Source organism: Paractinoplanes aksuensis (assembly GCF_024137025.1).
GTDB lineage: Bacteria > Actinomycetota > Actinomycetes > Mycobacteriales > Micromonosporaceae > Actinoplanes > Actinoplanes aksuensis.
In genome coordinates this window covers 1-49966 of record NZ_JAMYJR010000063.1, presented here as the reverse complement: position 1 = coordinate 49966, position 49966 = coordinate 1, and the positions used below count along the sequence as shown (strand labels likewise).

At 71.1% G+C, this 49966-nt stretch carries 45 protein-coding genes; 16 read left to right on the top strand and 29 right to left on the bottom strand.

The window, feature by feature from the left end; translation table 11 throughout:
• Positions 1 to 131: 131 nt before the first annotated feature.
• The gene (locus M1L60_RS44905; RefSeq protein WP_308208639.1) at positions 132 to 1799 is read left to right on the top strand and encodes a glycoside hydrolase family 43 protein; all 1668 of its coding nucleotides are present in this window, start codon (positions 132 to 134) and stop codon (positions 1797 to 1799) included.
• A 1-nt stretch (position 1800) separates the two neighbouring features.
• Here the strand turns inward: M1L60_RS44905 and M1L60_RS44900 are convergent, their stop codons facing one another.
• On the bottom strand, positions 1801 to 3303 hold the full coding sequence (locus M1L60_RS44900; protein WP_253243741.1) for an alpha-N-arabinofuranosidase: 1503 nt from the start codon (positions 3301 to 3303) through the stop codon (positions 1801 to 1803).
• 214 nt (positions 3304 to 3517) lie between these two features.
• Between M1L60_RS44900 and M1L60_RS44895 the strand changes: the two genes are divergently transcribed.
• Genes M1L60_RS44895 through M1L60_RS44880 form a run of 4 tightly spaced genes read left to right on the top strand, consistent with a single transcriptional unit; the run spans position 3518 to position 7268 of the window.
• Positions 3518 to 4816 carry an ABC transporter substrate-binding protein gene (locus tag M1L60_RS44895; RefSeq protein WP_253243740.1) on the top strand — a complete coding sequence of 433 codons (1299 nt, stop codon included), beginning with the start codon at positions 3518 to 3520 and terminating at the stop codon, positions 4814 to 4816.
• A gap of 2 nt (positions 4817 to 4818) precedes the next feature.
• Complete coding sequence (locus tag M1L60_RS44890) at positions 4819 to 5790, top strand: carbohydrate ABC transporter permease (RefSeq protein ID WP_253243739.1); 972 nt, start codon at positions 4819 to 4821, stop codon at positions 5788 to 5790.
• Positions 5791 to 5792: 2 nt separating this feature from the next.
• Positions 5793 to 6608: a carbohydrate ABC transporter permease gene (locus M1L60_RS44885; protein WP_253243738.1), complete on the top strand. Its 816-nt coding sequence runs from the start codon at positions 5793 to 5795 to the stop codon at positions 6606 to 6608.
• Positions 6609 to 6668: 60 nt separating this feature from the next.
• Positions 6669 to 7268 (top strand): class I SAM-dependent methyltransferase, encoded by a 600-nt coding sequence (locus M1L60_RS44880; RefSeq protein ID WP_253243737.1) that lies wholly within the window; start codon positions 6669 to 6671, stop codon positions 7266 to 7268.
• On the opposite strand, the gene M1L60_RS44875 is transcribed toward M1L60_RS44880, so the two are convergent.
• A complete protein-coding gene (locus tag M1L60_RS44875; RefSeq protein ID WP_274622935.1) occupies positions 7255 to 8070 on the bottom strand; it encodes an alpha/beta fold hydrolase in 816 nt (271 codons plus the stop codon). The two genes, M1L60_RS44880 and M1L60_RS44875, sit on opposite strands and share 14 nt — an antisense overlap.
• 123 nt (positions 8071 to 8193) lie before the next feature.
• Here M1L60_RS44875 and M1L60_RS44870 point away from each other — a divergent pair, with 123 nt between their 5' ends.
• From M1L60_RS44870 to M1L60_RS44855, 4 genes are all read left to right on the top strand, one after another.
• On the top strand, positions 8194 to 8637 hold the full coding sequence (locus tag M1L60_RS44870; protein ID WP_253243736.1) for an ATP-binding protein: 444 nt from the start codon (positions 8194 to 8196) through the stop codon (positions 8635 to 8637).
• A 64-nt stretch (positions 8638 to 8701) separates the two neighbouring features.
• Entirely contained in the window at positions 8702 to 10135 is a 1434-nt protein-coding gene (locus tag M1L60_RS44865) for a GGDEF domain-containing protein (RefSeq protein WP_253243735.1), read from the top strand.
• A 69-nt stretch (positions 10136 to 10204) separates the two neighbouring features.
• Complete coding sequence (locus tag M1L60_RS44860; RefSeq protein WP_253243734.1) at positions 10205 to 10651, top strand: ATP-binding protein; 447 nt, start codon at positions 10205 to 10207, stop codon at positions 10649 to 10651.
• 37 nt (positions 10652 to 10688) lie between these two features.
• Positions 10689 to 11021 carry an STAS domain-containing protein gene (locus tag M1L60_RS44855; protein WP_253243733.1) on the top strand — a complete coding sequence of 111 codons (333 nt, stop codon included), beginning with the start codon at positions 10689 to 10691 and terminating at the stop codon, positions 11019 to 11021.
• Here M1L60_RS44855 and M1L60_RS44850 read toward each other — a convergent pair.
• Positions 11008 to 11910, bottom strand: a complete 903-nt coding sequence (locus M1L60_RS44850) for a LysR family transcriptional regulator (protein ID WP_253243732.1) — start codon at positions 11908 to 11910, stop codon at positions 11008 to 11010. The two genes, M1L60_RS44855 and M1L60_RS44850, sit on opposite strands and share 14 nt — an antisense overlap.
• A gap of 657 nt (positions 11911 to 12567) precedes the next feature.
• Positions 12568 to 13659, bottom strand: a complete 1092-nt coding sequence (locus M1L60_RS44845; protein ID WP_253243731.1) for a DMT family transporter — start codon at positions 13657 to 13659, stop codon at positions 12568 to 12570.
• Between the two features lie 72 nt (positions 13660 to 13731).
• On the opposite strand from M1L60_RS44845, the gene M1L60_RS44840 reads away from it, so the two are divergent.
• Positions 13732 to 14619 carry a LysR family transcriptional regulator gene (locus M1L60_RS44840; protein ID WP_253243730.1) on the top strand — a complete coding sequence of 296 codons (888 nt, stop codon included), beginning with the start codon at positions 13732 to 13734 and terminating at the stop codon, positions 14617 to 14619.
• Between the two features lie 109 nt (positions 14620 to 14728).
• Here the strand turns inward: M1L60_RS44840 and M1L60_RS47480 are convergent, their stop codons facing one another.
• A complete protein-coding gene (locus tag M1L60_RS47480; RefSeq protein WP_256518687.1) occupies positions 14729 to 15133 on the bottom strand; it encodes an NUDIX hydrolase in 405 nt (134 codons plus the stop codon).
• A 17-nt stretch (positions 15134 to 15150) separates the two neighbouring features.
• Here M1L60_RS47480 and M1L60_RS48180 point away from each other — a divergent pair, with 17 nt between their 5' ends.
• Positions 15151 to 15807, top strand: coding sequence for a GNAT family N-acetyltransferase (locus M1L60_RS48180; protein ID WP_253243729.1), 657 nt, complete (start codon positions 15151 to 15153; stop codon positions 15805 to 15807).
• A 135-nt stretch (positions 15808 to 15942) separates the two neighbouring features.
• On the opposite strand, the gene M1L60_RS44825 is transcribed toward M1L60_RS48180, so the two are convergent.
• From M1L60_RS44825 to M1L60_RS44815, 3 genes are read right to left on the bottom strand one after another with little or no spacing between them, the layout of a single operon-like run.
• Positions 15943 to 20796 carry a DNA repair ATPase gene (locus tag M1L60_RS44825; protein ID WP_253243728.1) on the bottom strand — a complete coding sequence of 1618 codons (4854 nt, stop codon included), beginning with the start codon at positions 20794 to 20796 and terminating at the stop codon, positions 15943 to 15945.
• A complete protein-coding gene (locus M1L60_RS44820) occupies positions 20793 to 22790 on the bottom strand; it encodes a flotillin family protein (RefSeq protein WP_253243727.1) in 1998 nt (665 codons plus the stop codon). The genes M1L60_RS44825 and M1L60_RS44820 overlap by 4 nt, the downstream gene beginning before the upstream one ends.
• The gene (locus M1L60_RS44815) at positions 22790 to 23398 is read right to left on the bottom strand and encodes a hypothetical protein (protein ID WP_253243726.1); all 609 of its coding nucleotides are present in this window, start codon (positions 23396 to 23398) and stop codon (positions 22790 to 22792) included. The genes M1L60_RS44820 and M1L60_RS44815 overlap by 1 nt, the downstream gene beginning before the upstream one ends.
• Before the next feature lie 195 nt (positions 23399 to 23593).
• Between M1L60_RS44815 and M1L60_RS44810 the strand changes: the two genes are divergently transcribed.
• A complete protein-coding gene (locus M1L60_RS44810) occupies positions 23594 to 24127 on the top strand; it encodes a DM13 domain-containing protein (RefSeq protein WP_253243725.1) in 534 nt (177 codons plus the stop codon).
• Positions 24128 to 24141: 14 nt separating this feature from the next.
• On the opposite strand, the gene M1L60_RS44805 is transcribed toward M1L60_RS44810, so the two are convergent.
• A complete protein-coding gene (locus tag M1L60_RS44805) occupies positions 24142 to 24720 on the bottom strand; it encodes a TetR family C-terminal domain-containing protein (protein ID WP_253243724.1) in 579 nt (192 codons plus the stop codon).
• Between the two features lie 70 nt (positions 24721 to 24790).
• Here M1L60_RS44805 and M1L60_RS44800 point away from each other — a divergent pair, with 70 nt between their 5' ends.
• Positions 24791 to 25210, top strand: coding sequence for a VOC family protein (locus M1L60_RS44800; RefSeq protein WP_253243723.1), 420 nt, complete (start codon positions 24791 to 24793; stop codon positions 25208 to 25210).
• An 85-nt stretch (positions 25211 to 25295) separates the two neighbouring features.
• On the opposite strand, the gene M1L60_RS44795 is transcribed toward M1L60_RS44800, so the two are convergent.
• Genes M1L60_RS44795 through M1L60_RS44785 form a run of 3 tightly spaced genes read right to left on the bottom strand, consistent with a single transcriptional unit; the run spans position 25296 to position 27319 of the window.
• Positions 25296 to 26675 carry a DUF2252 domain-containing protein gene (locus M1L60_RS44795; protein WP_253243722.1) on the bottom strand — a complete coding sequence of 460 codons (1380 nt, stop codon included), beginning with the start codon at positions 26673 to 26675 and terminating at the stop codon, positions 25296 to 25298.
• Positions 26672 to 26899: a hypothetical protein gene (locus M1L60_RS44790; protein WP_253243721.1), complete on the bottom strand. Its 228-nt coding sequence runs from the start codon at positions 26897 to 26899 to the stop codon at positions 26672 to 26674. The genes M1L60_RS44795 and M1L60_RS44790 overlap by 4 nt, the downstream gene beginning before the upstream one ends.
• Before the next feature lie 39 nt (positions 26900 to 26938).
• Positions 26939 to 27319, bottom strand: a complete 381-nt coding sequence (locus tag M1L60_RS44785) for a nuclear transport factor 2 family protein (RefSeq protein ID WP_253243720.1) — start codon at positions 27317 to 27319, stop codon at positions 26939 to 26941.
• A gap of 234 nt (positions 27320 to 27553) precedes the next feature.
• Here M1L60_RS44785 and M1L60_RS44780 point away from each other — a divergent pair, with 234 nt between their 5' ends.
• Genes M1L60_RS44780 through M1L60_RS44770 form a run of 3 tightly spaced genes read left to right on the top strand, consistent with a single transcriptional unit; the run spans position 27554 to position 33328 of the window.
• Positions 27554 to 30328: an AfsR/SARP family transcriptional regulator gene (locus tag M1L60_RS44780; protein WP_253243719.1), complete on the top strand. Its 2775-nt coding sequence runs from the start codon at positions 27554 to 27556 to the stop codon at positions 30326 to 30328.
• A 52-nt stretch (positions 30329 to 30380) separates the two neighbouring features.
• Positions 30381 to 30572, top strand: coding sequence for a hypothetical protein (locus M1L60_RS44775; protein WP_253243718.1), 192 nt, complete (start codon positions 30381 to 30383; stop codon positions 30570 to 30572).
• Positions 30569 to 33328, top strand: a complete 2760-nt coding sequence (locus M1L60_RS44770; RefSeq protein WP_253243717.1) for an ATP-binding protein — start codon at positions 30569 to 30571, stop codon at positions 33326 to 33328. Before M1L60_RS44775 ends, M1L60_RS44770 begins: the two co-directional genes overlap by 4 nt.
• Here the strand turns inward: M1L60_RS44770 and M1L60_RS44765 are convergent.
• The 17 genes from M1L60_RS44765 to M1L60_RS44685 form a co-directional block, all read right to left on the bottom strand.
• Positions 33282 to 33542 (bottom strand): hypothetical protein, encoded by a 261-nt coding sequence (locus M1L60_RS44765; protein ID WP_253243716.1) that lies wholly within the window; start codon positions 33540 to 33542, stop codon positions 33282 to 33284. The two genes, M1L60_RS44770 and M1L60_RS44765, sit on opposite strands and share 47 nt — an antisense overlap.
• A complete protein-coding gene (locus M1L60_RS44760; protein ID WP_253243715.1) occupies positions 33524 to 34531 on the bottom strand; it encodes an NAD(P)H-quinone oxidoreductase in 1008 nt (335 codons plus the stop codon). The genes M1L60_RS44765 and M1L60_RS44760 overlap by 19 nt, the downstream gene beginning before the upstream one ends.
• A 71-nt stretch (positions 34532 to 34602) precedes the next feature.
• Positions 34603 to 34761 carry a hypothetical protein gene (locus tag M1L60_RS44755; protein ID WP_253243714.1) on the bottom strand — a complete coding sequence of 53 codons (159 nt, stop codon included), beginning with the start codon at positions 34759 to 34761 and terminating at the stop codon, positions 34603 to 34605.
• Positions 34758 to 35309 (bottom strand): hypothetical protein, encoded by a 552-nt coding sequence (locus tag M1L60_RS44750; protein WP_253243713.1) that lies wholly within the window; start codon positions 35307 to 35309, stop codon positions 34758 to 34760. Before M1L60_RS44750 ends, M1L60_RS44755 begins: the two co-directional genes overlap by 4 nt.
• A 342-nt stretch (positions 35310 to 35651) precedes the next feature.
• Positions 35652 to 36719, bottom strand: coding sequence for an LCP family protein (locus M1L60_RS44745; RefSeq protein WP_253243712.1), 1068 nt, complete (start codon positions 36717 to 36719; stop codon positions 35652 to 35654).
• Positions 36720 to 36724: 5 nt separating this feature from the next.
• Positions 36725 to 37507 carry a polysaccharide deacetylase family protein gene (locus M1L60_RS44740; RefSeq protein ID WP_253243711.1) on the bottom strand — a complete coding sequence of 261 codons (783 nt, stop codon included), beginning with the start codon at positions 37505 to 37507 and terminating at the stop codon, positions 36725 to 36727.
• 156 nt (positions 37508 to 37663) lie between these two features.
• Positions 37664 to 38713 carry a sensor histidine kinase gene (locus M1L60_RS44735; protein WP_253243710.1) on the bottom strand — a complete coding sequence of 350 codons (1050 nt, stop codon included), beginning with the start codon at positions 38711 to 38713 and terminating at the stop codon, positions 37664 to 37666.
• Positions 38713 to 39375: a response regulator transcription factor gene (locus tag M1L60_RS44730; RefSeq protein ID WP_253243742.1), complete on the bottom strand. Its 663-nt coding sequence runs from the start codon at positions 39373 to 39375 to the stop codon at positions 38713 to 38715. The genes M1L60_RS44735 and M1L60_RS44730 overlap by 1 nt, the downstream gene beginning before the upstream one ends.
• Before the next feature lie 42 nt (positions 39376 to 39417).
• Positions 39418 to 40602 (bottom strand): mannosyltransferase family protein, encoded by a 1185-nt coding sequence (locus M1L60_RS44725; protein WP_253243709.1) that lies wholly within the window; start codon positions 40600 to 40602, stop codon positions 39418 to 39420.
• On the bottom strand, positions 40599 to 41570 hold the full coding sequence (locus M1L60_RS44720; RefSeq protein ID WP_253243708.1) for a glycosyltransferase family 2 protein: 972 nt from the start codon (positions 41568 to 41570) through the stop codon (positions 40599 to 40601). Before M1L60_RS44720 ends, M1L60_RS44725 begins: the two co-directional genes overlap by 4 nt.
• Positions 41571 to 41683: 113 nt before the next feature.
• Complete coding sequence (locus tag M1L60_RS44715; RefSeq protein WP_253243707.1) at positions 41684 to 44293, bottom strand: WD40 repeat domain-containing protein; 2610 nt, start codon at positions 44291 to 44293, stop codon at positions 41684 to 41686.
• Positions 44281 to 46920 carry a TIR domain-containing protein gene (locus M1L60_RS44710; RefSeq protein ID WP_253243706.1) on the bottom strand — a complete coding sequence of 880 codons (2640 nt, stop codon included), beginning with the start codon at positions 46918 to 46920 and terminating at the stop codon, positions 44281 to 44283. Before M1L60_RS44710 ends, M1L60_RS44715 begins: the two co-directional genes overlap by 13 nt.
• A 150-nt stretch (positions 46921 to 47070) precedes the next feature.
• Positions 47071 to 47334: a DUF1048 domain-containing protein gene (locus M1L60_RS44705; RefSeq protein WP_253243705.1), complete on the bottom strand. Its 264-nt coding sequence runs from the start codon at positions 47332 to 47334 to the stop codon at positions 47071 to 47073.
• Positions 47331 to 47693, bottom strand: a complete 363-nt coding sequence (locus tag M1L60_RS44700) for a DUF1048 domain-containing protein (protein WP_253243704.1) — start codon at positions 47691 to 47693, stop codon at positions 47331 to 47333. The genes M1L60_RS44705 and M1L60_RS44700 overlap by 4 nt, the downstream gene beginning before the upstream one ends.
• The gene (locus M1L60_RS44695) at positions 47690 to 48016 is read right to left on the bottom strand and encodes a PadR family transcriptional regulator (RefSeq protein ID WP_253243703.1); all 327 of its coding nucleotides are present in this window, start codon (positions 48014 to 48016) and stop codon (positions 47690 to 47692) included. Before M1L60_RS44695 ends, M1L60_RS44700 begins: the two co-directional genes overlap by 4 nt.
• A gap of 90 nt (positions 48017 to 48106) precedes the next feature.
• Entirely contained in the window at positions 48107 to 49252 is a 1146-nt protein-coding gene (locus tag M1L60_RS44690; protein WP_253243702.1) for an alpha/beta fold hydrolase, read from the bottom strand.
• A 12-nt stretch (positions 49253 to 49264) separates the two neighbouring features.
• The coding region (locus M1L60_RS44685; RefSeq protein WP_253243701.1) for a hypothetical protein at positions 49265 to 49966 on the bottom strand (702 nt) is incomplete at its 5' end.

Below are 49966 nucleotides of genomic sequence, written 5' to 3'. Positions count from 1 at the left end.
CCCCCCCCCCCCCCCCCCCCCCCCCCCCCCCCCCCCCCCCCCCCCCGCCCCCCCCGCCCCCCCCCCCGGGCCCGGGCGCGGGGCCCCCCCCCCCCCCCCCCCCCCCGCCGCCATGCCGTGGGAGGTAACACGTGACGATCGCCAAGCCCGCCGTCGCCCCGCCCGGGGGCGACGGGACCGAACACCGGATGATCCGGAACCCGGTGCTGCCCGGGTTCCACCCCGACCCGTCGATCGTGCGGGCCGGATCCGACTACTACATCGCCACCTCGACGTTCGAGTGGTTCCCGGGCGTCCGGTTGCACCACTCGACCGATCTGGTGCACTGGCAGCCGCTCGGCGGCGCGCTGACCGAGCGGCGGCTGCTCGACCTCACCGGCGCCGCGGACTCCTGCGGCATCTGGGCCCCCAATTTGACGTACGCCGATGGGCTGTTTCATCTTCTCTACACCGATGTGGCGACGTTCGCGGGCGGGTACTGGGACCCGCAGAACTATCTGATCACCGCGCCCGAGGTGACGGGCCCGTGGTCGGATCCGGTGGTGCTGCACGGCCGGGGCTTCGACGCGTCGCTGTTCCACGACGAGGACGGCACGACGTGGATGCTGTCGATGCGCGCCGACTGGCGGCCCGGCCGCAACCGCTTCGGCGGCATCGAGATCCAGCAGTACGACCCGGTCGCTCGCCGGCTGACCGGCCCGGCCCGCCTGATCTTCGAGGGCACCGGCGCCGGTCTCACCGAGGCGCCCAACATCTATCGCAAGGACAGCTGGTACTACCTGGTCACCGCCGAGGGCGGCACGAGCTGGGAACATCAGGTCAGCGTGGCCCGGTCCCGGCAGCTGTTCGGCGAGTACGAGGTGGACCCGGGCGGGCCGCTGCTGACCTCGGCCGGACGCCCGGAACTGCCGCTGCAGAAGGCCGGCCACGGCAGCCTCGTGCAGACCGCGGGCGGCGAGTGGTACCTGGCCCACCTGGTGGCCCGGCCGTACACGCCGACCGGCCGCTGCGTGCTGGGCCGCGAGGCCGCGCTGCAGAAGGTGGAGTGGGCCACCGACGCCTGGCCCCGCATCCACGACGGCGTACCGGCCGAACAGGTCCCGGCCCCGGCCGGCGTGACCGTCACGCCCCGGCCGCCGTCCTCCGAACTGCTCGAGGACGACGACTTCGACGCGCCGGCGCTCGGCCCCAACTGGTCGACCCTGCGCCGCCCGGCCACGCCGGACTGGGCCGACCTGGCGGCCCGCCCCTCGCATCTGCGGATCCACGGTGGACAATCACCGATGGCCCGGCACCGCCCGAGCCTGGTCGCCCGCCGGGTGACGTCGCCCCGGTGCACCTTCGACGTGACCTGCGAGTTCGAGCCGCGCACGACCCGCCAGCTGGCCGGGATCACGGCGTACTACAACTCGCGCAACTGGTACTACCTGCATCTGACGGCCGACGACGACGGCACTCCGGTGCTCGACCTGCTGGTCTGCGACAGCGGCCAGGTCACCACCGCGCCCGGCCTGCGGACCGTGGTCGACGGCGTGCCCCGGGTCGGTCTGCGCATCGCCCTGGACGGTCCGGCCCTGACGTTCGCGTACACGACCAACCCCGGCCCGGTCGCGGTCTGGCACACCCTGGGGCGCACGTTCGACGCCACCACCCTGTCCGACGAGTACGCCGCCGTCATCGTCCCCGGCGAACCCGAGGCGTGGGGCTTCACCGGCGCCTTCGTCGGCCTCTGGGTGCAGGACCTGGGGGCCGAGGGCGGCTACGCCGACTTCGACCGGGCCGTCTACCGGGCCGGTTGAGTCACAGGATGCCGCTCACGGTGACGAACGAATGAGCCGGCAGACGCACCCGCAGCGCGCCGCCGGCCACCGAGACGCCGTCGTGCGCGTGCGGGGCCACCGCCGACGGCGTCTGCGGCGTGTTGTGGTCCTGCACCGCGCCCGAGGTCAGGATCTGCGCCTCGACCGTTTCCAGGGTGCCCCCGCGGATCTCGATCCGGACGTCGGCCGGCGCGCCGGCGTCGAGGTTGGACAGCGACACGAGCAACCGGCCGTCCTTGCGGCTGGCCGACATCGACACGGTCGTCAGGTTCGCGTCGCCGACCGGCCGGGACGGCGGCGCGGTGCGGACGTCGACACGCAGCGAGGTCGCGTCCTGGTGGCCCTGGTTCATCCGGAAGACGTGGTAGGTCGGGGTGAGGACCAGAGCGCCGGAGTCCGGGTCGGTGAGAATCATGGCCTGCAGTACGTTCACCGTCTGCGCGATGTTGGCCATCACCAGCCGGTCGGCGAAGCGGTGGAAGACGTCGAAGTGCACGCCGGCCACCAGCGCGTCGCGCAGGGTGTTCTGCTGGTACAGGAATCCGGGGTTCGTGCCCGGCTCCACGTCGAACCAGGTGCCCCACTCGTCGAGCACCAGCCCGACGGTCTGGCCCGGGTCGTACGCGTCCATGACGGCGGCGTGCCCGGCCAGGATCTCCTCGATGCGGGCCGCCGCGACCATGGTCGTGTAGTACTCGTCGGTGTCGAACGCCGTGGCCGATCCCTTCTGCTCCCAGGTCGGGCCGGTCAGCGTGTAGTGGTGCACGGACAGGGCGTGGTAACCCGTGCTGCGGATGCGCCGGCAGCCGAGGTGCCCGATCTGCTTCATCAGCGTCTCGGTCCAGGCGTAGTCGGCGCCGTTGGCCCCGGCCGCGATCTTGTAGAGCTGGTTGTCGCCGTAGTCGCGGCAGTACGTGCCGAACCGCCGGGCCTCCTGGGCGTAGTGCTCGGCGGTCATGTTGCCGCCGCAGCCCCAGGCCTCGTTGCCCAGCCCCCAGAAACGCACCCGCCACGGCTCGTCGCGCCCGTTGGCCTTACGCAGCCGGGCCATCGGCGAGTCGCCCTCGCGGGTCAGGTACTCGACCCATTCGCTCATTTCCCGTACGGTCCCGGAGCCGACGTTGCCGCTGATGTACGGCTCGGCCCCGAGCAGCTCGCACAGCTCCATGAACTCGTGCGTGCCGAAGTGGTTGTTCTCCTCGACCCCACCCCAGTGCGTGTTGACCATGGTGGGTCGCTGCGCCCGAGGTCCGATCCCGTCGCGCCAGTGGTATTCGTCGGCGAAGCACCCGCCGGGCCACCGCAGGTTCGGGATGTTCAGGGCCCGCAGAGCCTCGACGACATCGAGCCGGATGGCCCCGTCGACGTAGAAGCCGCCGTAGATGCAGCGGCCCAGGTGCTCGGCGAAGTGCCCGTAGAGGTGCCGGCTGATGCGGGGGCCGTCGAGGTCCACGTTGAGCACCGCTTCGAACCGAGTTGCCATCGCTGGGCCTCCTGCTGTGAGCTGGGCATCCGCAACTTCCGCTCGTCGGCGAAACGTTTCAGTTCAATGTCTCGACCGAGCCGCCGTGGATGCACGTTAACAACGACTTCCACCTCATGGTGACGAATATCTTGACATGCACGTAGGTCACTTCATAGCTTGGCTTCACATTCCGGAAACACTCCGAAACTTTCGGTTCCGAGAGGTGACTTTCATGGCGCCCAGGAAATTTTTGGCGGTAACCGCCGCGGCGGTCCTGAGCACGGTAGGCCTGGCCGCTTGCAGTGGCGGCGACGATGACAGCGGCGGGGGCTCGGACTCGGGCGGCGCCGTCACGATGACGCTCTGGCACAACTCCACGACCGGGCCCGGCAAGGCGTTCTGGGACAAGGCGGTGGCCGACTTCCACACGGCCAACCCGGCCGTCACGATCAAGATCCAATCGATCCAGAACGAGGATCTGGACGGCAAGCTGCAGACGTCGCTGAACTCCGGTTCGGCGCCCGACATCTTCCTGCAGCGCGGCGGCGGCAAGATGGCGGCCATGGTCGAGGCGGGCCAACTGAAGGACATCACCGACCTCGTCACCCCGGAGACCAAAGCCGCGGTCGGCGACGCCGCGCTCGGCACCGGGCAGGTCGACGGCAAGACGTACGCCGTGCCGGTATCGATCCTTCCCGGTGGTTTCTGGTACAGCAAGAACATCTTCCAGAAGGCCGGCATCACGGCCACACCGACCACTGTGGAGGAATTGGTCGCGGCCGCGGCCAAGCTCAAGGCCAACGGGACGCCGATCGCCCTCGGCGCCAAGGACGCCTGGCCGGCCGCCCACTGGTACTACTTCTTCGCCCTGCGCGCCTGCAGCAAGGACTCGCTCGACGCGGCGGCCAAGGACAAGAACTTCACCGATCCCTGCTGGACCAAGGCCGGCGACGATCTCAAGTCCTTCGCCGACACCGAGCCCTACAACAACGGCTTCCTGACCACCTCGGCCCAGCAGGGCGCGGGCAGCTCGGCCGGCCTGGTCGCCAACGGCAAGGCGGGCATGGAGCTGATGGGCTCGTGGGACCCGGGCGTGATCGCCGGTCTCACCAAGGACAAGAAGCCGCTGCCCGACCTCGGCTTCTTCCCGTTCCCGGCGGTGGCCGGCGGCCAGGGTGACCCCGCGGCCATCATGGGCGGCGCCGACGGCTTCTCGTGCTCCGAGAAGGCGCCCAAGGAGTGCGCCGACTTCCTCAACTACATCCTCACCAAGCCGCTGCAAGAGGCGTACTACAAGGCTTTCAACTCGCTGCCGGTCAGCAAGGAGGCCCAGGGCGCGGTGACCGAGGAGTACCTCAAGGCCGTCCTCGACGCGTACAACAAGGCGCCGTACGTCTCGCAGTGGCTCGACACCCTGTACGGCCAGAACGTCGGCAACGCCCTGAACGTCGGGGTCGTCAACCTGCTCGCCGGCAAGGGTGACGTCGCCGGGATCATCAAGGCCACCAACGACGCGGCCAAGAAGGGCTGAGCGTGACGCTCACCCGCCTACGGGACGGAGGCGGCGTCCAGGCGCCGCCTCCGGTGCGCCCCCGCCGGCGCGGCATCGGCTGGGCCCAGCGGCTCGAGATCGTCGCGCTGTCCGGCCCGGCGATCCTGGTCTTCGTCAGCTTCGTCATCTTCCCGGTGCTGATGGCCGCCTACTACGGCTTCTACAAGTGGAAGGGCTACGGCGTCCCGACCAACTTCGTCGGGCTCGACAACTACAAGACCATCCTGCAGGACACCGCGTTCCACGAGGCGCTGTGGCACAACGCCGAGATCCTCGTGCTCTCGCTCGTGCTCCAGGGGCCGGTCGCGATCGGTCTCGCCCTGCTGCTCAACCGCCGGATGCGGGGTCAGTCGGCCATCCGCGTGCTCATCTTCGTCCCGTACGTAATCTCGGAAGTGATCACCGGCACCGCGTGGGCCCTCATCCTGCAGACCAACGGCGCCGGCAACGACATCCTGGAGTCGATCGGCCTGGGCGGGCTGACCCAGGACTGGCTGGCCGACCCGAAACTGGCCATCTGGTCGCTGATGTTCATCCTGACCTGGAAGTACGTCGGGTTCGCGGTGATCCTGTTCCTGGCCGGCATGCAGAACATCCCGGACGAGCTGTCCGAGGCGGCCGCGGTCGACGGCGCCTCGTTCTGGCAGATCCAGCGGCACATCACGCTGCCGCTGCTCGGCCCGACCATCCGCATCTGGGCGTTCCTCTCGATCATCGGATCGCTCCAGCTGTTCGACCTCGTCTACATCATCTGGGGTCAGTACGTCGCCTCGACCGCGGGCACCTCGACCATGGCGACCTACATGGTCGTCGAGGGCCGGAACGCGGCCAACTACGGCTACGGCAACGCGGTGGCGGTCGTGCTCTTCGTCATCTCCATGATCATCGCGCTGATCTACCAGCGTTTCGTGCTGCGCCGCGACACCGAGGGCGCCCTCACCGGAGGAAGCTAGGAATGGCCCGGCGCACCTCGATCGTCTACCTCGTCGCGCTGCTGCTGATCGGCCTCATGCTGGGGCCGGTCCTCTACATCATCGTCGGCGGGTTCCGCACCAACTCGCAGATCACCGTCTCGCCGGCCGGGCTGCCCGACCCGTGGGTGATCGGCAACTACACCGAGATCCTGGCCAGCGAGAACTTCTGGCGCCAGGTCGGCAACTCGACGATCGCGGCCGTGGTCACGACCGTCGCCGTCGTCGCGCTGGGCGTCATGGCCAGCTATGTGCTCGCCCGCTACAAGTTCCGGGGGCGCGGGGCGATGTACGCGTTGTTCGCGGCCGGGCTGATGTTCCCGGCCACCGTGGCCATCACGCCGCTCTACATCCTGGTCAAGAATCTGGGTCTGGTGAACACGCTGCCCGGCGTCATCCTGCCCCAGATCGCGTTCGGGCTGCCGACCACGATCATCATCCTGGTCCCGTTCCTGCGGGCCATTCCGAAAGAGATCGAGGAGGCCGCGATGATCGACCGTTGCAGCCGGCTCGGCTTCTTCTGGCGGATGGTGCTGCCGCTGTCGGTGCCCGGCCTGATCACCACCGGGATCCTGGCCTTCATCGGCAGCTGGAACAGCTACCTGCTGCCGCTGTTCATCCTCAACGACCAGGACACCTTCACGTTGCCGCTGGGCGTGCAGGCCTTCGCCTCGCAGTACTCGGTCGACACGGCGAAAGTCCTCGCCTTCACGTCGTTGTCGATGATCCCGGCCCTCGTGTTCTTCAGCCTGTTCGAACGCCGCATCGTCGGCGGCCTCACCGGCGCGGTCAAAGGCTGAGCGCAGGGTAGGACTGACAGTCCCACGCTGGGCGGCGCCGATTGCGCGATCATGGTGGGCATGTCGTCGTCTGAGCTCTCCTTCACCTGCGAGTTCCTGCGGGCGCCCCGGTCGGTGGCGTCCGTGACGCCCAGCAGCCGGGCCCTGTCGCGGCAGGTGTCGCTGCCCATCCCGGCCTCGGGTCAGCCCACGGTCATCGAGCTCGGGCCGGGCACGGGCGCGTTCACCCGCCAGATCCAGGCCACGCTGGGCGGGCGCGGGCACCACCTCGCGGTCGACGTCAATGCCCGCTTCACCGCGCTGCTCGGCGAGCGCTTCCCCGGCCTCGACGCGGTGACGGCCGACGCGCGCGAGCTGCCCGCGCTGCTGCGCGACCGGGGCCTCCCGCACGCCGAGGTCATCGTCAGCGGCCTGCCCTGGGCCGCGTTCGACGCCGGGACCCAGCGCGAGATCCTCGACTCCATCACCACCGTCCTGCACCCCGACGGCGGCTTCACGACCTTTGCGTACGTGCATGCGCGCTGGTCGGCCCCGGCCCGCCGCTTCCGAGCGGCGCTGCACGAGCGCTTCGAAGAGGTCGTGCTCGGCCGCACGGTGTGGGCCAACGTGCCACCGGCGCTGGTCTACCACTGCCGCCGGCCGCGAGTCACCGGCCGCTGAGGTATGCCTTGATCACCTCGATGGTCTCCTCGGGCGCGCTGAGATTGGGACAGTGCCCGGTGGCGTTCAGGTACACCAGGGTGCTGTCCTTCAGGTGAGCATCGACGTACTCCCCCACCGCGCGCGGCGCGATGATGTCGTCGGCGCACTGCATGATCAACGACGGCGTACGGACGTACTCGAGATCTTTCCGGTTGTCCGACAGGAAGGTCACGTGCGCGAACTTCTTGGCGATGGCCGGATCGGTGGCACAGAAGCTGTTCACCAGCTCCTGGCTGAGTTCGGGCCGCTGCGGGTTCGCCATGATCATCGGGGCGATGACGCTCGACCAGCCGAGATAGTTGCTGTCGAGCGCGCGCATCATGTCGTCGATGTCGGCCCGGCTGAAGCCCCCCACGTAGTCGCCCTCGTCGATGTACGACGGCGACGGGCCGACCAGCACGAGCTCGGCGAAGCGGGCGGGCTCCCGGATCGCGGCCAGGACACCGATCATGGCGCTGACCGAGTGGCCGACGAACACGACGTCGTGCAGGTCGAGGTCGTGGACGATGTCCAGCACGTCATCGGCGTACCCGTCGAGGCTCGAATATTTGGCCTCGTCATAGGCCCGCAGGTCGGAGCGGCCGACCCCGACGTGATCGAACAGCACGACCCGGTAGTGGCCGGTGAACGCGGGCGACACCAGCCGCCACATGTTCTGGTCGCAGCCGTAGCCGTGCGCGAAGATCATCGGCCGGCCGTCGGCGACGCCGCTGCATTCGATGGCGTGCCGCCGTATCGTTCGTGCCGCCTGCTCTGTCATCGGCCCAGCCTCCGCCCATCAGGGCGCTCCGGGGACCGCCGTCACCCGTTCGAGCAGGCCCGCGCCGGATCTCGTCACCGCTCCGAGGTGTCGAGGGCGCGGCGGCGGGGCACCTTGGCCCGCATGGAACAGCAGCTCGTCACCTCCCCGCCGCCGCCCGAAGCCACCGAGCTGCACGTCTGGGTGCTCAACACCAGCACCGAACTGGTGCACCTGCGCGCCGCCATGCGGAAAGAGCTGGCCGGTCAGGGGCTGACACCGGACGAGGACGAGTTGCAGATCGTGGACAGCATGGTGCTGGTCGCCACCGAACTGGCCACCAACGCGATCAAGCACGGCATCCCGCCGACCGAGGTCCGGCTGCTGCGCACCGAGGAGCACTTCGTGCTCGACGTGGCCGACCGCGACCTGTCGACCGTGCCCGAGCTGGCCCACACCCGCCCGCTGAACGCCGGCGGCCGCGGCCTGCTGCTGGCCATGAACATGTCGCTCAAGGTCGGCTGGTACGCCGCCCACGACACCAAACACATCTGGGCCGTCTTCCCGGCGGCCATCCGGCCGTACTGAACCCGGCGCTGTTCGACCGGACACATCTGCTCGTCCCGGGCCCCCGGCCGCCGACTGCATGGCCATGAGCACCCGCAGCATTCGCTTGTTCCTCGCCTCGGCTGTGGTGGTCGTCGCGGCCTCCATGGCCACGTACGGATCCGACGGTGGCAACATTCTCTACGTCGGGGCGTACGTGATCCTGTGCGGGCTGGGCTGGCGAGCCGCCGCGCGCGCCGATGCCGGATCACGCCTGCCCTGGGTGCTGATCGCCACGGCCGTCACCCTGTGGCTCACGGGCGACCTGGTCGAGCTCGTGCACTTCTACCGGGGCTCGATGTCCGCGGTCGGGCTCGGGGACGTGTTCTGGCTGGGCGGATACCCCCTCGTCGCGGTGGCCCTGGTCCTGATGGCCCGCCGGCGCGCACCGGGACGCATGCGGGCCGCCGTCCTCGACACCCTGACCCTGACGCTGGCCGCCGCGGCCGCGAGCTGGCAGTTCCTGATCGAGCCGCTGCTGCAGTCGGCCGAGAGCCTGGCCACCGCGGTGGTGCCCGCGCTCTATCCGGTGGGCGACGTCGTGCTGCTGGCCGGCACCCTGTTCATCGCGCTGTCCCCGGGGGCGCGCACCGCTCCGACCCGCCTGCTGCTCGCCGCCACCGGCGTCTACCTGGGCATGGATCTGGGTTACAACCTGCTGCCGTACGTCCTCGACTGGTCCTGGGTCGACCGCCTCGGCCCGCTGGTCATGCTGGGCAACGCCCTGATCATCGCGGCCGGTCTGCACCCGGACCGGGCCGAGCTGACCCGGGTCGGCGACCGCTCGCACGTGCTGCATCCGGCCCGGGTCGTGTTCCTGGGCCTCGCGCTGATGACCGCGCCCCTGCTGGCCATGCTGCAGTCGGGTTTCAACGGCCGCGGGATCGTGCTGATCACGGCGACGCTCGGGTGCGCCGCCTTCGTGCTGGCCCGCTTCACCACGGCCGTGCGGGAGCAGGAACGCTTCCAGGCTCAGCTGGCCTTCCAGGCCCGGCACGACGCGCTGACCGGGCTGGCCAACCGGATCGAGCTCGGCGACCGCCTGAGCCGCCTGCGTCCCGGCCCGGACGCCCCGGTCAGCGTGCTCTACCTCGACCTGGACGGCTTCAAGCAGGTCAACGACGAGCACGGCCACGAGGCCGGTGACGCCGTGCTGCAGGTGGTGTCCCGGCGCCTTTCGGCCGCTGTGCGCGAGACCGACCTGGTCACCCGGCTCGGCGGCGACGAATTCGTGCTGCTCTGCCCGGTCGCGTCGCCGGCCGAGGCGGCCGAGCTGGCCGACCGGGTCGTCCACGACCTCACCCGTCCCATCGTCTGGCAGGGCCTGACCCTGCACGTCGGGGTCAGCATCGGCGTGGCCACCGATGCCGGTGACGCCTCGTCGAACCTGATCCGCCGGGCCGACCACGCCATGTACGAGGCGAAACGGGAGGGCCGGGGCCGCTGGGTCCCCGCCGGCGCCGCGGCCGCGCGGGGGTGAATCCGAAAATAGATCACGTTCTGGGATTCGTGCGTTTCCGAATCCGGTCACGGGGCATCATGCTCGCCCATGGAGCCCCTGCGGATGGTCAGACCGCCCGCGCTGATCTCGTTGGAGCTCACCCGGCGCATCGACGAGGCCACCGACCTGCGGCTGATCCGCGCCGACATCCTGCGGTTCCTCGCCGGTCAGGCGGCCGGTCCGGACCTCGCGCGAACCGGTTCGCTGATGGAGATCGTGGCGACCGAACTGGCCGGCAACGCCCTGCGCCACGGCACCCCGCCGGCGGTCGTCCGGCTGCTGAGCGACGACGACTGCTTCGTCATCGACATCAGTGACGGCGCCGTCCACGACGGGCCGACCCTGCCCCCGAACCCTCCCGGCCTGCACGCCGGGGGCCGGGGACTGGCGATCTGCCTGGCCACGGCGGACCGGGTCGGCTGGTACACCACCGGGACGACCAAGCACGTCTGGGCCTCCTTCAACCGGCCCGGGGGCGGCCGACCGCCGTCCTGAGCCGCCGATGTCATACCCGCGTGGTAGACACTTCGCCGTGACCACCCCACACTTCACCATCTCGACCCGCGCGGCGCCCACCGGCGTGCAGCGGGTGAGCCTGTCCGGCGATCTCGACATGAGCATCGGTGACGCCCTCCACCACGCGCTGGCCGAGGCGGCCCGGCAACCGGGCGTCACCGACGTCGTGGTCGACCTCGAACACACCCGCTTCATCGACTCCCACGCCGTGGCCGGGCTGGTCAGCGGGTATCAAGCCGCCACCGAGGCCGGTCGCGGGTTCACCGTCGTCAACGGCCACGGCACGGTGCAGGAGGTCCTCGACGTCACCGGGTTGTCCGAGGTGCTCTGCCGCCTTACGGCGCCGTAGCGGACTGCTCGTACGGTATCTGGCGGGCGATCAGATACTGCGCCAGCCGGCGGGCGGCCGGCGACTGCGCGTCCGGGGCGGGCAGCACGAGGCTCCACTGCTGGCGGACGGCAGTCCCGGTCAGGGCCAGCAGTCGCACGCCGTCGCCGGCCGCGATGCCCTCGGGGACGAAGCCGATGCCGAGCCCGGCCGCGATCAGATCGAGCAGCACCGACCACTCGTTGGCGGTGCCGACGACCCGGCGCTCGAGGTGGTGCTCGGCGAAGATCCGGTCGGTCTGCGCCCGCGGTCCCGATCCGGGCCGCATCTCGACGAAGCGTTCGCCGGCCAGCTCGGGCAGCCGCGCCCCGGCCGCCCCGGCCAGGTGGTGACCGGGCGGGACGGCGAGCACCAGCGACGTCTCGGCCAGCGGGTAGGCGTCGAACTGCTCGGGCCGCACCGGCGCCGACGTCAGCGCGCAGTCGAGGGTCGAGGCCGCGAGCCGGTCCAGCATCGGCCCGTCGGGCAGCTGTTCGACGGTGATGTCGAGACCGGGATGCTCCTGACCGAACGCGCCGAGCCAGTCCAGGAACGGGCACCCCGTCCCGGAGGTCTGGGCCATGCCGACCGCCAGCGTGCCCGAGACGACCAGCGACACGTTGTGCACCGCCTGCAGCGCGTCCTCGGCCGCCCGTACGACCCGGCGGGCCGCGGGCAACAGCGCGCTCCCCTCGGCCGTCAGCACCAGCGGCCGGGTCCCCCGGCGCACCAGCGGCGCACCGACCTCGCGTTCCAGCCCGCGGATGGACGACGACAGCCCCGACTGCACGATCAGCTCGCGCGAGGCGGCCCGGGTGAAACTACGCTCCTCGGCGAGGGCGATGAAGTGCCGCAGCTGGCGGAGTTCCATGCCGAGATCATCTCTCCGGGAGATGGAAGTCAGCAATTACCGCTGTCCCACAGCAGCCAACGCCCGCGCAGAGTGGTGACCATGACCGATCCCGAAACGCTGTTCCGGCAATTCTTCGCCGCCAAGAGCGACCACGACGTCGACGCCTCGACCGCCTTCTTCCACCCGGAGCGCACCTTCTATGCCGACGCCACGCTCGGCTGGACCTGGCCGACGCCCGAGGCGCTGCGCGCGGTCTGGCAGGAGTACATGCCGGCCTGGCCGCCGGAGGCCCTCTCGTACCCGACCCGGATCCTCGGCGACACCGCCGGCGGCGCCGTCGTCTTCATGACCGACACCCCGGAACTGTTCGGCGGCGAGATCCGCGCACTGGCCCCGATCAGCTTCGCCGACGGCCGCATCATCCGCTGGATCGACTACTGGGACGGCCGCAACTTCGGCGCGGACAAGGTCGCCGCCATGCGAACCCCGGCCGACAGCTTTCCCGACCTTTTCTCAGAGCTTCCCGTACGAACCCCCGGCCGCATCGACGAGGCCGCGAACACGCTGGCGAAGTCCCTCACCGCCGACCTCTTCGCACCCGACGCCACCGTCGAGGACCTGACCTCGCGGACGACCATCCGGGGTCGCGCCGCGATCGCCCGCTGGTTCGACCGGTCAGCCTCGTCGCTCCCCTGGGGTGACGGCGTCACCGTCCGCCATGTCGTCGGCGGGGAGCTCGGCGGTGGCTACGAGTGGACCTCGTCCGGCGAGGTGCCGCGCGGCTTCGTCGCGCTGGAACTGAACACCGAGGGCACGATCGACCACCTGACCGCCGTGTGGGACGGCTCCCTGCTGCCCGGCCCGGCGCTGACCGCCCTCGCCGCCCGGGCCGTCGACGTCTAGCAAGCGGTGAGCGGCCTCGACGCGCTGGCCGTACCAGGTGCCGCCGAGGACCAGCACGATCCCGGCCACGGCGGCCCCGGTCAGGTGCTCGCCGGCGAGGCCGACGCCGATCAGCACGGCCCACACCGGTTCGGTGCCCAGCAGCAGGCTGGCGCGGGCCGCCGACGTCCGGCGGATCGCCCACAGCTGCACCACGAACGCGAACACGCTGCAGCCGACCGCCAGATACAGCACGCCGAGCCAGTGCCCCGGCCCGAAGGCACGCACCGCGGCGGGCAGGACGGGCGCTGCCACCACCGTGAACAGGACCGCGCCGACCACCGTCTGCAGCCAGGCCAGCGTCACCGTGTCGTAGCGCCGGCCATCGGTCAGCCGCCCCGACAGCGTGACGTGGGCGGCCCGCACGACGGCCGCGGCCAGCATCAGCGCGTCGCCCGCGGTCGGCGCCCGCAGGCCCGGACCGGCGACGAGCAGCACCACGCCGGCCACCGCCACCGCCGCGGCCACGAAGAAGCGCGGCGGCAGCCACCGCCGCCGCACCGCGCCCTCGAGCACCGGCGTCAGCAGAATCGTCAGGCTGATCAGCACCCCGGCGTTGGTCGCGCTGGTCAACGACACCCCGTACGTCTCGAGGGCCAGCACCGCGGCCTGGGTCAGGCCCAGCAGCACCCCGACCCGCACCTCGGCCCGGCCCGGCCGCCGGCCGGCCAGGGCCGGGGCCAGCACGACGGCCGAGACGGCGAAGCGCAGGGCCAGCACGGCCAGCACCCCGCCGACCAGCACGAGGGTCTGGGCGGCCAGATAGCTGCTGCCCCACACCACCGCGACGGCCAGCAACAACAGATCGCTGCGGCGAATCGACATGAGGGCAGCCTGGGGCCCGCCGATCGTGAAGACAAGATGCGCTCTGCTCAAGGCATGGTGTAGTCATGCCTAATGGATTTGCATCACCTGCGCCTGCTCAGGGAACTCGGTGATCGGGGCAGCGTCGCCGCCGTGGCCCGCGCGATGCACATCACACCGTCGGCCGTCTCCCAGCAGCTGCGGTCGCTGCAACGCTCGGCGCGGGTTCCGCTGACCGAGCGCCAGGGCCGCCGGCTCGTGCTGACCGAGGCGGGCCGGGCCCTGGCCGCCGCGGCCATCGAGGTCTCGACCGCGCTCGACCGGGCCGGCCGGGCCGTGGACGACTACCTCGACGACCCGGCCCGGCCGGTCACGGTGGCCGCGTTCCACAGCGCCGCGCTCACCTGGTTCGGCCCGCTGCTGGGCCGGGCCGGGCTGCCGCCGGTGCGCTGCTCGGACCAGGACGTGGCCCAGGCCGGCTTTCCCGCCCTGGTCGCCGACTACGACCTGGTGCTGGCCCACCGGCTGGCCCACAGCCCGCCCTGGCCGGCCGACCGGCTCACGGTCGTGCCGCTGCGGCACGAGCCGCTGTACGTGGCCCTGCCCGCGAGCCACCGGCTGGCCTCGCACACCACGCTCACCGCGGCCGACGTCGCGGCCGAGCCGTGGATCAGCGTCCGCCCCGGTTTTCCGCTCGAGGGTGTGCTGACCGCGATCGCGGCGGCGGCCGGCCGGCCCCTCGACATCACCCACCGGGTCAACGAGTTCAGCGTCGTGGCCGCGATCGTGGCCGCCGGCGGCGGACTCGCGCTGCTGCCCGGCCACACCAGCCGACCGGGTCCGGACGTGGTGCTGCGCCCGCTGGCCGACCTGCCGGCCGGGCGGCACATCGACGTCCTGGCCCGCCCGGAGAACCTCCACCGGGCGGCTGTACGCACTGTCCTCAATGCCCTCCGCGAGCTAGCAGGCGGTCCGCATTAGCCGCGTACACCTGGGTCAGCAGCTCGGGCGGCAGACCGATCGCCGTCGGTCAGCGGCCGCCGAATCGCCGGTACAGGCGTGTAGTCCCGCAACCGCAGGTCATCGAGGTTCATCGGCCGCACTGCAGGAACCCGCGCAGGATCTCGGCCGTGCCCGGCGTGTACGGCCGCCCGTCGAACAGATCGGCCGGGTCGACGAACAGGATGTCGGCCCCCTCCCCGACCACGACGTCCTCGGGCCGGGCGCTGGTCGTACCGGAGAAGTAGTGCTTGGTCCGGCCGTGCTCGGGAACTTCCTGCACGGCGTACGGGATCAGGGGCCCATCGGGGCGCAGGCCGGTCTCCTCCAGAAGCTCGCGCACGGCGGCCTCCTCGACGCTCTCCCCCGGCTCGACATGCCCGCCGGGCAGCCCCCAGACGTTCGGCCAGTTCGGCGCGTGCTCGTCCCGCAACTGCAACAGCAGCCACCCCCGCGAATCAACCAGCAGCACACAGGAAAGAACGACGTGATCCATGCGCGTACGGTAACGCCGTGTCTTTCCCCTTGTACGAGCAGTCGCTGCTCGAATCGTGGCGGCTGCTCGCCTCGGCGGATCCGGGCGCACGGGTGGTCGAGGATCAGGACGCGGTCACCATGTCGCACTCCCATCCGTTGCTGCGCAATGCGATCCTGCGCTCCCCCGCCGGCCTGGCCCGCATCCGCGAGGTCTTCGGCGATCGGCACCACGCGTTGTGGGTGCGTCAGCCGGGCGCCGGGCTGGAGGCGGCCGGCTACGAGCGCGACGAGCACACCGTACCCATGGTGCTTGATCTGGACGGCTGGGCCGGGACACCGACAGTGCCGGTGCGGTCGGTCGCGCCGATCGAGGTGGCCCGGCACAGCGGGGTCGAGATCGCCATGCCGCCCGCCTACGGTTTCGCGACCGGGCAGTGGGAGTCGTGGGCCCTCACGATGATGACCGGCGCGGTCGCGAACATCTCGTTCGTCACCACCCGCGACGAGTTCCAGCGACGGGGTCTCGGCCGCGCGGTCATGACACACCTGCTGCTCGACGCCCAGCAGCGCGGCGCCCGCCACGCGGCCCTCCAGTCATCCCCGGCCGGAGTCCGGCTCTATCACGGTCTCGGCTTCCGAGACGTCGGACTGTGGCAGGAGTGGGTCCCAGCCGGCGGTGTTCCGGCCGGATGAGGCTGCGGCCGTCGAGTGTTAGGAGCCGTCGGCGCTCGACGGCACAGCCGCTAACCATCCTAGGAACCTAGTTCAAAGCCTGTGCCGCCGGCGCCGCGGCCGGTGTTGCTTCGGCACCGGCCGCGGTGGGAGCCGCTACCGGGGACCGGTGGCTTCGCGGATGGCGGACTCGATCTCGCGTACGCGGTCGGCCAGCAGGCCGACCGCGCCGACCGCGCGGACCATCGGGTCGTCGTCGGCGCCGCCCAGGGCCTGTTCGCGGCGGTACGCGGCCTTGACGTCCTCCCAGCGTGCGGCCTGCTCGGCCGACAGGCGGTCGCGCAGGGCGGCCAGCTTGAGCAGGTTGGCCTCGGCGCCGGCGGCCAGGGTCTGGGCCTCGCCCAGGTAGTGGTCGTCGATCACCGTTTCGAGCTCGTCCTCGTTCATGGCGGGGACGATTCGTTCGGCCAGCTTGTTCATGTTGCGGTACGAGCCCTGCAGGCGGAACGGGGGCTCGGTGCGGGCCGCGTCCGACTGGGCGGCCGAGGCGATGTACGCCTGGTTGTTGCGCAGCACCACCCGCTGGGCCCGCTTCATCTTGCTCAGCACCGACAGCACCTGCTCCAGTTCGGCCGCCGAGTACGGGTACGACAGCCGGTCGGCCCGCACCGAGTCGTCGCCGTCGGCCAGGCGCAGCAGCAGCGGCAGGTCGTCGCGGTCGCGGGCGGCCAGCGGGGCCAGGGTCGTGTTCGAGGTGAGCGCGTTCTCCAGATAGGACAGTTCGAACAGGTCCTCGCGCCCGTTCAGCACGTCGCCCAGGTTCCACACGTCGGCCCGGTTGGCCAGCATGTCCGGCACCCGGAAGCGGCGGCCCGTCTCGGTGTACGGGTTGCCGGCCATGCACACGGCGAAGCGCTTGCCCCGCAGGTCGTAGGTGCGGGTCCGCCCGTCCCAGACGCCTTCCATCCGGCGCTGGGCGTCGCACAGCGAGATGAACTTCTGCAGCAGCTCCGGGTTGGTGTGCTGGATGTCGTCCAGGTAGAGCAGCACGTTGTTGCCCATCTGGAGGGCGAACGAGATCTTCTCGACCTCCTGCCGGGCGGTGGCGTCGGGCGCGTCGGCCGGGTCGAGCGACGTCACCCCGTGCCCCAGCGCGGGCCCGTTGACCTTCACGAAGATCAGCCCGAGCCGGTCGGCCACGTACTCCATGAGCGTCGTCTTGCCGTAGCCGGGCGGCGAGATCAACAGCAGCAGGCCGGACTGGTCGGTGCGCTTGCCGTCGCCGGTCGCGCCGAGCTGCCGGGCCAGGTTGTCGCCGATCAGCGGCAGATACACCTCGTCGAGCAGGCGGTTGCGGACGAACGCGGTCATCACCCGCGGCTTGAACTCGTCCAGCCGCAGGCGGTCGCGCTCGGCCGCGGCCAGGGCGGCCCGCTGCTTCTGATAGGCGCGGTAGGCAGGCATCCTCTGTTCGCGGAGCTGCCGGGTCCGAGTCAAAAGATCGTCCAGCCGTACGGTCAACGACCCCTCGCTGATGCGCGGGTGCACACCGAGCAGCCCGGTCACCGTCTCGGTGAGCGAAGCCGACACGTCGTAGCGGGTCAGGTCGGCGGCGACCTCGATCGCCACCGCCTCGGTCACCTCGGACAGGTCCCCGGCATCCGGTTTGGCCGACTGGAACGCGGTCAGCCAGGCCTGAACCAGCTGCCGTCGAGCATCCAGATCGTCGTCCAGCGCGCGCACGTCGGCCGCGTACTGCCGACCGGCGGCTGATTGGGCACCGCCGAGCTCACGGTGGAAGCGGTCGAGCAGCGTCCGGGCGCCGGCACTGGTCGCGAACCCGTCGGGCGTCGCGGCCAGCTCCTCGATGAGGTATTCGCCGACGGTGCCGGTGGGCGCCGAGGCGGAGAAGTCGGCGGCGGCCCGCGCGATCTCGGCCCGTAACTCGTCGAGGGCCGAGCCGGCCGAGCCGAACATGTCCCGGACCCGTACGAGCGAAGCCGCCCGCAAAGCCCACTGCGTCCGTTGATCCGGCGAAGAACCGAAAGCCCAGAACAACTGCGCCGAAGCCCGTATGTCCGGCGGATACCGCAGCAGCCCGGCCCCGGCGTGCAGCCGTATCAGGGCGGCCAGGATCAGTGTGGCGTCGGCGTCGTGCACGCCCCGTTCGTAGCCCTCGTCGTAGCGAGCCTCGGCCCCACGCCGCACCAGGTCGCGCAGGGTGTCGTCGGCCAGCGCGGCCGGGTGGTCCGCGAAGATCGCCGCGGCCAGGTGCTCACCCCGGTAGACGAGCGCGTCCTCGGAGACCAGCGGCTGGTTCCAGAACGGCTTGGTGGCCCGGAAGGCCTCGTCGCGGACCGGCCCACGGTAGTCGGTGCCGGTGACCGCGAACGCCAGCTCGCCGTCGTGCGGCACCAGGGTCAGGTCGATCGCGGCGGTGTTGACGGCGAACGAGTGCCGGCCGAGCCGAATGGTGCGGCCGCCGTCGTCGTACAGGTCCTGCCGGTCGCGCAGCGAGCGCCCGGCGTCCTGCCGCGCGGCCTTGAGCTGCCCGTCGAGCTCCTCGGCGCGCACACTGTCGCCCAGCTCGCGCAGATCGTCGGTGAGCGAGCGCAGTTTGGCCACCATCGGGTCGGTGGCGAAGTACGTGTTGACCTGGTCGGCGTCGGTCAGCGTGCCGGTGCGGCGGCGCACGGTGTCGAGGATGCGGCGGGCCGAATCGGCCAGCCGGTCGGCCCGGCGGGCCTGCTCGTCCAGCAGCGCCTGACGGCGGCCCGAGATCGCCTCGTAGACCTCGGTCCGCTTGGCCGAGAGCTGCTCGGCGAAGTCGGCGAACTCCCCGAACCGCGTCTCCAGCGTCTCGATCTGGGCCATCAGCCGGGCCAGGTGCTCGTCGCACTTCTCCGGCGTGTCGGCGGCGGCCAGCGCACCGCTGACGGCCTGCCCGAACAGGGCGAACTCGGCAGCGAACTCGGCCCGGCCCTCGAGCGCGGCCAGCTCGCGGCGGCGGCCCTCGACAGTGGCCCGGGCCCGGTTCAGCCCGCCCATCACGGCGCCGAGGCGTTCCAGGATCCCGACCCGGGCCGTGGCGTCGGCGATGTCGAGCCCGCCGACGACCTCGGTGACCGCCTGCAGCCCGTCGAACTGCTCGGTGATGCGGGCCGTGACCGGCTCGGCCTCGGCCGTGGTGGCGATCGCGCCCGCCGCGGCGACGAGATCCTCCACCGTGGACTCGTAGTCGGCGAACGCGTCCGGCCGCTGCAGGTGCTCGACCGCGCGCCGGGCCGTCTCGTCGACGGCGGTGGCCAGACCCGCGTCCACGGTGTCGATCCGGGCCAGGTCGGCGTAGCGCAGCTCGCGCAGCCCGGCCAGGCGTCCCTGTTCCTGCCGCAGGCCGCCGAGCTGGGCCACCCAGCCGCCGGTGGTGGTCGGGTTCTCGGCCCGGGCCTTCCCGATCAGCGAGGCCGCGTTGCTCTCGGCCGCGGTCACCGCGTCGGCCGCCTGCGCGGTCAGCACCTGCACCGACTCGAACTCGTCGAGCACCTGCTCGGCCGTGGCCCGCACCTCGGCCAGCGGCTCGCCCAGGTTCTCGAGCTCGGGGTCGTTCAGCCAGTGGTAGCTGTCGGCGACCCGCGAGCAGGCCGCGATGATCGCCTCGAAGACCGGGCCCGACGGGCTCATCTCCTCGACCATGCGGTCCACGGCGAGGGCGTCGGCGATGCCGCGGACGAGGTCGGCGTTGCCGATCCGGTCGAGCGGGCCGTCACCGACCGGGCGGCCCGCGGCGTGCGTGTCGGACTCGTACGGGGTCTGCCAGACCTGCATCGGGTGCACGCGGGCCGGTTCGTCCGTCGTCGTGCGGAAGACGACCAGGATGCCGTCGTCGAACAGCGAGTAGCCGTGGCCGACGATCGGGGTCGCGACCTCTTTGCGGATCACGTTGTAGGGCAGCAGCAGATACCGGCCGGCAGCACGGGCGTGGAAGACGTACAGCACGTCCTCGCCGTTGACCGAGTGGATCGCGCGCTCGTACTCGAGGTCGGTGGTGTCGGCGTCGAACGTCTTGGCCACCCCGGTGGCCAGGTAGTAGCCGCCGGGGAAGATGATGCCCTGGTCGTCCGGCAGCCGGCGGCAGGCCTGGCCGATGCCGTCGAGCCGGCGTACGTCCTTGGTCCTGGTGTTGAAGACCAGATACCGGTAAACCGTTTCCTGGTACGGCAGCACGCGCAACAGAATCAGCGGACCGACCCGGGCGTACGAGATCTCGGCGTCGGCCAGGCTCTGCAGCGGCTCGTCGACCGGCTCGCTGAAGATGCCCTCGCCGTCCTCGGTGTTGTTCTCCACCTTGACGGTGAGGCTGCCGCCGACCGCCTCGACGAACACCTCGTCCCCGATCGACACGTGCGGGTGCCGGCCCAGCACGTGCTGCTCGCGCCCGGTGACGGTCCACTCGAAGTCGTGCTGGGGCGGGAACGTGTGGTCGCGCTCGCCCCGGTTGTCCTGATAGGACACCGTGCCGTCGGTGCCGACCTGCCAGCGCAGCACCTTGAGGTCGTCGCCCCGGGCGCCGGTCTGGAAGACGGCCAGCAGCAGGTTCTCGATGCGCCGCAGCTGCAGCAGCTTCGTCTGCTTGTAGTAGCGGTAGAGCTCGGCGAAGTCCCGCTCGAAGACCGGGTCGTCGAGCAGCCCGGGCAGCGTGGCCGGTTCGAACGACTGGCCGTTGAACCGGTGCACGGCGAAGACGTCGGAGACCGCGGTCTCGGTCTTGAGCCCGATGAACACGTTGTAGCCGAACAGCATGACGCCGCCGACCTGGGCGATGTCCCGCGGCACGCAGTTGTTCTCGGTGCGGATCCGGTCGGTGTGCAGCAACCGGGTCTGCTGCCCGCCGAAGGTCTCGATCCGGCGGGCGTTCAGGGTCTCCGCGCGGCCGGCCAGTTCGCGCGCACGCGCCCCGAGCCGGCCGCGCAGCACCTCGTAGGTGCCGGCGTCAATGGTTTCGGCAGTCACCGGGCGGCCGGGACCTTTCCGTCGGCGATACCCATCTTCTCGGCGGCGGCCAGCAGCTCACGGAGCTTGCCGGCATCCTGCCCGCCGTTCTTGATCTGCTGGGTCAGGAAGGCGGCCAGGCTGACGTTGGCCACGTCGCCCGTGGACACCGAACCGACCACGCGCCCGAGGTCGTCGGCGAAGTTCGCCGTCCCGTCCAGATAGCGCGAGCCGAGGCTCTGCGCCACCGACGAGTGCTCGACGAAGCCGTCGACGCTCTTGCCCAGCGTGATCGAGCCGATCAGCTTGTCGAAGAACACCGAGTCGCCGCCGACGATGTCGATGTCGGCCTTCTCGAGCCCGGCCGCCAGGACCATCGCCTGGGCCTCGGCGACCTCCTTGTGCACGTTGATGCCGGCCAGCCGGATCTCTTTCTCCATCTCGAGCCGCAGGCGGTACTCCTCGTGCTCGCGGGTGGCGTCGTCCAGCGCGGCCATCGCGCCCGCCTTCTCCTGCAGACCCTCGGCCTCGCCCTTCAGCTTCTCGCGGATGGCCTCGGCGACGACCAGCGCCTTCTCCCGCTCCACGGCGGCCTCGGCCCGCCCCGTCTTCTCGATCACCTCGGCGTTGCGCTCCCGCACCTGCACGTCGGCCAGACCGGCCGCGGCCGCCTCGGCCTGGGTGCCCTCGGCCAGCCGGATCTTGGACCGGGCGTCGAGCTCGGCCGCCTGCTGCCGGGCCTCGGCCAGCAGCACCTCCTCGCGTGCCTTGAACTTGGCCGCGGCCTCCGCCGCCTCCGCCGCCTTGATGTCCTTGACCAGGGACTCCTGGGCCTCGGCCTCGGCCTGGATGACGACGGCCTGGCGGGTGCGTTCGGCCTCCTCGACCGTACGCAAGCGCTTGATGTTCTCTTCCTGCTCGGCCACCGTCTTCTCGACCGCGATGCGCTCCCGGATCACCTCGGCCATCAACCGCTTCTCGGCCTCGACCTCTTTGTCCTTCGAGATCGTGGACAGCTCGGTCTCCCGGTCACGGCCGATCACCTCGAGCATCCGGTCCTTCTCGATGCGCTCGGTCTCGATGGCGATGACCCGCTCGCGGTTCTTCTCGGCCACCGCGATCTCGCGGCGCTTGTTCTCTTCCTGTACGCCGAGCTGCTGGTCGGTCTTGAGCCGGGCGCCCTCGGCCCGCAGCCGCTCCTCGGCGTGGGCCAGGGCGATCTCGGCCTCCTCGCGGGCCCGCATGGTCTCGATCTCGCGGCGCTGCTTGATCTCGGCGTCGGTCTGCCGGCGTTCCAGCTCGAGGATGGCCTCCCGCGCGTCCACGTTCTGGCGGGTGATCTCCTTCTCCTCGTTGCGCCGGAAGTCGTTCGTCTTCACGGCCTCGATCGCCGTCAGCTCGGTGATCTTCCGGATGCCCTGCGCGTCCAGGATGTTCTTGGGGTCGAGCGAGGCCATCGGCGTCTGCTCGAGGAAGTCGATCGCCGCGTCCTCCAGGCTGTAGCCGTTGAGGTCGGTGCCGATCACCTCGATGATCTGGTCGCGGAAGTCGTTGCGCCGGGTGTAGAGGTCGACGAAGTCGAGCTGCTTGCCGACCGTCTTGAGCGCCTCGGAGAACTTGGCGCTGAACAGTTCCTGCAGCGTCAGCTCGTTGCTGGCGCGGTCGGTGCCGATGGCCTGGGCCACCTTGATGACGTCCTCGGTGGTCTTGTTGACCCGCACGAAGAACGTGATCCGGATGTCGGCCCGGATGTTGTCCTTGCAGATCAGACCCTCGTGCCCGGTCCGGGTGATCTCGATGGTCTTGACCGAGATGTCCATCATCTCGGCCTTGTGCAGCACGGGCAGCACCACGGCGCCGGTGAACGTCACGTCGACGCGGCGCACCTTCGAGACGATGAGCGCCTTGCCCTGCTCGACCTTGCGGAACATACGGCTGATGAAGAACAGCACACCGATGGCCACGAGCAGCACCACGGCTGCGAGCACACCGAACCCGGTGGAGACAACGTCCATCAATGACCCCTCGTTGCGATATCGGTGGGAACGACCCAGAAGAACTCACCTTCGGGGTCGAAGTCGTAGAGAAGCGCCTCGGACCCGGCGCGCAGATCGTCGGAGCCGGCCTGGCGGACCTGGACGACCGCCGACGAGCCGTCCGCGGCGTGCACCTCGGCCTGACCGAAGGTGCTGGTCACCCGTCCGGTCCGGATGACGCAGGTGAGCCCCACGAAGTCGGCCCGCGACACGTCGGGCCCGTCGGGCAGCAGTTTGCGCAGGGGGATCACGAGAAGCCGGGCGAGCAGCCAGGCGACGGCGAGCGCGGCGATCAGCACGGCCCACAGCGGCACGGGCCCGTGGAACTCGCCGCCGGCCAGGCTGGCGAACCAGGCGAACACGATGACCAGCGACAGCGAGATCGGGGCAGGCACCCCACCGAGCCCGGCGAAGTGCAGCGGCCCGTGCTCACCGATCTCGGAGCCCGCGTCCGGGTCCGCGCCGCCGGCGATGACCACCAGCCAGTACAGGACGACCACGACGAGCAGCGGCGTGAACAGAACGGTCGGAAAACTCAACGCAGCGTCGACAAACCCGCCCATGCCCAGACGCCCCCGTCCTGTCACCGTGACCCCATGGTGACAGCCGGCGTCCACCCATGATCGCCGCACATTCTCACCGACGCGGGCCGGAGAAGGCGACCCTGCCTGCGCTTTCTTCGTCAAACCGTCATATCTCGGCCCGGCCGGCCCGCGCGGCGTAAGAAACCCGTAAGCGCCGGATGTCTGGCGGCCACGGCGATCGATCGGTTGACTCGAAATGTGATCCGCAGACTTCTCACCGGACCAGTGACCTGGGTTGCCGTCGCCGTGCTCGGCCTGGCCGGGGCCGGAGTCCTCTACTGGTTCGAGCCCTGGCGGTTGTTCACCAGCACCACCGTGACCGACTCCCTCGCCGTGCCGACCGCCGTGGCCGCGCAACCGTCAACGACGTCCGCCGCGCCGGCCGCGACCGTGCTCGCGCAGGGCTCCTTCGTCACGCACGAGCACGAAACCACCGGCACGGCCCGGCTGGTCCGCAACGCCGACGGCAGCCACCAGGTCGAACTGGTCGGGCTGGACACCAGTGACGGCCCCGACCTGCGCGTCTGGCTGACCGATCAGCCGGTGCTCCCGGGCCGGGACGGCTGGCGCGTGTTCGACGACGGCGAACACACCGAGCTCGGGCGGCTGAAAGGCAACCACGGCGACCAGGTCTATCGCCTCGGAGCCGGCCTCGACCCGGCCGACTACCGCAGTGTCAGCATCTGGTGCAAACGATTCTCCGTGTCGTTCGGCGCTGCGACTTTGACCTGAGGACACCGCCCACCTCAGGCCCGTAAGCCTTCGAGCAGGCCCGACAGGTCGGCCACCACGGCCTCCAGCGCTTCCGGCGCGTCCGCGATGTGTAACGCCGCCTCGTTCATCGCGCCCGACAGCAGGGCCGCGGTCGCCTCGACCGAGCGCACCCGCAGGACCCCCGCGGCTGTCAGCGCCGCGATGGCCTCGACCAGGTGGCGGCCCGACGCGTCGCCGTCCTGGGCCCGCCAGGTGCTCCAGTCCAGGACGGCCGGCGCGTCGATCAGCAGGATCCGCCGGTTCTCGGCGGCCACGGCGGCGACCAGGAACGCGCGGCAGCCCGCGAGCAGCCCCTGCCACTCGTCCGGCGCCGCCTCGGCCGCCTGCTCGACCCGATCGGCGACCCGCTGCTGCACGGCCGCGGTGACCGCCCGGAACAGCCCCTGTTTGCTGCCGTAGTGGTGATAAACCGCGCCCCGGGTCACCGCGGCCGTGGCCGCCACCTCCTCGAGACCGACCGCCGCGTACCCCCGATCGGCGAACAGCCCCGTCGCCACCTCGAGGATCCGCTGCCCGGTGATTTCGCTCTGTTCCCTGGTCGCCCGCGCCACGCTCTTCACTTTACATACGCGCTGTAGGTATAGTCGCTATACATACACGCTGTATCTAAGAGGAGGATCCGTGAAGCTGACCAGCAACTACCCCGTGCTCATGACCCGCGACGTGCCCGGCGTGGCCGCCTTCTATCAGCAGCACCTCGGCTTCGAGCCCACCTTCACGGCCGACTGGTACGTGAGCCTGCGCCGCGACCGCTGGGAACTGGCCGTGCTCGACTGCACCCACGAGACCATCCCCGCCGCCCACCGCGGCCGAGCGACCACCGCGGTGCTGCTCAACTTCGAGGTCGACGACGTCGACGCCGAATACCACCGCCTGGTCACCGAGGGCGGGCTGACGGTGGCGCTGGACATCCGCACCGAGGACTTCGGTCAGCGCCACTTCATCCTCGAAGCTCCCGACGGCGTCCTCCTCGACATCATCACCGACACCGAACCCACCGACGAGTACGCCGCCCAGTACGACGCCGGCCCGGTCGCCTGACCCGGGTCCGGAGTGCGGGTCAGGTGCGATCTGCGTGAGGCGACCTTCGAAGGCCACCGGCCCACTGCCGGCCCGGGAGGGGCTCCTACCAGGCGCGTTCGGCTGCTCGGACTTCGTTGCTGGTGATGGCTGTGCGTAGCTCGGTGTGGTCGGTCCGGGTCTGGGCGGCGTAGGCGCGGGCGTACTGGAGGATGCCGTGCCGGAAGGCGGGGCCCCGGCCGATGTAGCCGGTGATGGCGGCGGGGTCGCCGCTGCGGGCGTGGGACTTGGCCAGAGCGTGGCCGCACGCGGCGGCGAACTGAGGCAGGTAGCCCGCGATCTGCTGGCCGCTGGGGATAATTTTCATGTCGCGGAACTGGCGTACGTAGTAGTCGTGGCCGTGCACGCGCATGTGGCCCAGGAAGATGTCGCTGGCCGACTGCATCAGGCGTTGGCCGACGATGACGCGTTCGCCGTGGTTGGTGAACTCGCTGGGACCCAGGAACTCCTCGTAGACCGACGCGGTTGCCTGTTTCGCCTGCGAGAAAACGGGCTGGCGGCCGCTGTCGCCCTCCAGCAGGTGCAGCCAGACGCGCATGCCTACGCTGCCCACGCCGATGATCTGGCGGACCGAGTCGACCCGCCGGAAACGGTGGACCAGGCGGCGCAGGTGGGGCGAGATCGAGGTCAGATAAGTGTCGTAGAACTCCTCGTAGCCTTGTACCCGCTGGTCGAGGGTCATGCCCTCGTCGAGCCGCTTCATCGGGTCCAGCGAGATGTGGCGCCGGCCGCCCTCCTCGGAGACCAGTTGGCGGGCCGTTCCGTGGTGGGTCCGTTTCCTGGCCTGCTTCTCGACGGTGCGGGCGGCGGCCTCGGCGAATTCCGACGTCAAGCCCCGCAGCGGCACGTCGGAGGTGATCCGGTCGTACCAGATGTCCAGCTCACCCAAGCCGGCGTATTTCCGCATCGCCTGGCTGTAGGTTTCGACCGCTGCGGTGGCCGCGTCCTCGGCGCATCGGTTGCCCAGATGTTCCGCGGCTGCGAGCACATAGATGCTGGTCGTCAGGCGTTTCAGGTCCCACTCGAAGGGGCCGGGCAGGGTTTCGTCGAAGTCGCGGGCGTCGAAGAGCAACTGCCGTTCGGGTGACGCCCACAACCCGAAGTTGAGGATGTGGGCGTCACCGCACATCTGCACCGTCAGACCCGAATGGGGCGCCGTCGCCAGATCGGCGGCCATCACTGCGGCTGCACCGCGCAGGTAGGTCCACGGTGAGGCCGCCATCCGGGCATACCGCAACGGCAGAAGCTCCGGATCGCGTACGGCTTCCTGGGCCCGCAGCCGGTCGAGCGCCCGCATCTGACGGCGGCTGGGGTCCCAGATCCCCGCCGCCCGGCGCGGGGCCTGCCGGCGCGCACGGCGGCCGTCGCTCGCATCGGCGGTCACGGTCCCCGACGAGCGGTCGCGGACAACTGATTCGCTCGTCACGATCGCGCCGCCTTCTTCCGGGATCCGAGTGACACGAACTCCTCGCGCAGCACCGGCCCGGCCTCCTCGCCGGCCGGCTCCGGAGCAGAACTCGTCAGCACGACCGTCGCGGCTGTGGTCGGCGCAACCGCCGAAGCGGCAGTCGGTTTGTCTTCGATGCCGCCGGCGTAAGTCGAGAGAACGACCCCGGCCAGCAGGACGAAGTCGATGCGGGAGCGGAACATGCCCCCATCAGAAACTGTGTGCTGACCACACAGTCAAGGTCACCGGACGACGCCCGGCATCGGGTGCGGAACCGCTCCCTCCTCGACCTCTTCCATGAAGAACCGCGACTCGACGATCTCGTCGCCGCGCACCTTGATGATGATCACGCCGCGCAGGTCGGCCGCCCCCGGCCGTACGTAATGGAACTCGCCCCAGAACTCGTCCGCCGATTCGACCGATCCGGTCACCGCGATCCGAATGTCCGGGAACTGCGCGAAGATGAATTCCCAGTTCTTTCGTACATTTTGCGGGCCGTCGAACGAGCGGGCCGGGTGGGCCGGCCACACGCTGGTGAAGTCCGAAGCGAACGTCGCGGCGATCGCGTCCAGGTCGTGGGCGTTGATGGCGTCGACGAGCCGGCCGACCACAGGGAATGTCATGGGACCCGAACGTACAACCCCGAGGCCATGTTGCGGGAACATGGCCCGCGGGTGCCGCTGCGTGAAAGCCAGGTGCTGCATCGGCATGCGCCAGGTGTTGAACAGATCGGTGCCGCGCCGCCCGCCGCCGTGGTCGGGCTCGCGGGGCACGCCCAGGGCGTCGTGAATGCCCGAAAGCACTCTTCACCTGCGGAAATGTTGCGGCCGAAGGCAGACCTGGCCGATCATTCGATCATGATCACCAGCGTGCGGGTCCGGGTGTTCGGCGGGCTGCGGCTGTGGCGCGACGGGGGCGAGGTCGAGCTGGGATCGCCGCGGCAGCGGGCCGTGCTGGCCGTGCTGCTGGCGGCGCGGGGAGCCGTGGTGAGCACGTCCGAGCTGGTCGACACGCTGTGGGGTGAGCGGCCCCCGGCCAGCGCGGTGAATCAGGTGCAGCGGCTGATCGGGCAGGTCCGCCGGCTGTTCGAGCCCGGCCTGCCCAACCGGGAGTACGGCGAGTGGGTCAAGCCGCTCGGCGACGGCTACCGGCTGCACCAGGATCCGCGGGTCAGCGATCTGGCCGCGTTCTTCGCGCTACTGGCGGCGGCGCGGGCCGGCGACCGGGCGCAGGCCACCCAGATGTACGAACAGGCGTTGCGGCTGGCCCACGACCCGCCGTTCGGCGAGTTGCCGCCGGCCCTGGCCGCGCTGCCCGTTTTCCAGGCGATCGAGGCCGCGCGCGCTCAGGCGGCGGTCGAGGCGGCCGATCTGCAGGCGCCGCACCTGCTCCCCCTGCTTGAGACCTACGCCGCGGCGACGCCCCTGCACGAGCCACTACAGGCCCGGGTCATCCGGCTGCTGACCGTGTCCGGGCGCCGGGCCGAAGCGCTGGCCCACTTCGAGACGGTACGACGGAAGCTGGCCGACGACCTCGGCGCCGACCCGGGGATCGAACTGCGAGCGGCCCACCTCGACGCTGTGGCCGACCCTGAGGAGCCCGCAGCCGCGGCCACCCGGCCCGCTCAGCTGCCGCTACGGGTGGCCGCCTTCAGCTCCCGGGAAGACCTGATGACCGCGATGGCGGCCGGACGCGGGTCGTCCGTCATCGTGCTCAGCGGCATGGGCGGCTCCGGCAAGACCGCCCTGGCCGTCGACTGGGCCCACCGGATCGCCGTCGACTACCCGGACGGGCAGCTCTACCTCGACCTGCGCGGCTTCGATCCGGACGGGCGGCAGCTGAGCCCGCGCGAGGCCCTGGCCGCCCTGCTGCTGTCGATGGGCGCCCCACCGAGCGCCAGCGACGACCCGGAGGCGCTGGCTCGCCAGTTCCGGTCGCTGCTGGCCGACCGGCGCATGCTCGTTCTGCTGGACAACGCCCGCGACTCGGCCCAGGTCCGCCCGCTGCTGCCCGCCGCCCCGGGCTGCCTGGTCGTAGTCACCAGCCGCAACCGGATGCCGAGCCTGGTGGCCCGGGCCGGCGCCTGGCCCGTGCACGTCGACCGGCTCAGCCACCACGCATCCAAAGACCTGCTCAAGCTGCGGCTCGGTGCGGACCGGCTGGCCGCCGAGCCGGTGGCCGCGGACCGGCTCGTCCGGCTCTGCGCCGGGCTGCCGCTGGCGCTGTCGATCGCGGCGGCCCGGATCGCGGTCAGCCCGGAACTCAGCCTGGGCGACGTGGCGACCGAGCTGGACTCGGCCGGACGCCGGCTCGACGGACTGGCCACGGGCGAGCAGAACGACGACGTCCGGTCCGCCCTGTCGTGGTCGTACGCCATCCTGACCCCGCCGGCGGCCCGGCTGTTCCGGCTGCTCGCCGTGCACCCGGCGGCGCAGATGTCGACCGGCGCGGCGAGCAGCATCGCGGGCGCCGAGGTGCGGGCACAGATGACCGAACTGGTCACGGCCAACATGATCACCCAACTCGGTGAGGGCCGGCACACGGTGCACGACCTGTTGCACGCGTACGCCGCTGAACTGCTCGAAGAGGACCAGGCCGACCGGCACGCGGCGGAACGCCGGCTGGTCGGCCATTACCTGCACTCCACGCGCAACGGATACCTGGCCTTCCGGCTGCGGCCACCCGTGGAGCTCGATCCGGCCCCGGAGGGCGTGTTCGCCCTCCAGCCGCCGGGGGTCGCCGCGGCGCTGGACTGGTACGGCCGGGAACGCCTGGCCGTCGCGGGCGCGGCCGACCTCGCCCTGGATCGGGGCTGGGTCCGGGAGGCCGCCCTGATCCACCTGCACCTGCGGCCGATCCGATCGGCCCGGCTCGAACGGACGGCCGACGACCACCGCCGCGGGCAACGCATCTTGCACGAGGTCGAGCAGCGCGACGACCCCGAGCTGGAATCCCTGATGCTGCGCGACCTGGCCAACGACCTGACCAACGTCGACCCCGACCGGGCCCTCCGGTACCTGTTCCGGGCCCTCGCCATAGCGGAGCAGCGCGGCGACCTCATCCTTCAGGCCCACGTCCTGCGGATCCTGGCCACGCCGCCGGTGACGAGATTCGGGCCGGACCGCCACTGCGACTACGCGGAGCGCTCGGTGGCGGCGGCCCGGCAGGCCGGGGATCCCAGCGTGCTCGCCTATGCGCTGAACGTGCAGTCGATCACCTTGGACGAGTCCGGACGCCTGGCCGAGAGCGCGGTGGTCGCCGCCGAGGCCTACGACGTGGCCGACGCGGCCGGCATGACCGAGTTCCAGGTCGCCGTGGCCCTGCAACGGTCTTCGATCGCCCACGACACGGGCGACGACCCGGGCGCGGTCGAGATGGCGGAATGGGCGCTGGCGCATTCGTCGCCCGGCAACGCCTACGCCTTGCACACGGCGAGCTGGCTGCTGGCCCGGTCGTACCACAGCCTCGGGGACGTGGCCCGGGCCCGCACCGCGGCTCATCTCTATCTGGAACTGGGGCAACGGCACGAGACGACGCTGCTGGAGTACTTCGGCCCCGAGAAGCTGGCGAGCGAGCGGGCCGACATCGACCACGTTCTCGCAGTGCGGGCAGGCGCGGCCGGCTTGCAGTGATCGTGCACTGACCTTTGTTGTGCTCAGGCCCTCGTCACGAAGAGGACCTGTCATGAACCATCCGAAGCCCACGGTCGTCCTCGTCCTCGGCGCTTTCACCGATGCCTCCAGCTTCGCCCGGATCGTGCCGGAACTGCTCGACGCGGGGATCCCGGTGCTCGCTCCGCCAGTGTCCTTGCGTTCCCTGGTCCGCGATGCCGCGGCCGCGGCGACCGCCACGATCCCAGGGGACCGGTCGGCATGAACAAAGATCCACAACTGTGTCCGTTGCGCGGCCGCGATCGTGAGCTCGCAGTGCTCTCCGAGCGGCTGGCCGCCTTGGCCGGCGGGCGCGGCTCGACCGTCGTGGTCACAGGAGCACCCGGGACCGGCAAGTCGCGGCTCCTGCTCGAGGCGGAACGGCTGTCCCGGCCGTACGGCCTGCGGGTCCTGCGGGTCTCCGGCGAGCCCGACGCGGCCGTGATGCCCGGCGAGGGATTGCTGCGCGCCCTGCTCGCGGGGCCCGAGCCGGTGCTCGACGCGGCCAGGGCCCGGGCCCTGGCCACCCGTCCCGACCACCGCTACTGGCTGCTGCAAGAAGTGCAGGAGGGGCTGGAAAGAGTCGCCGCCCGCCGGCCGGTGCTGCTGCTGGTCGACGACCTGCAGTGGTGCGACGACCTGACGATGCTGGCGCTGCGGGCGCTGCCCGGACGGCTGGCCGGCGTGGCGATCACCTGGTTGTTCGCCGGGCGTCCGGGCGACGACAACGCCGGCTACACCGAGACGCGGGCCCGGCTCGAGGCGTCCGGCGCGACCACCGTGCGGCTGGATCGACTGGACGACGACGCGGCGGCTCAGATGGCGCGCGATGTGCTCGGCGACGAGGCCTCGCTGGCGGTGCTCGCGCTGGTCGGCGGGGCCGGCAACAACCCGTTGCTGATCAGCGAGCTGTTGTCCGGCATCCGGGGCGAGGGCCGGACCGACCTGCCCGCCCGGTTCGGCACTCTGGTCGGTCGCCGCCTGGGCCGGTTGACCCCCGACGGGCGGGCGGTGCTCGAGGTGGCCGCGGTATTGTCGCGCCGGATCGATGTGCCCTTCCTCGGCGCAGTGCTGCGCCGACCGCCGGCCACACTGGTCACCCCGCTGCGGGAGGCGCAGGTCGAGGATCTGGTCCACACCGACGAACAAGACCTGGTGTTCCGGCACGATCTGATCCGGGAGGCCGTACGGGCCACCGTCCCGGCCGCGGTGAGCCGGGCCATCCGGCGCGAGGCGGCCGACCTTGCAGCCGAGTTCGGTCATTCACCGGCCGAGGTCGCCGCTTTGCTGACCGACAGCGCCGAACCCGGCGACGAGGAGGCGGTCGCCACCCTGCGCCGGGCCGCGGCGGAACTGGCCCTGGGGGCGCCGTCACGGGCCGCCGACCTCAGCCGGCGCGCGCTGGCCCTCACCGCGGAGTACTCGCCGGCCCACCGGGCGATCACCGTGGAGACGATCCGGCTGCTGTGGCTGGCCGGGCGGGCCGCCGAGGCGACCGCCCTGGGGCACACACTGCTGGTCGACGGCATCGACTCGGCCACCGAGGCGTCGGCTCGGCTCGGCCTCGCCGCGGCCAGCAGCCAGTACTCGTTCGCCGAGGCCGTACTGCAGTGTGAGATCGCGGTCGGGTCCGCCGCCCTGCCGTTGGCCGGCCGGGCCCAGGCCCTGGCGCTGATGGGCGTCAACCTGACGATGATGGGCGACTTCGACCGGGCCGACGAGGTGCTCGGCCGTGCGCTGGCCGCGGCGGCCGCAGCGGGCGACGACGGCGCCCGGGCGGTCGGACTGGCCTCGTCCTCGGTCTCCGCGCTGTACCACCACCGCTGGCAGCAAGCGGTGGAGCTGGCCGACGAGGCCGTCGCGCTCTCCCGGACCGTCCGCTCGGACCAGATCCTGTGGGGCGCGGTGCAATGGCGCAGCTGGCTGGACTCGCTGGGCGGGCGGCCCGACCGGGCACTGCAGTCGGCGGCCGAAGGCATGCGGACGGCCCAGCACGACGGGCAGGCCTGGCTGGTGCGGCAGTGGAGCCTGGACCGGTGCCGGCTGCTCTACGACGCCGGGCGGCTGGCCGACGCCCAGGCCGAGGCCGAGGGCGTCCTGGCCATGGCCGACGAACTGGGGGCCGGCAACTACGCCGACTGCACCGCGCTGACGATCGCGGCCCGGGTGGCCCTGCACACCGGAGATCTGGCCGCGGCGCACCGCTACGACGCCGAGGCCGAACGGATGCGGACCGACCGCGCTCCCCTGGTCCGCCGGGCCGGCGCCTGGCTCGGGGTGCTGGTCGCGGTCGCGCACAGCCGCAGCCCAGCGCGCATCCGCGAGCTTCTGGTCCAGGGCGCGGCCGCGATCGGGAGCGTCGGCCCGGCACTGGGGACGCCGGTCGATCCGGCGGACGACGTCACGTTCGTCCGCATCGCGGTCGCGATCGGCGAGCCGGATTGGGCCGAGCGCGCGGTGACAGTGGCCGAGAAGCGGGCCGCCGCCAACCCCGGCTTCCCGTTCCTGGCGGCGACCGCCGACCACGCCCGGGGCCTGCTGGCGGGCGACTCGGACCGCATCTCCGACGCGATCGAGATCTACCGGCAGTTCCCCCGCTCGTTGCCGCTGGCTGCGGCCCTGGAGGACCTGGCCGCGACGACCGGCGAGCAGTCCCGGCCCGCGCTCGAGGAGGCGCTGTCCCTGTACGAGTCGACCGGCGCCATCCGCGACGCGGCCCGGGTGCGCAGCGCACTGCGCAAGGTCGGTGTGCGCTGGCGGGGAACCCGCTCGTCGAGCCGGCCCGGCGACCGCTGGTCGCTGCTGACCGCGACCGAGGCCGCGGTGGTCGAGAAGGTCGCCGCCGGTGCCACCAACCGGCAGGTGGCGACGGCCATGTTCCTGTCGCCACACACGGTCAGCACCCACCTGCGGCACGCCTTCAGCAAGCTGGACATCAACTCGCGGGTGGAACTGGCTCGCCTGTTCGCGCAGCGCACATGAGCACGGCGATCGCCATCAGTGCCGGCACCACGAGGGCCCGCTCGCCCACCAGAGCGGCTCCGGCCGCACCGAGCAGGCCGCCCGCGATGAACCCGGCGAGCAGCGGCCAGCTCTGACCCCACCGGTGCCGGGCCGCCCGGTCCCGGCCGCGCGAACGCAGGACGTCGGTGGCCGCGATGGTCCCGGCGACCAGGCTCAGGGCGACGGCACGCATGGCTGGTGGTGGCGGGTCCGCAGCACGACCTTGCCGATGGTCCGGCCGGACTCCAGCAGCTCATGGGCCCGGCCGGCCTCCGCCAGCGGGAAGACCGTGTCGACCACGGCCCGGATCGCACCAGCGGCGACGAGCGGCAGGACGTCGCGGGTGACTCCGGCGACGATCGCCGCCTTCTGCCGGGCCGGGCGGGCGCGCAGCAGGGTGGCCGAGATGCTGGCCCGCCGCGACAGCAGCGCCCCGAGGTCGAGCGTGACCGGGCCGACCGACCCACCGATGATCACCAGGTGCCCGTCCGGTCCGAGGCACTCCAGGTTGCGCCGCAGATACGGGGCGCCGACGACGTCGAGAATCGCGTCGACGCCGCGGCCGTCGGTCGCGCCGAGCGTGGCGGCGACAAAATCGTCCTCACGGTAATTGACCGCCCCCATCGCGCCGAGTTCGATGGCGGCCGCCGTCTTGGCCGGGCTGCCCGCGGTGGCGATGACCCGGGCCCCGATCGCCGCCGCCCACTGGATGGCGAACGATCCGATTCCGCCCCCGGCCCCGTGGACCAGCACGGTCTGTCCCTCGGCGAGGCCGGCGATCATGGCCAGATTCGAGTACACGGTGCAGGCGACCTCGGGCAGGGCCGCCGCCTCGACCATGCTCAGGCCGGCCGGGATCGTCATCACCTGCGCGGCCGGCGCGAGAGCCTCCTCGGCATACCCGCCCCCGGCGAACAGGGCGCACACCTGGTCGCCCGGCCGCCAGTCGGTCACGTCGCGGCCGACCGCGGTTATCGTGCCCGCGCACTCGAGGCCGAGCCCGGGCGGCGCGTCGGGCGGGACCGGGTACTGCCCGCGGCGTTCGAGCAGATCGGCGTTGTTCACGCCGGCCGCCGCGACCTCGATCCGCACCTCGTCCGGGCCGGGTTCGGGCCGTTCGACGGGCACCAGGCGCAGCACACCCGGCGGGCCCGGGTGGTCGAACCGTATCGCTGAAGGCAAGGGGGTGCTCCTTTCGCCGGGGTCCGAGTGACCGGCGCGGGCAGGTGCGCCCCCGCCGGTCACCCCGCGCCTCAGTGCTCGTCGTAGTGGTCGTCGTGCCGGGCGTGCGCGTGCGTGTCGTGCAGGTAATCGACGTGGTCGCCGTGCACGACCGGCTCGTGACCACAACCCTCGCCGTGCTCGTGCGCGTCGACGGTGTGGTGCTGCGGGTGCGTGTCTTCGGTCGTCATGCGGCGGCCCGGGCGATCGCGGCGTTGGCGATGCTCTGGGCGTAGTGCGGGGTCTCGAGCTTGCAGTGCTCGCCGGACGCGTGCTGGCGGGCCGCGGCGGCGTCCTCGAACGTCTGCCCGCTCGCGATGATGAACTTCAGGAAGTCCTCGGTCGGGTGCGACGTCACGGTGTTCACGTAGCGCAGCTGGTCGCCCTGGAGCTGCTCCATGCCGAGCTCCCAGATGACCTGCGTGGTGGTCCAGCCGGCCGCCGAGAACACGTCGGAGAGCGACACCATCTTGCAGTAGTGCGGCGTCGCCACCTCGAAGCGGTACTGCTGGATGACCAGCCCGGTGCCGATCATCTCAACGTTGATCGACATCGGGGTGCCGTCGTCGTCCACCGTGTAGCCCGCGGCCTTGTGGTCGCCCGGGGCGCACCGCTGGTACTCGTGGGTCGGCAGCGTCTTGAGCCACTGCTCGATGTCGACGTGCTCGAACGGCGCGGTGACGTCGGCCGTGACAACGGCCTGCGAGAGCACCAGGTCGTCGCGGATGAGAACGCTCATCGAATCTTCCTTCCGGTTGTGCCGGGGTTTCCCGGCGCGGGTCTGGCACCCGCAATTCGGAAGGTAGATCCGGGCCCGGGACCGCCACATCACCCGCGGTACGCGGCCACATCGCACGGGCGCCGCCGGCGGCGTCCCGCAGGGTGCAATCCCACCACCGCTCCGCCACCCGGCATGGTGAATTCGCTGCCCCGGACCCCGTCGAGCCCACTGTGATCTGGACGACCCCTACCAGCCCCGCTCGGCCGCCTCGACCTTTGGCGTCACTCCGCCACCGCGCACGACCTGGTCGAGCGGGGCCGGACCATCGGCAAGGTGGTTCTCGTGCCCTGAGGAACCCGGTCAGCGACCGTGCCGGACGTCGTTCGGTGGGTGCTCGCGTACGTAGTCGTCGAGCCGGCCGCCGCGCAGGGCGGCGAACAGTTCGCGGCTCTGCGCGAGGTCGGGCACCATCACCGCGCCGACGCCCGGAACGTCCCGGTTCTCGGCGATGGGCACTGTCATGAAAGTCAGGTCTTTCGCGCGCAGGTGCCGCAGCGTGAACGCCAGGCGCTGCACCGGCATGCGCCGGTCGACGGTGAGCATGCCGGACGCGGTCCGGACCAGCCGGTCGAGCTTCAGCGGGTCGGTCAGCAGGTTCTGGTCGGCGATCTTCTCGGCCAGCGCCCGCAGATACTGCTGGTGCCGCTTCGACCGGTCGAGGTCGTCGTTGGGCAGGCCGCGGCGCTGCCGCACGTAGTACTCGGCGAGCTTGCCGTCGAGGTGCACCGTCCCGGCCGGGAAGGCGACGCACCGCCGGGACCGGCCCTGCGGGTCGGTGCACGGCGCCGACGGGTACGGGCTGTCCTCGGGCAGGAAGCGGTAGGAGTCGACGCTCCTCTTGTCGATGGTGACGTCGACCCCGCCGACCAGATCGGTCAGCGTGCGGATGCCGGCGAAGTCGATGATGACCGGCCAGTCGACCGTCACCCCGGTGAACTGGTTGAGCGTCTGCACGAGCCGGGGCGCGCCGCCCCACGCGTAGGCCGCGTTGACCTTGTTCCGCGATCCCCGCCCGCCGTCGGCCGTGGCGATCGGCAGGTACGTGTCGCGCGGGATCGAGATGACGTACGCCTTGCCCGTGGACTTCGGGATGTGCACGAGGATGACGACATCGCTGCGCCCGTCCCCCGGTTCGCCTTTCGAGCGGCTGTCGGAACCGATGAGCAGCAGGTTCATCGGCCCCTTGACCTTGGGCGGCTCGGTCGGGGCGCCCGCCGGCCGCGACGGGGCGGGTGGCAGCAGGTCGGCCCGCTCGACCGCGCCCTCATAGCGGTGCGAGAGAGCGCGCGCCCCGGCCACGGCGGCCACTGATCCCGTGACGAGCACGACGACGACCACGGTGAGGATCAACCGCCAGCGTCTGCGCATCGCTTTCACACCCCCACGAAACGGTAGCCGGAATCGATGAGTATCGGCAGAGCTCCGCGCAAGGCTCGTACGGTCGGCGACCGGTCGCCGCCACCGTCATGGGTGAGCACGATCGACCGGTTCCCGACCTGGCCCAGGATCCTCGAGCGGATCCGGCCCGAACCGGGGTTGTCCCAGTCCCGCGGGTCGACGTCCCAGGCGATCGAGCTCTGCCCGAGCGCCGCGCAGACCTGGAAGACCGCGGGCGACCAGCTTCCGTACGGGGCCCGGAACAGCTCGGGTATCCGGCCGGTCGTAGCGGCCACCGTGTCGACCGCCCGGCCCACCTCGGTCCGCACCCGCCCGGCCGGCAACCGGTGGAGGTCGGCGTGGGACCAGGTGTGCGTGCCCACCGTGTGGCCGTCGTCGACAATGGACCTGATCAGCCCGGGATGACCGGCCGCCTCCTGCCCGACCACGAAGAACGTGGCCTTGATGTGGTGCTTGCGCAGCAGCTTGAGCACCTGCGGCGTGTACACCGGATGCGGGCCGTCGTCGAAGGTGAGCGCCACGACCTTCTGGCCCGGAACGGCCGGGACGACGTAGCGCGGCGCCTTCTGCACCGGGATGCGCGGCAGTCCCGTCGGCGTGGGTGAGGGGGACGGTGGCGGCGGCGAAGGTGGGAGCGTGGTCGGGGCAACGGGCGGAGCGGCCGTCCGGGGCTGGGGCTGGGCGCAGGCGCTGAGCAACGTCAGGCCCCCGAGGGCGAGGAGCACCCGCCTGCTGCCGGTCCACTGCTGGTCCGTCATGTCATCACCTCCGGCTCCGCGCGGTCGCCGCAGAGGGAGCGGCGATTCGTTCGCGGAGAACCGAAAGCTTGCTGAGCAGTTGTCAGGAATCGATCAGGCGCCGGTTGTGCCGGGGCTTTCTCACAATTGCGCCGCCGAGGTAACCAAAAGGCCGGCTCAGTCCGTCGTGGGCAGGTCGACCCGGATGTGCAGGCCGCCGTCGGCCGGGGCGGTGGCGGTGATGGTGCCGCCGTGGGCGCGCACGATCGAGCGGGCGATGGCCAGCCCCAGCCCGCTGCCCCCGCTGTGGTCGATGCGCCCGGTGGCCAGGCGGGTGAACGGCTCGAACAGGCGGGTCACGTCCTCGGCCGGGACCAGCGGGCCGGTGTTCTGCACGGTGAGCGCGCCGTCGGCCGGGCTGACGACGACCACCACCGATCCGCCGGGCCGGTTGTACTTGATGGCGTTGTGCACGAGGTTGCGGATCAGGCGCTCCAGCAGCACGCCGTCGCCCCTCACTTCGTACGGCCGCAATTCGGTTTTGATCTTGATGTCGGCGTCCTGCGCGGCCCGGGTGTGGGCGGTGACGACGTCGTCGGCGATGCGGTCGAGGCGGTGCGGGGTGCTCGAAGCGAGGCCCTGGTCGGCCTGGCTGAGCACGAGCAGACCCTCGATGAGGCGCTCGTTGCGGGAGTTGGTCTCGAGCAGCTGGCTCGCCAGCAGGGCCGACTGTTCCGGGGTCAGCGGCTCGGCCATGCCGACCTCGATCAGCGTGCGTTGCAGGGCCAACGGCGTACGCAGCTCGTGCGAGGCGTTGGCGGCGAAGCTGCGCTGCCCCTCGTAGCCGGCGGCGATGCCGTCCATCATCGTGTCCAGAGCCCGGCCCAGCCGGTTCATCTCGTCGCGGCCACGCCCGGGGCGGATCCGGTGCCCGAGGTTCTGGGGGCCGACCTGGGCGATGACCGGCAGGACCCGGCGCACGGGCACCAGCACCCACCAGATCAGCAGCGGCACGAACACCGAGGTCGCCGCCAGCACGACCCCGTACTGCACGAGGTTGTCGATCGGGATCTTGCGGGTGATCCGGCACGCCATGCCGTCGACGTCGTCGTAGCAGGGGTAGTAGCCGGGCCAATGCCAGGGCAGCTGGTGGTAGATGAAATCGGCGACGAAGACCCAGGTCACCGCCGCGGCGAGGGCGATGGTGAGCCGGGCCCGCAGTCCCATCAGTCCAGCCCGATGCGGTAGCCGGCCCGTGGCACCGTCTGCACGACCGGCGGCTCGCCGAGCTTGCGGCGCAGCGTCGACACGGTCACCCGCACGACGTTGCTGAACGGGTCGGCGTGCTCGTCCCACACCTGTTCCAGCAGGTCCTCGGTGCTGACCGCCTGGCCCTGGGCCCGCATCAGCGCGTGCAGGACGCCGAACTCCTTGTTGGTGAGCTCCAGCGCGCGGCCGTCCCGGCTGGCCGTACGGGTCGCGATGTCCACCACCACGCCGTCGCGCTCGAGCACCGGCGGCAGGGCCGGGGCCGTCCGCCGGGCCAGCGCCTGCACCCGGGCCACCAGCTCGGCGAAGGCGAACGGCTTGGTCAGGTAGTCGTCCGCGCCCAGGCTGAGCCCCTCGACCCGGTCGTAGACGCCGACGGCCGCGGTGAGCAGCAGCACCCGGGTCGTGAGCTGCCGCTCGGCGATCCACCGGCACACGTCGTCGCCCGTCCCGCCCGGCATGTCCCGGTCGAGCACGGCCACGTCGTACCGGTTGACCTGGATCTTCTCGATCGCCTGGCCGCCCTCGTAGGCCACGTCGACCGCCATGGCGGCCCGGCGCAGGCCCACCGCGATCGTGTCGGCCAGCAGCTTTTCGTCGTCCGCCACCAGTACTCGCACGTCGGCCATGCTTCCATGATCGGGATAAAGCGACGATAAGGATCAGGCCACCAGGAACGTTCCGGCCATGAAAACAACCAGGAACACTGCCTGCAGCGACGCACCGACCACCAGGATCGCGCGGTCGGCCGTCCGGTTGGCGCCCATGCGGGCCAGCAGCAGGAAGATGGCCACCGCTTCCATCGCGTAGCGCGCCGACGACTGCATCGAGCGGCCCCCGACCTCGGTCGACATCAGCATGACCAGGGTGATGGCCCCCTGCACCACGAGATACATCTGGTCCCGCCGGAACCGGAACGGGCCCTTCACGCACAGCACCAGCAGCACCACCGCGATCAGGATCGTGCCGGCGTCGACGATGGCGCCGAGGGTGTTCTTGTGGAGCAGCCCGTGCTCGGTCATCTGCCGGATCGAGATCAGCCACGCCTCGCCCGGGACCGTGTAGCGCCGGCCCCACTGGTCCTGGGCGATGCTGAACTGGACCGGGCTGCCCAGCTCGATCAGGCAGTAGACGCTGTAGGCGACGACCCCCAGCGGCACCAGGGCCAGCGCCAGCACGTCCCGGCGGGGCCGCCGGCCGACCTGGCGCACGTATTCGACGGCCAGCGGCAGGATCAGCAGCAGGCCGAACAGGCGGGTCGCCGACGACAGCGCGCCGAGCGAGCCCGCCAGCCACCAGTGCCCGCGGCGGGCGGCGTACAGCGCGCCCACCACCAGCAGCAGGAACAGCGACTCGTTGTAGCCGATGAACAGGAAGAACCCCATCGGGAAGACGGCGAGATACCAGGCCGCGCGCTGGGCCACCCGCGGCCCGAACTCGTGGTCGGCCAGCCGGTACAGCACGGCCAGGGCGCCGAACGCGGCCGCGTTGGCCACGACCAGGGCGCTGACCATCCCGTCGCCGGGCAGCAGCGGATCGAACACGTGGATCAGTAGCGGATAGAGCGGGAAGAACGCCGGGTAACCGGCGCTGAGGCCTACGTAGCCGCTCTCGGCGATCCGCACGTAGTGCTGGGCGTCCCAGTTGTTCCACCCGAGGAACGCCGACCAGAAATCAGGGGCGGGGCCGTTGCCCTCGTGGGTCAGCCAGGCGAGCGCGCTGACCAGCACGTGCACGACGATCGAGGCCGACCAGACCGCCGAGGCGGCCAGCCACGCCGGACGCCACTTCGATGTCGGGACCGGAATCTTGAGATCAACCTGTGGGCGTACGGCGGTCGCGGTCACAGCCGCACCTCGGCCGGGCGCCGGGCCACCGCGGAATCGAACGTCACCACGTACGCCGGACGCCCTTGGACCGAGGTGTAGATGCGCGCCACGTACTCACCGAGCAGGCCCAGACCCAGCAGCTGCAGCGCGCCGAGGAAGACCAGCGCCACGAACATCGACGTCCACCCCGGAACGACAGTGCCCCAGGCGTACGCGGCCAGGACGCCCCCGCCCATCAGCACGCACAACGCGACACCGGCCAGCCCCAGCCAGGTCGCGACCCGCAGCGGCGCCGCGGAGAACCCGGTGATGCTGTCCAGAGCCAGCCGGATCATCTTGCCCAGCGGATACTTGGACCGGCCGGCCGCGCGCACTTCCCGGGCGTACGACACCTCGCCGCTGGGCAGACCCAGCCAGGGAACCAGCAGCCGGTAGACGGGCAGTTGCTCCGGAAGCTCGGTCAGCGCGTCCACGGCGGTGCGGCTGAGCAGGCGGAAATCCCCGGCGTTGTGCGGCACGGCGGCCCCCACGACCCGCCGGATGAGGCGGTAGTAGAGCCCGGCCGACCAGCGCTTGAACATGCTGTCGGTGCTGCGATCGGTGCGCACCCCGTGCACGACGTCGAGGTTCTCGGCCCGGGCCAGCGCCAGCATGTCGGCGATGACCTCGGGCGGATCCTGCAGGTCGACGTCGATGCTGACCACGTATCGGCCGCGGGCCCGGTGCAGGCCCGCGGTGAGCGCGTTCTGATGCCCGGCGTTGCGGCGCAACCGCACGACCCGCAACTGCGGCCACTCCCGGCGCATCCGCTCCAGCACGGCCGGCGTCGCGTCCCGGCTGCCGTCGTCGACGGTCAGCACCTCGTACGAAACATCGAGCGCGTCGAGCACGGGCCGCAGCCGCGCGGCGAACAGCGGCAGCACATCCTGCTCGTTGAAAACCGGCACGACTACCGACAGTCCCGGACCCACGATCTCTGCATTCATGCCCACAACGGTGATCAGAGCCGGATAAGGCCCAGATAAGGCCGCTCCGGCTGGCACGAATCCGGGAGTTCACCCCACCGTCCGTAGCGGTCGTCAACTTCGGACAGTGACAATCAACCGCCGGCCGAGCACGGATTCGTGCCGGGCGGCACCTGGAAGGTAAGGCTCTCCTGGGCGGTGAAGGGGCGTCCGATGAGGTCGCAGCCGCGACGGAGCAGGGACTCCACGCCGATGGTCCAGCGCTGGGAAAAGGCCCCGGCGTCGGAACTGAGCAGGCTGCCGTCGGCCAGCGGCGTCAGCTTCATCACCTGATGGCCGGAGCCGGCCAGCACGACCAGCGCGGCGCCGGTGGCGACGTCGACCAGCCAGATGCTCCCGCCGTTGGTGCCGGCCGCCAGCGTACGACCCTCGTCGAGGAAGGCGAGCGCGCTGACGCCGGACGGGAGCGGGTCGCTGACAGCGCCGGCCCGGCCGGTCGCCGGGTCGACGAGGGACAGCCGGCCGTCCGGGCGGGCGACCGCGACAGTGCGGCCGTCCGCGGTCGCGGCCAGCGCGCTCACCCCGGTCAGGGCCTCGTCGATCGGGTCGGCCCGGCCGGTGAGCAGGTCGACGCGGACCGGAATCCGCCGGTCGTCGTCGGTGACCACGACGACGGTGGTCGGGTTCACGAAGGTGACGCCGACGTTGGCGCTGGGGCGAACCTCGATCACCGCCGGCTCGCCCGGTTGCGCCCCGGTCAGCGGCCAGACGACAAGCGCTCCCGAGGCCATCCCGATCAGCCGGTCGCCCGTGGGTGAGACGACCAGCCTCAGGAGCTTGCGGCCGCCGGGCACCGGAGTGCGGGTCATCCCGGACTCGGTCCACACGGTGAGGACGCCGGCTTCCCGTTGCACGAAGACGGTCTGCCCGTCGGCCGCGAGCTCGGAGACCCGCCCCAGCGCCGCGGTGATCGGCAGCGTCCGTGGCGACGCCGGCTCACCGTCGCTGCGGCGCAGCGTCAAGGTGAACCGGTCGGGCGCGGCCACAGCGTCCAGGACCGCGACCCGGCCCTGTCGTTCGGCGCTGGTGACGTACGTGTGAGGGCCGAAGGCCGCGCCGAGGGAGGCTGCCGGGTCACTGTCGAGCCGGCGGCGCGTGACGCCGCCGTCCGGTGCGGCCAGATAGAAGGATTTGCGGTCGGCGCCGACGTGGAGCAGGGCCCCCGGTTCGCCCCAGCTCGGCGAGGTGCCCAGGTGGCCGGCCGTGGCGCTGTCCCAGTAGCGGACGTTCCCGTCGGTCGCGGTCGACAGCAACGTGGTTCCGGCCTGCCCGAGGCTGACCACCGGTCCCGTGCGCGGCATGATCGTCTCCCGGCGCAGGTCGGTCGTCGCACGCAGCGGGTCGGTCGTGAAGATGCGGACCCGGCCGTCGTTGCTGCCGACCGCGAGCCGGTCGCCGCCGTTCAGGAAGAGCAGGCTCGACGCCGGCTGGGCGAAGTCGATCGGGACGTCGGCTGCGGCCGCGGGCCGCCGCTCGGCCACCTTGCCGTTCCGGACGAGGCTCACCCAACCGTCCTCGTCGGCCGCCGCCACCGACGAAGCGGCGGCCACGGCCCGCACGGCGGACGCACTCACCGGCACCGTCCAACTGATCCGGTCCCGGCTGATGTCCCAGCCGTGCACGGCGCCCGTGACGGTGCCGATCACCACCTGCTGCTGCGCGTCGCTCCAGGCCGACGCCGTGACCGGGCCCAGGCCCGGCGGCGCCGGCACGGGACGGCTCGACAGATCGGCCTCGACCAGCCGGAACGTGCCGTTGCGGCCGACGGCGAGGAAACGGCCGGCACTGATCGCGACGACCGACTGCTCGTGCAGGCCGGGATCGGTGATGATCGGCCGGACCGGCCGGCCCGCGGCCAGCGCGACCAGAGCGCCGTCGCTGCGGCCGACCACCACGAGGCCGTCGGAGTCGCGGACCGCCATCCCGGTCAGCCGGTGCGGGCCGGGCCGGGCGAGCACGTCGACCGGGCCGACGGCCTGCACCGCTCGCAGCGCGACGGCCCGGGCCTCGGGCAGCGCCGGATTGTGCCGCAGAGCCAGCCGGGCCAGCAGGAACGCGGTGTCCGGGTGGCTGTCGACCTGCAACCGGGCCGTGGCCGCCCACTGCTGGTCGAGGGCGGCGGCAGTCTGCGCGACGGAGCGGTCGCGCTGCTGCCCGGCCTGCCGGGTTGTCGCCACCGCCCCGGCCGTCGCGGTGAGAACGACGACGGCCAGGACGGCCAATGCGGTCCGGACCCGGCGGACCCGGCGCCGTTCACGGCGCAGCAACTGCTCGGTGCTCAGGCCGACCAGGGGCGCCAGCAGCTGGGCCGCGGCGTCGGTCAGCCGCGGATCGAAGCGGGCGAAGGACGTGGCGGGCAGCCAGCGCAGGTCGACCCAGCGCGGTTCGAGGGCCAGGGCCGGCTCCCAGCCGGTCGGCAGCGCGGTGCTGCGCTCGCGGTCGAACCGGCGCTCCGGCCCGGACCAGACCAGGTCGCCGTCGAGCACCGCCACGCCGGCCAGGTCGGGCTGCGGGCCCCCGGTCAGCACGGGTGCGAGCAGGGCGACGGTCGGACGATCGTCCGGGCGCTCGACCAGGACGAGCTCCGGCCGCGTCCGCCGCGGGCTGATCCGCAGCATCGCCCGGCGTAACTGCGCGGCGGCCCGCCGGTGCACGGCGGCGTGCAGCAGGCTCACGACCGGCATGGCCGCTGCCCGTCGACCTCGAACCGCCGGGCTTCGTCGTCGGTCAGCATCCGGCCCACCCATGCGCAGACTCGCGCACGTAGAGCCACGGTGTCCCACCGCACGCGCACCAGGCCGCCGTCCTCGTACACGGCGAGAACGTGGCCACCGATCCGCGCGAGGCCGCGGATGACGGCGTGCCCCCGCGACACGCTCGGCGTACGGGCTTCGAGGGTGACCGGGTCGTAGATCGCCAGTCCCGTGTACGCGGCCGCGACCACCAGCGTGTCGCCGTCGACGGCCAGGGCCACGACATCCTCGCCCGCGGCAGCGAAGGCGCCCTGATCGGCCAGCGTGGCCCCGTCGAGCAGCCGGACCCGGCCCCCGCGCTCGGTCAGCGCCAGCTGATCGCGGCCGTCCACCACGACCAGCCGCACCGGACCGGTCGACCTCGTGGTGGCGATGCGGGTCACCGCGGGGTCGACGCGGAAGAGATCGACGGCGCCGGTCGTGTCGATCGTGGCCACCCGGCCCGTGGGCAGCACCGCCAGATCGGTGACGGCGGCGGACCGGCCGGTGTCGAGATCGAGACGACCGCTGTCGCCCGGCCGGAACACGCCGGCCCGCGGGGAGACACCGTCGGCCGCCGCCAGAAGCCACCCGGAAGACGTCGGCGCCGCGCGCAGCAGCCGGACCGGGCCGGCGGTCCGGAGGCGACCGACCGGCCGGCCGTCGGTCAGCGCGTGCCGGACGATCGACCCGTCCGGTTGACGCATAACTATCTCGTCCGTGCCCGGCAGCAGCAGCCCCGGCCCCGGCAGTCGCATCGCGGCCGTGGCAGCGGCCTGGTCCGGCCGGAACGCCACTGCTTGGGCCCCGGCGCCGGACCCGGTCATCGCCTGCAGAACGACGCCCCGCCGTGGGGAAACGCCCAGCAGAGCCCGGGCATAGACCACTTCGCCACCGACCTTCGGCACGCCGGCGTCCTCGGTGAAAACCGGCGCCAGCGCAGCGACGTTGTATTTGTCCGGGGTGTTGGGCACCCACCGCACCGTTCCCCGCGGCAGGATGATCACCACCCCGCCGGTCCCACCGACGAACCCCACCGGAGCCGCGGGCAACGCGCTGTGGTTGATCCGGGCCGACACGAGTCCGGTCGACGGATCCACGCCGGTCAGCACACGGTCGGCCCCCGACGACAGGAACGTCTCGCCCTGCTGCCACCAGCCGATCGCGACCTCGACGCCCTGGTCGTGCCCCGGGACAAGTTCCTCGTTGGGCACCTCGACGATCGTCCCGGTGCGGCCGCGGTAGATCCGGACCCGGCCGACGGCGTCGGCCGTCGCCACGGCATCCCGGTCCGTCGCGACCGCCAGGCCGGTGACCGGCCGGGGCGGCTTCGTCTGCCACCGCCGGGTCAGTGCCGGGACGGACCAAGCCGACATCGTGTCGGCACCGGCCGCGTACACCGTCGACGTGCGCGGGTCGCCGGCCAGGGCGGTCACCTTCCCCATCCTCACGGTGGACCGCATGGCCAGACTGCCCGCGTCGAGACTGCTTACAGTGCCGTCCGAGCAGGCCAGAACCAGCATGCCGCCCGCCCTGGCCGCCGCGGTGACGTCGGCGCTCACCGCGACGACGCCCACCTTCCGGACCTCGCCGGGTCCCGCCACGGCGGCCACGTAGCCGCGCACGCCGACCGCCAGCACGGCCGAATCGCCCCCGTCGACCACGGCGGCGAGCGGTTCCGGCAGCCGTCCGGCCACCACCGGCGACGATCCCGGAGCCCAGTAGGTCAAGGTGCCGTCCGCGGCGCCCAGCACGAACCCGTCTCCCAGCACCGCCCCGGCGAACGGAGAGCTGGTCAGGGCCACGTCCGTGTACGGCGGAACGGCCAATTGCTCCTGGGCCGCGTTGGCCAGGGCATGCTCGGTCCGGGGTGAGGCGTGCCGGTCGTGCGCCGCGACGGCGAGCAGCCCGGCCAGTTGCGGATCGGTCAGCTGGAGGGCCTCGCTGCGCACCGCCAGGGCCGACGAGACGGCCAGGCGGCGGTCGCGATCGGCGGCCGCCGCGTACCGCCGGGAAACCACGGCCGCGGTGACCGAAGCGACGAAGGCCAGCACCACCACGACGGCCGCGGCGGCCAGCCCGACAGTCCGCCGGCGGCGGCGCCGGGCCACCACGGCGCCGAGGGTGTCGGCCGGCACGGAGTCGAGCAGCGCCGCCACCCGTACGGCCGTGTTGTCGCCGTCGAGGGGCACGATCTGCTCGGCCGGCACCCCGTCGGTGAGCCACTCGTGGCCGGGCCGGGGAAAGCCGTCCACGTCGACGATCACCATGTGCTGCGGGGACCGCTCGGCCCGCCACAACGCGACCTCGGCCCGCACCCATTCGCTGTCCAGGGAGCGGGTCGAGGCCACCACGACCAGCCATCGGGAGTCGCGCAGGGCCGCATCGATCGCCGACCGCAGATCCGGGCTGAACGCCATCTCGGTGACGTCGCGGAAGACGCGGCGCCGAGCCGGCCGATAGCTGGGCAACCCGGCCAGGGCGATCCGGCGTTGCAGCCGCGCGGCCAGCTGCGCATCGGGCCCGTGACTGTACGAGAGGAAGGCGTCGTAGGCGTACGAGCGCCCGTCGTCGGCCATGCCGTCCCCTCCCCTGCGCCACCGCCCACACCATGGCGCGACCGCGCGAGCGCCACGGCCCACCGAGCGGTCGAACATGGACGGTGACCGGCCACTCCTCCCTATGACTATCGACGGAAACGGGACGGCCGAACGGACTTTCCGTCCGGCCTACGCGTACGTCGGTGAGCCCTCGATCAGGTCGTCGGCGAAGGCGGCGACGTCGGTGCCGGTGACCTCCAGGACGCCGCGGCCGGAGGCGGCACTCTCTTCGAAGAACTCGAGGAGACCGGTGAGCAGGTCGATCGAACCGACCTTGAACAGGTAGCGCTGGATCTCGCCGTAGACGATCCGGTAGTCGGGCGGGAGCATCTTGACCCGGGCGACGTGGGCCCGCCACTGCTTCTTGCCGTCGATGATGTCGCGGATGCTCATGTCAGCCCCCCCAGCCGGGCCAGTTTGCGGGCGACGTCGCGGTTCAGCTGCTCGCGCCGACGGTCGCGGTAGGTGCGGGCGCCGGCCCCGCCGGCCAGGGCCGTGGTGAAACCGGCGATGTCGTCGCCGAGCACCTCGTTGGCGCTCTGACCGTCGGCTGCGGCCTCCTCGAGCAGCGCGAGGGCAGCGTCCGCGATGGGGGTGAGGTTGCGGCCGGTGAAACTGCCGTACGCCATGAGGTGCTGAACGATCCGGCCCCACGCCGCCTGATGGTCGGGCGACAGCGCCGCGGCCCGCGCCGCGAAGGCCTTCCAATCCCGGTTCAGGTCGCCGCCCGTGACGGTTTCCCAGATGCTCATGCCCCGCCCTCCTTGAGTTTGTCGATGCGCGCGGAGACGTACTGCCACTTGGCCCAGAACATCGCCAGCTCCCCGCGCCCGGCGTCGTTGAGCGCATAGAACTTGCGCGGCGGGCCCACTTCGGACGTTCGCTTGGTCACCCGCACCAGCCGATTCCGCTCCAGCCGCACCAGAATCGTGTAAACCGTGCCCTCCACGACATCAGCAAACCCGAGATCGTTGAGCCGGCGCGTGATGGCGTAACCATAGGTCTCCTCGCGCCCGATGATCTCGAGCACGCATCCCTCGAGCGTGCCTTTCAACATCTCGGTGAGGTCTTCCACCGCTGACCCTTTCAACCCGGTACCTCGTATCACTCAGTACCGGTACAACGTACCACCGAGTACCGGTGGCGCAAAGAGGGGCATCGCGAGTCAGAGCAGCCCTTCGAGGCGCTCCTTGAGGAAGGACGCGCTGATCAACTCGAAGTGATCGTTCTGGCAGCACTCGAGGCTGTTGACGTCCAGCCCGCGATCGTCGGCGCCCTGACTGACCTGGCTGAACAGATACTCGTAGTTGTACGACAGGATCACGTGAACGCCGCCGGTGGCCCTGATCAGCCGGCCCAGACAGTCGAGGAACCGCGCGGGCGAGTCGACGTCCCACTTCTGCACGACCTCGGTGGCGTGCCGCTGCACCTGCGCGAAGTTCTTGTCCAGGATCTTGTAGAGGTACTCGCAGAGATACCGGAATTCCTCGAGTTGCGAAGCCGAGCCGAGAAGCTCGAGCAGCTTCTCGGGGTTGGCCTGGTCGACCCGGGCGATCCGCGACGAGATGGTCGTGGTGCGCCGGTCGATGTTCGGATCGAGCAGCAAAGCCTTGTGAATGCTGATGTTCGCGAGAATCCTCTTCTCGGACCGCCGGGTGTACTCGTCGAGAAACAAGATCATGTCGGCGCCGAACGAGAACCCGACGATCGTCATCCGCTTCTTCGGGTACATCCGGTGCAGCCGGTCGAGCGCGTAGGCCAGCAGCGCCATGTGCGAGTCGAGCGAGATCACGCCGTAATGATCGTCGTCCTTCTCGGTGTCGTTGAAGCCGTAGAACGTCAGCGCGACGCAGTGGTAGCGGCTCTCCACCATGTAGGGCCGGAAGTCGAAGGCGTCCAGACCGAGCCCGTGCAGGAAGACGATGAGGTCGGACGAGTCGCGTTTCGCCTCCAGGTAGTGCAACTCACGCCCGATCACCTTTTCGTCGATCGGCCGGTCGATGAAGTCCGCGACCCCGGGTTGGATCGCGATCGTCCCGCCCGTCACGGTCGATTGTTGCCGGCGCTTGATCGACCACCGGTAGAAAATAGCTGTCGTCCCGCCCGCTACGACGGCGGTGACCACCCCGGAGACCAACGTGGCGTTGACATCACCGAAGTTCTCCAGCCCGGCCCGGAACTCGGCGGAGTACAGATTCGTCGCGATGCCGATGACACTGCCGAGAGCGCCGGAGGCCAAGGCCAGCCACGGCGGAATGCGGAGCCGGGCGGAAGGGGCGGTGTCGGAACGCTGATCGCCCGGGCTGTTCACAGAAACGCCTCCTCATGGGTCCGTGAGGACGGGGTGGCGCGCGACGAACGACTCGAAATCGTCGAGCGGGAGCACGTCGCCGCGAAAATGGCCGTCCGAAACCAAACACACTCGTTGTGGAGACGACTGGGAGTCGTCGTAGACCGTTACGGTGCAGCCCGGCTTGGTCAATTCCGCCACGGGCTCCGTGACAACGATTATTCCTGGTGGGCGCAAGGTCCGGCGCAAAACCTCGATCACCAAAGCTCGGCGCTCCGGTTCGATCTCGTAAAGGACATAACTGAGATTGACCGCGTTGATCCGATGATGCCGCACAAATCGGGCCAGGTCGCGCCGCTCCAGGATGTCGAATTCGTGATAGCGCACGGAGGCTTCCCTGACCTCGGGCGCATCGAGGGAGAGTTCGAGCTCGCGATAGAGATCCGCATAGTAATCGGTGGCTCCGTAGCAGGCTTGCACCCATTGATCATCCGGTCGCGGACCCCGATCCACGCCATGCCGGGCCGCCAGCGGAATGGGCTGGAAGAGCGGCTGCCGGCCGTTCCACCGAAGATCCGCGCTGAACCGGTCGAACAGGATCAGTGAGTTCAGTTGGCGCGGCAGCACACCCAGGCCGGTTCCGAGGTCGGCGAAGTTGACGGCGAGTTCAGCCGGTCGTAGCATTTGATCTTGGTGGTTTGGTGGGACAGGATGCCCGCCGTGCGTTTGATGCTG

What these genes read in the sequence shown, in the direction of transcription:
- M1L60_RS44740 (WP_253243711.1), bottom strand. Translation starts at nt 37,507, where the DNA reads ATGACGGACCAGCAGTGGACCGGCAGCAGGCGGGTGCTCCTCGCCCTC.
- M1L60_RS44715 (WP_253243707.1), bottom strand. Translation starts at nt 44,293, where the DNA reads ATGCCGGTCGTGAGCCTGCTGCACGCCGCCGTGCACCGGCGGGCCGCC.
- M1L60_RS44705 (WP_253243705.1), bottom strand. Translation starts at nt 47,334, where the DNA reads ATGAGCATCCGCGACATCATCGACGGCAAGAAGCAGTGGCGGGCCCAC.
- M1L60_RS44785 (WP_253243720.1), bottom strand. Translation starts at nt 27,319, where the DNA reads ATGACATTCCCTGTGGTCGGCCGGCTCGTCGACGCCATCAACGCCCAC.
- M1L60_RS44885 (WP_253243738.1), top strand. Translation starts at nt 5,793, where the DNA reads ATGGCCCGGCGCACCTCGATCGTCTACCTCGTCGCGCTGCTGCTGATC.
- M1L60_RS44710 (WP_253243706.1), bottom strand. Translation starts at nt 46,920, where the DNA reads ATGGCCGACGACGGGCGCTCGTACGCCTACGACGCCTTCCTCTCGTAC.
- M1L60_RS44770 (WP_253243717.1), top strand. Translation starts at nt 30,569, where the DNA reads ATGAACAAAGATCCACAACTGTGTCCGTTGCGCGGCCGCGATCGTGAG.
- M1L60_RS44880 (WP_253243737.1), top strand. Translation starts at nt 6,669, where the DNA reads ATGTCGTCGTCTGAGCTCTCCTTCACCTGCGAGTTCCTGCGGGCGCCC.
- M1L60_RS44745 (WP_253243712.1), bottom strand. Translation starts at nt 36,719, where the DNA reads ATGCGCAGACGCTGGCGGTTGATCCTCACCGTGGTCGTCGTCGTGCTC.
- M1L60_RS44780 (WP_253243719.1), top strand. Translation starts at nt 27,554, where the DNA reads ATGATCACCAGCGTGCGGGTCCGGGTGTTCGGCGGGCTGCGGCTGTGG.
- M1L60_RS47480 (WP_256518687.1), bottom strand. Translation starts at nt 15,133, where the DNA reads ATGGATCACGTCGTTCTTTCCTGTGTGCTGCTGGTTGATTCGCGGGGG.
- M1L60_RS44850 (WP_253243732.1), bottom strand. Translation starts at nt 11,910, where the DNA reads ATGGAACTCCGCCAGCTGCGGCACTTCATCGCCCTCGCCGAGGAGCGT.
- M1L60_RS44765 (WP_253243716.1), bottom strand. Translation starts at nt 33,542, where the DNA reads ATGCGTGCCGTCGCCCTGAGCCTGGTCGCCGGGACCATCGCGGCCACC.
- M1L60_RS44845 (WP_253243731.1), bottom strand. Translation starts at nt 13,659, where the DNA reads ATGTCGATTCGCCGCAGCGATCTGTTGTTGCTGGCCGTCGCGGTGGTG.
- M1L60_RS44895 (WP_253243740.1), top strand. Translation starts at nt 3,518, where the DNA reads ATGGCGCCCAGGAAATTTTTGGCGGTAACCGCCGCGGCGGTCCTGAGC.
- M1L60_RS44840 (WP_253243730.1), top strand. Translation starts at nt 13,732, where the DNA reads ATGGATTTGCATCACCTGCGCCTGCTCAGGGAACTCGGTGATCGGGGC.
- M1L60_RS44865 (WP_253243735.1), top strand. Translation starts at nt 8,702, where the DNA reads ATGAGCACCCGCAGCATTCGCTTGTTCCTCGCCTCGGCTGTGGTGGTC.
- M1L60_RS44790 (WP_253243721.1), bottom strand. Translation starts at nt 26,899, where the DNA reads ATGTTCCGCTCCCGCATCGACTTCGTCCTGCTGGCCGGGGTCGTTCTC.
- M1L60_RS44870 (WP_253243736.1), top strand. Translation starts at nt 8,194, where the DNA reads ATGGAACAGCAGCTCGTCACCTCCCCGCCGCCGCCCGAAGCCACCGAG.
- M1L60_RS44720 (WP_253243708.1), bottom strand. Translation starts at nt 41,570, where the DNA reads ATGAATGCAGAGATCGTGGGTCCGGGACTGTCGGTAGTCGTGCCGGTT.
- M1L60_RS44755 (WP_253243714.1), bottom strand. Translation starts at nt 34,761, where the DNA reads ATGACGACCGAAGACACGCACCCGCAGCACCACACCGTCGACGCGCAC.
- M1L60_RS44860 (WP_253243734.1), top strand. Translation starts at nt 10,205, where the DNA reads ATGGAGCCCCTGCGGATGGTCAGACCGCCCGCGCTGATCTCGTTGGAG.
- M1L60_RS44875 (WP_274622935.1), bottom strand. Translation starts at nt 8,070, where the DNA reads ATGACAGAGCAGGCGGCACGAACGATACGGCGGCACGCCATCGAATGC.
- M1L60_RS44775 (WP_253243718.1), top strand. Translation starts at nt 30,381, where the DNA reads ATGAACCATCCGAAGCCCACGGTCGTCCTCGTCCTCGGCGCTTTCACC.
- M1L60_RS44820 (WP_253243727.1), bottom strand. Translation starts at nt 22,790, where the DNA reads ATGGACGTTGTCTCCACCGGGTTCGGTGTGCTCGCAGCCGTGGTGCTG.
- M1L60_RS44700 (WP_253243704.1), bottom strand. Translation starts at nt 47,693, where the DNA reads ATGAGCATCTGGGAAACCGTCACGGGCGGCGACCTGAACCGGGATTGG.
- M1L60_RS44735 (WP_253243710.1), bottom strand. Translation starts at nt 38,713, where the DNA reads ATGGGACTGCGGGCCCGGCTCACCATCGCCCTCGCCGCGGCGGTGACC.
- M1L60_RS44900 (WP_253243741.1), bottom strand. Translation starts at nt 3,303, where the DNA reads ATGGCAACTCGGTTCGAAGCGGTGCTCAACGTGGACCTCGACGGCCCC.
- M1L60_RS44750 (WP_253243713.1), bottom strand. Translation starts at nt 35,309, where the DNA reads ATGAGCGTTCTCATCCGCGACGACCTGGTGCTCTCGCAGGCCGTTGTC.